Genomic DNA, 57,671 nt, shown 5'->3' with positions numbered 1-57,671 from the left:
CGGTGCCGTCCTGGATGCGCCACCCGTGGTCGGTGAGCAGCTTCTTGGCGGCGCTCACGGAGTACGGGTACGGGTTCTTCGCCATCTGCGGCGAGAGGTACTGGGTCTTCGGGGTGACGGGCACCGGGCCGAGGGTCTCGGTCGCCGAGCCCTGCCACACGACGTCGGTCATGGCCTTCTGGTCGACCAGGTGCTGCATGGCCTGGCGGACGTAGAGCTGGTCCATGAAGGGACCGCCCGCGCTGGAGTTGAAGTTGTAGACGATGTAGGTGGCCGCCCAGCCCTCCCACGGGTCGACGCGGTAGCCGCGGCCTTCGAAGGTGTCCTTCTGCGCCATGACGGACGGCGGGATGTAGCCGTAGTCGACGCCGCCCGAACGCAGCACGTTGTACTCGGAGTCGGCGGTGGTGAAGGGCTTGAAGACGACCTTGTCGAGGTGCGGTCGTTCGGAGGCGGGCCCGGTGTACTTCTCGTTGCGGGCGAGGGTGACCTGCCCTCCGTCGGTCCAGCCGGCCAGCTTCCACGGGCCGTCGACCGTCTTCCACAGCGGGTCGCTGCCGTAGCGGCCCAGGCTCTTGGCGTGCTGGGTCAGGCGCGCGAAGACGGCCTTGGCGCCGGCGGTGGTGCGGTCCCAGTCGCCGACCGGGCCGCCGTCCTTCTTGGCGTCCCACGCGTGCTGCGGAAGGGCGCGCATCAGGTAGAGCTGGTTGGCGGTGAACCAGTCCGGGTTGTAGGCGCGGTCGAGGTGGAGGCGCACGGTGTGGTCGTCGACGGTCTCGAAGCGCTTGACGTTGTCGGGCATGGTGCCCACCGAGTAGCTGCCCCAGTCGGCCTTGTTGGCCTTGACGAGGTGGAACCAGAACTCGATGTCGCGTGCGGTGACCGGCTTCCCGTCGGACCAGGTGACGCCCTCGCGCAGTGGGACGGTCACCGTCCGGTTCCCGTCGCTCCACTTCGGCGCGAGGCCGAGCGTGCTGGGCCCGTTCGTGGTCAGCTCGCCCTTCTCCTGGACGGCGTCGTACACCGGCATGAACAGCAGCGACTGGATCCCGTAGTTGTACGAGGCGCCGTAGCCGGGCGCGCCGATCGGGAAGATCCAGTTGGGGGTCGCGGCGGGCGGCAGCGCCATGGTCGCGGTGCCGCCCTCGACGGGGGTGCCACCGGTCGGGGCCATGTCGATGCGCCCGCCGTCCTGCGTGCAGCCGGTGACGGCCAAGAGGCCCAGCGCCGCGAGCGCCGCGGGTATGAGGGCGCGGCGCCGCTTGCCGGGCCGGTTGCGCCGAGAGCGCATGTGCGGGCCTCCAGGGGGGAAGTGGGTGCCGGCCCGGATGTGCAGCCGGGGTGAAGGCTGGGTGGGCGGCGCTTGAACGCTAGGTCGCCCGTTCAAAACAAGTCAATAGCTTTGTTCGTTACAAGCAGGAAAACCGCTGTGACCTTTATTGGCTTGCGACCGTTTTACGGTGCTTTACGGGATATGCGCAGAGGCGAACTTCAGCCAGACCCTGTTCACTTCGGACATGACCCCCTAGTCTTCGTTGCGAATCGAAGGAAGTGACCGAACCAACCGGCCTAAGTGCGTGCGGCCGGGGATCAGGGCGGAGCGCAGTAGATGACAGCCTCAGCGGGCGGTACGGAACCGGCGGGCCGTGCGGGTCCCTCCGGTGGTGCGGGTGTGCGGGCGACGGCCGGGGAGGAGCCCGGTTCGCGGCGGCACATCCTGCGGCTGGTCTCCTCGGGCCTGGCCACCTCGCGCGCCGATCTGGTGCGCGAGCTGGGGCTCGCGGCGTCCACGGTCTCGGCCCGTGTGCAGGAACTCGTGGCGGCGGGGCTGCTCACCGAGTCCGGGGAGGGCGCCTCGCGGGGCGGCCGACGGCCCCGGCTGCTGCGGGCCCGCGCGCTCGACGACGTGGCGCTCGCGGTGGACCTCGGCAGCCATCACGCGCGGCTGGGCGCCGTCGGCCCGGACGGCGCGGTGGTGGAGGCCACGGAGCTGCCGCACGACCTGACGGCGGGCCCCGATCCGGCCGTCGACTGGCTGGCCGCGCAGGTCGCCGCACTCGCCGCGCGGCAGCGGGCCCGGGGCCGTACGGTGCGGGGCCTGGGGGTCGCCTTCCCCGGTCCGGTCGAGGTCGGCACGGGCCGCGTGCTGAGCCCGTCCCGGATGCCGGGCTGGCACCGGCACCCGCTGCGCGCGGTGCTGGAGGAACGGCTCGGGCTGCCGGTCACGGTCGACAACGACGCGACGATGATGGCGGTCGGCGAGCACGCGGTGGCCCGCCCGCACCTCGACCACCTGGTGGTGGTCAAGGCGGGGCGCGGCATCGGCTGCGGGGTCGTCTCGGCGGGCCGTCCGCACAGCGGGGCGACGGGTTCGGCGGGCGACATCAGCCATGTGCGGGTGGACGCGGCGCAGGACCGGCCGTGCAGCTGCGGGAACATCGGCTGCCTGGAGACGGTCGCCTCGGGCGCCGCGCTGGTGCGTGAACTGGCCCGGCAGGGCGTCGAGGTGGGCTCCACGACGGAGCTACTGCAACGCGTCGCGGACGGCGATCCGCAGGCCACGACGCTCGTGCGCACGGCGGGCCGGCACATCGGCTCGGTGCTGTCGGTCGTCGTCAACTTCTTCAACCCGCAGGCCGTGGTGCTCGGCGGCGCGCTGGCCACGGCGGAACCGCTGGTCGCGGCGGTGCGCGGGGTGCTCTACGAGCGGTGCCTGCCGCTGGCCACCGCCGACCTGGAGATCACCACGACGGTCACGGGCGCCGACGCGGGCCTGCTCGGCGCGGGCCTCACCGTCCTGGGCCGCGACCTGCCGCCCCCGGCCGCGCCCACCGCCGGCCCGCCCGAGGCCGAAGTGCCCCACCCGTCCGGCCCGTCCGAACCGTCCGAGGAGAACGCCCCCGTATGACCACCAGCACGACCGGTACGACGACGACCGAGCCCGCTCCCCCGACGCGCAGGCTGCGCATCGGGATCGGCGGCATCGGCATCGAGTCCTCGACCTTCTGCCCGCACCGCTCCACGACCGAGGACTTCCGCCAGACCCGCGGCCAGGCCCTCCTGGACCGCTACACGTGGACGCGGCCCGACTCCGACCTCGCCGATCTGGTCGAGTGGGTGCCGCTGCTGCACGCGACCTCCCTGCCGGGCGGCCCGGTCGAGGCCGAGTCGTATCTGATCCTGAAGGACGAACTCGTCACCCGTATCCGCGAGTCGGGCCCGCTGGACGGGCTCGTCTACGACATCCACGGCGCGATGAGCGTCGTGGGCCTGACCGACGCGGAGGCTGATCTGACCGAGTCGGTGCGCGCCGCGCTGGACTTCGTGGGGACACCGGAGGGCGGGCGCCCGATGATGTCGACGGCGATGGACCTGCACGGCAACGTGTCGCGCCGCTTCGCCGAGCCCATCGACCTGCTGACCGCGCACCGCCTCGCCCCGCACGAGGACGCGTGGCAGACCCGCGAGCGCGCCGCCCGCAACCTCGTGCGCTGTCTGCGCGAGGGCAGCCGTCCGCACCGGGCCTGGGTACAGGTCCCGGTCCTGCTGCCGGGCGAGAAGACCTCGACGCGCCTGGAGCCGGCGAGGTCCCTGTACGCCTCGCTCGCCGGGATCGAGAAGCTGCCCGGCATCCTGGACGCGGCGATGTGGGTCGGCTACGCCTGGGCCGACGAACCGCGCTGCGAGGCGGCCATCGTCGTGACCGGCGAGGACGCCGAACTGGCCACCGCCGAGGCCCACAAGCTGGCCCGCCGCTACTGGGAGGCGCGCCGCGACTTCGTGTTCGTCGGCCCGACCGGCACGGCCGAGGAGTGCATCGCGCGGGCGGTGGCCTCGACGAAGCGCCCCTTCCTGATCAGCGACTCGGGCGACAACCCGACGGCGGGCGGCGCGGGCGACCTCGCCTACATGCTGACCCGGCTGCTGGAAGACGAGGAGCTGCGCTCGGGCCGGGTCACGGCGGTGCACCCGGGCATCACGGACCCGGTGGCCGTCGCCGCGTGCTTCGCCGCCGGGGTGGGCGCCGAGGTGACCCTGAGCGTGGGCGGCAAGGTCGACCCGCACCACGGCGGCCCCTGCGAGCTGACGGGAACGGTCGTCGCCCTCCAGAGCGCCGAGGCCAGGCGCGCGGGCTCGGCGGGCGGCGCCTACGACCGCGGCTGCGACATGGCGGCGGTGCGCTGCGGCGGGGTCACGGTGATCCTCGTGGAGCGCCGCACCCCCTTCCACACCCTGGCGGACTTCACGGGCCCCGCCGAGGGCGGCCTGGGCATCGACCCGCGCACCTTCGACCTGGTCGTCGTCAAGATCGGCTACCTGGAACCGGAGCTGTACGACATGGCCGCCGACTGGCTCCTGGCCCTGACCCCCGGCGGCGTCGACCAGGACCTCCTGCGCCTGGGCCACCACCGCGTGACCCGCCCGCTGTACCCCTTCGACGAGGACGCGTACGAGAACGGCGCGGGCCCGGAGCTGAAGCCGGTGGTGCTGGGGCGCGGATAGCCGCGAGGGGCCGGCCGGTCAGTACGAGGGGCGGTGACGGGTGAGGGAGAGCCTGTCACCGCCTTCCCCTTCCCCTTCAGGCTTGGGAGTGCCGCTCCCCGGATCAGGGAAGGCACCGCTCATGAGCGCGAGGGAAGTCAGCGCGAAGGAAGCGGCCGAGGTACTGAAGCTCTCCTACGAGTCGTTCGCGCGGGTCGTGCGCTCGCTGGACGAGGACGCCTCGTGGGCGCCGAGCGGCTGCACCGGCTGGGCGGTGCGCGACCTCGTCTTCCACTGCCTGGCGGACGCACAGCGCGGGCTGGTCGCCCTGCACACCCCGGCCGCGGGCCCGGCGGACCGTGACGCGGTGTCGTACTGGGCGGACTGGCGGCCCGGCACCGTCGGGGCGGCGAACGGCCGCCGCCACGTGCGGGTGTGCGCGGGCATGTTCCGCGAGTTCGCCCCCTTGCGTGAGCTGTATCTGGAGACCGCGGCGGCCACGGTCACCGCCGCGGGCGGAGCCGGCCCGGACGGCCTCGTGGGCACGCAGGGACACGTACTGCGCGCCGGCGACCTGCTGGAGACCCTCACCGTCGAGGCCACGGTGCACCACCTCGACCTCGTGACCCACCTGCCGGGCGCGCCCGGCCCGTCGGCCGCGGGCCTGGCCCGCGTACGGGAGACCCTGGACGGACTGCTGGGCCACCCGGTGCCGGTGGAGTGGAGCGACGAGCGCTACGCCCGCGCGGCAACCGGCCGGACCCCGCTCGCCCCGGCCGAACGCGAACTGCTCGGGAGCGACGCGGAGCGGTTCCCGTTGTTCGGATAGGAGCGGAGAAGTCGGCGGAACCGGGACGCCCCTGATCGGGCGACACCTCGCGTTCACCCAGCGCAGCGCCCCTGCGACACCAACTGGGCCAGGACTCCCCCAACCGCAGTGCATCGGCTCATCGTTGCCTCAAGCACGCGCCGCGCGGGAGACGCAGGCCCCACCGGCCCGAACGCAGCAGGCCCGCGACCTCGCCACGGCCGGAGTCGAGGCCCCAGGAGATCGCCGAGCCCGAACACCCGCCCTTGTCCAGATCATTGACGCGCCCCGGCGCACTGGCTAGCTTCGTAGGGCTCTCCGCCCCAGCTCCGTCACCGTTCCCAGGCACCCCCGCCCCTGCCTGGCCCCCACCGCCCGGGAGTCCCCTTGAAGGCTGCGCGCAGCCCTCCGCGCCGCGAGGGCGACAACGTTGTCAACGAGATCGGCCGCGTCGCCGGCCATCGGGCAGCGCACACCGCCCCGTCCCTGGCCCACACCATCCGGACAACGATGTCGAGAAAGGTGTCCCCCTTGAGTTCAGGCACCACAAGATCAGGCAGACGGCGATCGGAGAGCAGGCGATCAGGCCGCTCCCGCCACTCCCCCACCCGCGTCCTGCTGACGGCCCTGGCCGCGGGCGCGCTGGTCGTGCCGGCGGGTGTGCTCTCGCTGCCGGCCTCGGCCGCCGCCGCCCCCGGCACCCAAGCGGACGCGAAGTCAGACGCCAAGGCGCCCGACTTCACCACCTCCTTCGAGTCCGGGCAGCCGCAGCCGGACTGGAACAGCACGGTGGAGACCGGCTCCGACGGCAAGGCCCGTACGTCGGGGATCTCCGGCGGGATGACCACCGCCGTCGGTTCCGGGCCGGCTTCCGGGTTCAACATCAAGCCGGACGTCGGCTTCACCGGGGCGAAGGCGCTGCGCTATTCCGGCACCCACACCAAGGACGGTGGGGTCTGGGCGTGGAACAAGCTCTACGACGTGGACATCCCGGTCGCCAAGGACACCGAGCTGTCCTACGCGATCTTCCCCGAGCTGAGCCGCAAGGACCTCACGTACCCGAGTACGTACGCGGCCGTCGACCTGCACTTCACCGACGGCACGTACCTCAGTGAGCTGCGCGAGCCCGCGCGGGACCAGAACGGCGTGGACCTGAGCCCGAAGGCGCAGGGGACCGGCAAGATCCTCTACGCCGACCAGTGGAACCACGTCACCTCCGACCTCGGTGCGGTCGCGGCCGGGAAGACGATCGACCGGGTCCTGCTCGGGTACGACGACACGCAGGGCAAGGCCGGTACCACCGAGTTCCAGGGCTGGGTGGACGACCTCACGCTCGGCGCGGCCACGCCGGACGCCGCCGGCGGTTATGCCGAGCACGTCGACACGCGGCGCGGGACCAACTCCTCGGGCTCCTTCTCGCGCGGCAACAACCTGCCGCTGACGGCGGTCCCCAACGGCTTCAACTTCTACACGCCGGTGACCGACGCGGCCTCGTCGAGCTGGGAGTACGTGTACGCGGCGGACAACAACGGCGACAACCTGCCGACCATGCAGGCGCTGGGCGTCAGCCACGAGCCGAGCCCGTGGATGGGTGACCGCGACCTGTTCCAGGTCATGCCCTCCGCCGCGATCGGCACCCCCGAGCTGAACCGCGAGAAGCGCGCCCTCGCCTTCTCGCACGCCGACGAGGTGGCCCAGCCGCACTACTACGGCGTGACGTTCAAGGACGGCATCAAGGCGGAGGTCGCCCCCGCCGACCACTCCGCCGAGTACCGGTTCACCTTCACCGGCGACAACGGCAACCTGCTGTTCGACAACATCAACAACGAGGGCGGCCTCACCCTCAACTCCGACGGCACGCTCGACGGCTGGTCCGATTCCGCGATCAACAACGGGGCCGGGGCCACGCGGATGTACGTGCACGCGGAGTTCGACCGCAAGCCCGGCACCGCCGAGAAGGTCACCGGCGAGGGCCGCGACAACGTCACCGGGTACGCGAAGTTCGACACCTCCTCGGACCGGACGGTGACGATGCGCCTGGCCACCTCCCTCATCAGCCTGGACCAGGCGAAGAAGAACCTGTCGCAGGAGATACCCGCCGGGACCTCCTTCGACGCGGTGCGCAGCGGCGCCGAGCAGCAGTGGAACGCCAAGCTCGGGAAGGTGGAGGTCGAGGGCGCGAGCCAGGAGCAGCTCACCACGCTGTACTCGAACCTGTACCGGATGAACCTGTATCCCAACTCGGGCTTCGAGAACACCGGTTCCGCCGCGAAGCCGGTCTACCGGTACGCGAGCCCGTTCTCCGCGCCCACCGGCGACTCCACGCCGACACGGACCGGGGCGAAGATCGTCAACGGCAAGACCTATGTCAACAACGGTTTCTGGGACACCTATCGCACCGAGTGGCCCGCGTACTCCCTCATCGAGTCGAAGACCGCGGGCGAGCTGGCCGACGGCTTCGTGCAGCAGTACAAGGACGGGGGCTGGACCTCGCGGTGGTCCTCGCCCGGTTACGCCGACGCGATGACGGGGACGAGTTCCGACATCGCCTTCGCCGACGCCTACGCCAAGGGCGTCTCGAACTTCGACGCGCGCGCGGCCTACGACGCGGCCGTGAAGAACGCGACCGTCGCCCCGCCGTCCGCCGGGGTGGGCCGCAAGGGCCTGGACACCTCGGTGTTCACCGGTTACACCAACTCCGAGCAGGACGGCAGCATTTCCTGGTCTCTGGACGGCTACGTCAACGACTACGGCATCGGCACCATGGCCGCCAGGCTCGCGGCCGATCCGGCCACTCCGGCCGCCGACCGCAAGAAGTACCAGGACGACTCGGCGTACTTCCTGGGCCGGGCCCGCAACTACACCACCGTCTTCAACAAGGACGTCGGTTTCTTCGAGGGCCGCAAGCCCGGCGGTGACTGGCGGGTGCCGGACGCGGACTTCGACCCCACGCAGTGGGGCAACGAGTACACCGAGACCAACGCCTGGAACTACGCGTTCACCGTGCCCCAGGACCCCAACGGCCTGGCCGCGCTGTACGGCGGCAGGAAGGGCCTGGAGGACAAGCTCGACTCGTTCTTCGCCACGCAGGAGACCGCCGTGGGCAACTCGGGCGGCTACGGCGGCACGATCCACGAGATGATGGAGGCGCGCGACGTCCGCATGGGCGAGCTGGGCATGAGCAACCAGCCCTCGTTCGGCATCCCCTACGCCTACGACTACGCGGGCGCCCCCGCCAAGACGCAGGCCGCCGTCCGGGAGATCCAGCAGCGCCTGTTCACCGGCAGCTCGATCGGGCAGGGCTACCCGGGCGACGAGGACAACGGAGCCACCTCGACCTGGCAGATCTTCAGCGCGCTCGGCTTCTACCCGCTCCAGGTCGGCAGCGACAACTACGTGATCGGCTCCCCGCTGTTCACGAAGGCCACCGTCCACCAGGACAACGGCAAGGACATCGTCGTCAACGCACCGGACAACAGCCGTGACAACGTGTACGTCCAGTCGCTGAAGATCAACGGAAAGGGCTCGGACAAGCTGTACGTGACGGGAGCGCAGCTGCGGGCCGGGGCCACCCTGGACTTCTCCATGGGCGCGAAGCCCTCCGCCTGGGGCACCGGCAAGAACACCCTGCCGGACTCCCTGACCCCGGCCGGTCAGCAGCCGCAGCCGCTGGGCGACACCACGGGCACGGGACGCGGAAGCGCCACGGCCTCCGGGGGCACGGACGTGGCCGCGCTGTTCGACGACACCTCGGACAGCCGGGTGACCTTCCCGACGGCGACGCCCACCGTCACCTGGTCCTACGGCGAGGGCGCGAAGCAGAAGGCCGGCTTCTACACGCTGACCTCGGCGACCAAGGCCGCCCAGGACCCGGGGAGCTGGACGCTCCAGGGCACCACGAACGGCAAGCACTGGAAGACGCTCGACACCCGGTCCGGCGAGACCTTCGCGCACCGGCTCCAGACCCGCCCGTTCAAGATCGCCCATCCGGGCGCCTACTCCTCGTACCGGCTGGTGGTCTCCGCCGGGAACGGGGACGGGAAGACCTCCCTGGCCGAGGTCGAACTGCTCGCCACGGGCGCGCAGGCGCCGAACGGGGGCAGCGGCGCGGCCTCCGCCCACCCGGGCCGCAAGTGAGTCCGTCCGCGGCCTGAATCAGCCGCCGGACGGGGCCGCGAGATCCGCGGTCCCGTCCGGCGGCCACCGGGGTCCACTCCGCCCACCGGCGGGGTGGACCCTCACGCGTTACAGCCAGCCCTTCTCGCGGGCGATCCGTACCGCCTCGGCACGGTTGCGGGCGGCGAGTTTCTGGATCGCGGTCGAGAGGTAGTTGCGGACGGTGCCGTGGGACAGGTGCAGGAGACCGGCGAGTTCCGCGTTGCCCGCCCCGTCGGCCGCCGCGCGCAGCACCTCGGCCTCGCGCGGGGTCAGCGGGTTCGCGCCCTCGGCGAGGGCGGCGGCGGCCAGGGCGGGGTCGATGACCCGCTCCCCCGCGAGCACCTTGCGTACGGCCTCGGCGAGTTGGGCGGCGGGCGCGTCCTTGACCAGGAAGGCGTCGGCGCCGGCCTCCATCGCGCGGCGCAGGTAGCCGGGCCGGCCGAAGGTGGTGAGGACGAGGACGCGTACGCCGGGCAGCGCGCCGTGCAGTTGCGCGGCCGCCTCGATGCCGGTCATGCCGGGCATCTCGATGTCGAGCAGGGCGACGTCCACGGCGTGCTCACGCGCGGCGGCCAGCACCTCGTCGCCGCGCGCGGCCTGCGCGACGACCTCCATGTCCGGTTCGAGACCGAGCAGCGCGGCCAGTGCCTCGCGCACCATCGCCTGGTCCTCGGCGAGCAGCAGGCGGATGGGGGGCGTGGTGGGTGCGGCCGTCATGGGGTCGAGCCTAGAGGCACCCGCGCGGTGAGCAGGAACCCCTCCGCCGGGCGGCTGCCGAGGCGCGGCCCGCCGGGGTGGGCGGGCCCCGATTCGAGGGTGCCGCCGGCCTGTTCGAGGCGTTCGGCCAGGCCGGTCAGGCCGTTGCCGTGGGGCGCGGAGCCCGGCCCCCGGCCGTCGTCCTCGACGCGCAGTTCGAGGTACGGCCCGTCCAGGCTGTGCCGTGCCGCGAGCGTCACCAGGCAGCGGCCGGCGCCGCTGTGCCGTACGACGTTGGTGACCGCCTCGCGCAGCACCCACGCGAGGGCCGCCTCCCGGTCCCCGTCGAGCGGCTCGTCCCCGTCCGGAAGCGGCACGTCGAGCGGGGCCTCGGGGGTGATCCCGGCGGCGCGCAGGGCCACGGCGGCCCCGGCGAGTTCGTCGCGCAGGGTGGGCCTGCGGTATCCGCTCACCGCCTCCCGCACGTCCGCGAGGGACTGCCGGCTGACCTGCTCGATCTCACGGATCTGCTGGGCCGCCGCCTCCGGGCGGACCTCGATCATGCGGCCCGCGAGTTCGCTCTTGAGGGTGATGAGGGACAGGGAGTGGCCGAGCAGGTCGTGCAGGTCGCGGGCGAGCCGCAGCCGTTCCTCGTTGGCGGCGAGCTGGGCGACGGTCGCCCGCGCCTGCCGCAGTTCCACCGTCGTGCGCACGAGTACGCGTACCCCGGTCATCGCGAAGCCGCCCAGCAGGGTCGGGATGACCAGTCCGGCGTCCGGGCCGGCGCCCGTCACCAGGGGCAGGACGACGCTGAGCGCGGCGGTCACGAGCACCGCGATCCGCGCCTGGCGCAGGGGCAGCGCCGCCCCGCAGGACACCGCGAAGTACACGAGCAGCACGAGCCAGGACCCGCCGAGCGTCAGCGGGAGCAGTACCGCGAGGCCGAACACGCCCGCGAGCAGGGCCAGGGTGCGGCCCGTCGCCGGGGGCTTCATCGTGTTGCGGGCGACGAGGACCAGGTACAGGCCGACGAAGGCGAGCAGTCCGGCCCAGCCGCCCAGCAGCGCCCAGCCGGTGTGGTCCCCGGTGAGCAGGTCGGAGAACGGGTCGGCGAGGAAGACCAGCCAGATGGCGATCCACAGCCACCGGCCGCGAACTTCGCTGCGCTCGCGCGGCAGGCGGCCCAGCAGCGACGAGGGGCCGGGCGACGGGAGCAGGTCCGCCGGCCGGCGCAGCGCGGCGCCGGCCCGGGCCGCGAGCCGGCGCCCGGGGCGGGCCCGCGTGGAGGGGCCCGCGCCGGGCGCCGGTGAGCTGGAGGCGTTCACGCCTTCAGGGTGTCCTTCCGGTAGAGGCGGGCGGCGCCCGCGACGAAGACCAGCAGGTAGGCGAGGAGGACCAGGACGTCCTTCAGGTGCGGGGCGCCGCCCGCCTCCACGGCCTGTCCGAGCGCCGCGTACGCCCGGGTCGGCATCCAGTCCGCGATGGCCTGGAGCCAGTGCGGGAAGTTGGTTGTCGGCAGCCACAGACCACCCAGCATCGACAGCCCGAAGTAGATCAGCATGGTGAGCGGGCGCACCGCGTCCCCGGTGGCGAGGTAGCCGACGGCGACGCCGAGCGCGGCGAACACGAGGCTGCCGGCCCAGATCAGCCCGAGCAGCGCGAGCCACTGCCAGGCGTCGAGCCGTACGCCCTTGACGGCGGCGCCGACGACGAGGACCACGAGGATCGAGGGCAGGCTGACGACGGCGGCCGAGGCCATCTTGCCGAGGACGTAGCCGTGTCCGGGCAGCGCGGTGAGCCGCAACTGCCGCACCCAGCCCTTCTCGCGCTCCTTGGCGATCTGTTCGCTGTTGCCGACCAGTACGGCGGTGAGCGCCCCGAACGAGGCCATCGAGACCATGAAGTAGGCGGGCAGCCCGAGCCCCGAGTCGCCGACCGTGACGTCCTCGCCCTGACCGGCGGTGATCACCAGGAACAGCCCGGCCGGGTAGATGAGCGAGAAGAACAGGAACTTCTTGTTGCGCAAAGCGCGGGTGACCTCCAGGCGCACGAGGGCCGCGGTGCGGGAGAGGGCGCCGGTGGCGCGCGGGCGCGCACCGGCGGTGCGCTCGGCGGGTCCGGCCGCCGCACGGCGCTCGTTCGCGGCAGTGGTCACCGGTTCCCCGGTGACCTGGTCCGTGCCGGCGTGGTCCGTGCCGACGTGGTCGGTGCTCATACGGTCGTGGCCTCCTCGGCCGAGGTGATCGCGACGAAGGCCTGCTCCAGTCCGAGCCCGGCCACTTCGAGGTTGCGCGGGTAGACCGTCCCGAGGGCGTACAGCGCGCGCACGGTCGCGTCGGCGTCCCGCGACTGGATGCGCACCGAGCGGCCGGAGACGTCGAGGGACACGAGTTCCGGCAGTCCGCGCAGGCTCGCCACGACCTCCTCGCTCGCGGTCCGCTCCAGGTCGAAGCCGATCCGGCGGGCCCCGGCCCTGGCCTTGATCTCGGCGGCGGTGCCGTCGGCGAGCAGCCGGCCGCGGTGCAGGACCAGGACCCGGTCGGCGATCGCGTCGGCCTCCTCCAGGTAGTGCGTGGCGAACAGCACGGTGCGGCCCTCGTCGGCCTGCTGGCGCATCGTCGCCCAGAACGCCTGCCGGGCGCTCACGTCCATGCCGGTCGTCGGCTCGTCGAGGACGAGGAGGTCGCAGGCCCCGGCCGTGGCGAGCGCGAACCGCACGCGCTGCTCCTGGCCGCCGGACAGCTTGTTGACCTTCTGACCGGCGATGCGGGTGATCCCGGCGGCGGCCATGACGTCGGCGACGGGGTACGGGCGCGGGTGCAGGGCGGCGGCGAGCTGCACGAGTTCGCGCACCGTCACCTCGTCCATCAGCCCGCCGCTCTGGAGCATCGCGCCGACCCCGCCGCGCGCGATGGCCTGCTCGGGGTCGGTGCCCAGCACCCGGACGGTGCCGCTGTCCGGCCGGCGCAGGCCGAGCAGCAGGTCGAGGGTCGAGGACTTGCCCGCCCCGTTCGGCCCGAGCAGGGCCACGGTCTGGCCCGGGTACAGGTCGAGGCTGAGCCCGGACACGGCCCGGACCTCGCCGTAGCTCTTGGTCACCTGGTCGAAACGTACGACGGGGGCGGGCTGCCCGGCCCGTGCGGTCGTACCGGTCGTTTCCTTCATGTCCACCAGGGTGCCCTCCCCGGGGCCCGGCCCGGCAGTGCCGCACGTCGTGTACCTGCGGTGACAGATGTCATGGGTGGGGCGGTTCTCACGGGCGAGGGCCCCGGCGGTCGCCGGGGCCCTCGACACGGGTGGACGGGCTGTGGCTAGTCGGCGTCGGTGTCGATGACGCCGACGCGCTGGGCCGGGGTCTTGCCGAGCAGCGCCTTGCGCAGCGCGCCCGCCACGTCCTGCGGGGTGACCGGCGTCTTCTGCCCGGTGCCGCGCGTGACGAGGACGCCGTCGAAGGTCGTCCCGTACAGCTCCTTGAGCGCCTTCGTGTCGTAGGTGTCCACGAGCTTGCCGCCGACCGCCTTGACGCCGAGGATCTTCGGCAGCGAACGGTCCGGGCCGAACTGGATGGACACGCCGCCCGCGCGGACCGTGACGAGCCCGGACATCGCCGGTTCGGCGAAGTCCTTCATCATCCGGTCCACCTCGGACTTGGGCACCTGCGGCTGGTGCTCGGTCAGCGGCAGCTTCACCGTGGCCGGTTTGCCCGTCTGCACCTGGTCCCGGTAGGCCGTGGACAGCACGTCCATCGACTTGTCGACGTCCAGGGTCCGGCCCGCCTGGCCGTAGACCGGGGTGGCCTTGCCGGGCGCGAACTTGATGGTGCCCTCGCGGGAGGTGCCCGAGGTGCCCGCGAGCCGCGTCAGGGAGTCCGCGAGCTTCTCCTCGTCGACCGGCATGACCGGCTGCACGACGCGTTCGCGGCCGATGAGCGAACCGAACACCGACACCGGGTTGTAGTCGCTGGTCGCGGCGGAGCGGACGGTGGCCTGGCTGTCGAGCGTCAGCCCGGACTTGTCGGGCTTGAGGCTCGCCTCCTTGCCGTCGACGTCGAGGGTGACGGGGGCCAGGGTGCGCCTGCCGAGCGTCGACTCCAGCTTGTTGACGGCCGCGTCGCGGGTGCCGCCGCCGATGTCCACGCCGAGCACGGTGGTGCCCTTGGGCACGTCGGAACGGTTCATCAGCAGGCCCGCGCCGTAGCCTCCGGCGGCCACGACGACCACGAGCCCGACGAGCAGCCCGAGCTTGCTGCGGCCCTTCTTCTTGGCCTTGGGCGCCGGGGCGGGCGCGGGGACGGGGACGACGGGCTCGGCGAGCGGCTCGGGGAAGCGGGCCGCCCCGCCCGGTCCGTCGAAACCGGCGGGCGCCTGCGGGCCGGGCACGACCGGGTCCTGGCGCATCGTCACCCGGTCGGCGGCCGGTCCCCGGTTCACGGGCCCCGGGGGGACGACGGGGATGCCGCTCGTGAGGGTGTCGCCCGACACCTGCCCGTCCGGGTGCCCGATCGGGCCGCCGGTACGGCCGCTCTGGCCGCCGGGGGCCGCGTCCGGGTTCTGCGGGGTGAGGACGGCCGTGTCGTCGCCCATCCAGGGGGCGGTGGGCGGGGTCTGCGCGCCCTCGGGCCGGCGCGGGGCGCGGGGTCCCGGCTGCTGCGGACCCCCCGGCTGCCGCGCCTCGCCCGGACCGGGCTGCTGCGGACCGCGCTGACCCGGCTGACCTGACTGACCGGGCTGACCCGGCTGTCCCGGCCGACGCTGGGCGCCCGCGCCGTCGCGCGGGGCGCCACCGTTCTGCGGGCGGGTCGGCAGCGGGGTCTGCGCGGTGGTCTCCGGGGAGGGGGCAACCGGGCCGTGGCCCGGCGCGCGGCCGCCCTGGGGACCGCCGGGGCGCGAACCGCCCGCGTTGCCGGGGCCGGGTACGGGGCCCTGCCCGCGCGCACCGCCGGGGCCGCCGGCTCCGGGTGTGCCGGTGGCGCCGAGCGGGCCCTCCGCGAGCGCCCGCGACACGTCGAAGGAACCGGATCCGCCCGGCGCGGGGGTGCCCTGGGCCGGGGTCCCCGAACCGCCCTGCGCAGCCGGGCCGTTACCGCCCGCGGGCGCGGCCGGGCTCGGGGTGTTGCCGCCCCGCGTGCCGCCCTTGCGCGGAGCGAACCAGTCGCTCGGGGGCGGCTTCTCCTCGGTGGGAGCGGGGGCCGGGGCGGGTGCGGGCGGGGCGGGCCGCCGCTCCGCGCGCTCGGCCGGGGGCTCGGCCGCGGGCGGGCGGCCGTCCTCCTTCTTGTCCTGTTCCGCCATGGGCGTGCGCAGCACGACGGGCGGGATCGGACGGGACCCGGGGATGTTGATCCTGATCCGGGTCGTCATCGTCGTCTCGGTCCTGCGCTCCTCCGGCTGCTGAGCGCCGTCGGGACCGTCCGCACGCGAACGGCCCGCGTCCGGGGCCCCGGACGCCTCCCGCTCGTCCTGTTCGCCCTGGGCCGGGGAACCGTACGGGGGCGTCCCCGAGGGGTACGCGGCCGCGCCACGTCCCTGGGGGCCGGAGGACGAACTCTCAGTTTCACGACTCAAGGCAGGTTCTCCCTGGTTGGCTCCACCGCCCGCGCGCCCCTCGCGAGGGGAATCCCCGGATCAAGGTGGGGGGTGGCCCGGCGGCGCGCACCACCATACTGGCCGTACGGGCCTCCCCGACCGGCACTGCCGGTGAAGCGGGGGCGGCCGATGCGCTCAACTGGTACGTCATTTGCCAAGTCGGGCGGCGGGCCCGCCCGGGGAGGACGATCTTCCCAGGGTGGCACACATCACAGCCACGACCATCCCGCCCAGCAGGAACACGTACGAGCCGAGGCCCGCGCCGAACGCGTAGTCACCCTCCGGGCGGGTCGTGGTCAGCAGGATGACGACGATCAGCCAGCCGCCGCCCGGGACGAGCCCGCCCGCCCGCGAGTCGAGGGCGCGCGAGCCCGCGTAGCAGACCCCGGCCAGGCCGGCGAGGGCGAGCATGAGTCCGCCCGGGGGCAGGGCGGCCTGGACGAGGGCGCCCGCGATCCCGACGAGCGCGCCGAGCACGAGCAGCAGGACGTAACCGGCGATCAGTGCGGGCCGGGGCGGCTGGGCGAGGAAACCGCCGGTGGGGGCGGTGCGCTGGGCGGGCACCTTGGGCTTGGGGGCCGGCTGGGGCCTCGGCGGGGGCGGCGGCGTCATCGGGGAGTCTCCTCTGCGTCCGCCGGGCCGGCGGGGCCCGGTCCGGGGCCTGCCGGCCCGGCGGACAGTCCGGCTCCGGCCTGGGGCAGTCCGGCGAACAGGTCGTTCTCGCGGACGCCGGGCGCCGCGCCGGGGGTGCCGCGCACGACCTCGTAGTACTCGATGCCGAACAGGGGCTGGGCGAGCTGGTTGGACAGGGCGAACAGCGGTTCGGCGACGCTGATCTGGGTGGCGTGCGCGCGCATCGCGGCGATCTTCGCGCCCAGGTGCGCGCGGCCGTCGATCTCCGTGGTGACCGAGGACTCCGGGACGACGCCCGGCAGGTCGTCCACGGCGGCGAAAGCCTCGAAGGGGCCGTCCGCGAGGGCCTGTCCGGACCGCGCGAAGGCCGCCTCCACGACCGGCCTGGGCATCCGGTTCCAGTAGATCTTGGCGATGCGGTGCGGCGGGTGGCCGCCGGGGCGCAGGTCGGGCGCGGCGGCGAGTTCGGCGGCCCGCATCGCGACCCGGTGGGCCTGGATGTGGTCGGGGTGGCCGTAGCCCCCGTGCGGGTCGTAGGTGATCAGGACCTGCGGGCGGACCTCGCGGATGACGTCCACGAGCAGTCCGGCGGCCTCGTCGACCGGGGCGGACCAGAAGGAGCCGGGACGGTCGTTCTGCGCGGTGCCCATCATCCCGGAGTCGCGGTAGCGGCCCGGGCCGCCGAGGAAGCGGTGGTCGGCGACGCCGAGTTCGCGCATGGCGGCGGCGAGTTCACCGGTCCGGTAGGTGCCGAGCCGGTCCTCGCGGTCGGCGGCGAGCGCCCCGAGGGAGGGCGGGATGACCTCGCCCTCCTCGCCGAGGGTGCAGGTCACGAGCGTGACCTCGACTCCGGCCGCGGCGTACGCGGCCATCGTGGCGCCGTTGTTGATCGACTCGTCGTCCGGGTGCGCGTGGACGAGCAGGAGGCGGCGGCGGGGCGGTTCCGTCATGGGGCAAGCCTACGAGCCCGGACGGCCCGGACCCGACGCCCCCGTCGCCGCGCCGCCCGCCCGCGCCGCGCGCCGCTGGTTGAGGGCGCGCGGCGCGGGTGGCCGCCGTACGGGTCAGAACTTGATGTCGCCGAGCATTCCGGCGACGTTGTTGGTGAGTTCCCTGATGGTGGGGGCGATCGAGGAGCCGGCCAGGAAGAAGCCCAGCAGGACGCAGACCACCGCGTGCCCACCTTTCAGGCCCGACTTCCTGACGAGCAGGATGACGATGATCAGCAGCAGCACGACCGCCGAAATCGAGAGCGCCACGGCGGCTCACCTCCCATGCTCGCGAAGACACGCAGGACACAGCCGGCCCCGCCACGCCCCGGCCCGACGTCGGCGGGTACATACCCACCTTGCGCTACGGATCATAACTATGAGTGGCGCCGCATGACTCGTCGCACCGGAGCATGAGGGGCGCATGAACCTCCGGCATGGGCCAAGTGAGCGTCCCTCGGCCCGGCCGGGAGCGCGCGGGACGGCCTATTCTCTGCCGAATGACGACCGAGCCCCTGAGTTTCCCCCGCCAGTCCGCCCGCACGCTGAGATTCACCCTCGGCGCTCCCCGGACGGTGACCGTCTCCCCGGACGGGGAGCGGGTCGTGTTCCTGCGCTCCCGTTCGGGGACCGATCGCTCGCATGTGCTGTGGGTACGTGACCTCGTCGGCGGCTCGAAGGCCGAGGAGCGGGCTGTCGCCGATCCCGCCCGACTGCTCGGCGGGGGCGCGGAACGGCTCTCGGCGCGCGAGCGGGCGCGGCGTGAGCGCTCGCGCGAGGGCGGCGCGGGGATCGTGGGGTACGCGACGGACGCGGCCGTCGAGCACGCCGTCTTCGCCCTGTCCGGGCGGCTGTTCACGACGGACCTGCGCGCGGGCACGAGCCGTGCGCTGTCCGTGCCGGGCCCGGTGATCGACCCGCGTCTTTCGCCCGACGGCCGGTACGTCTCGTACGTGTCCGAGGGTGCCCTGCGGGTGGCCGGCGTCGACGGCGAGCGGGACGGGGCGCTCGCCGAGCCGGAGTCGGACACCGTGACGTACGGGCTCGCGGAGTTCATCGCGGCGGAGGAGATGTCCCGCGCCCGGGGCCACTGGTGGTCCCCGGCCTCCGACCGGCTGCTGGTGGCGCGGGTGGACGACGCCCCGGTCGCGCGCTGGTGGATCGCCGATCCCGCGCACCCGGACCGGGAGCCGGCCCGGGTCGCGTACCCGGCGGCGGGCACCGCCAACGCCGAGGTCGGGCTGTTCGTCCTGGGGCTCCAGGGGGAGCGGACCGAGGTCCTGTGGGACCGGGCCCGCTACCCCTACCTGGCGCGCGTGCACTGGTCGTCGGCGGGCGCCCCACTGCTGCTCGTGCAGTCCAGGGACCAGCGCGACGCCCTGTACCTGGCGGTGGACCCGGACACCGGGACGACCCGCATGGTGCACGCCGACGGGGACCCGGACTGGGTCGAGCTGCACCCCGGCGTCCCGGTCTGGACCCCGCAGGGGCAGCTCGTGCGGATCGCGGACGAGGGCGGGGCGCGGGTCCTCGCGGTCGGCGACCGGCTGCTGACCGGCCCGAAGCTGCACGTGCGGGCCGTCCTGGACACCGGCGAGCGGGACCTGCTGATCTCGGCCTCGGCCGGGACGGCGGCCGAGGAGCCGGAGACCGGGGAGATCCACGTCTACCAGGTCAACGAGCTGGGGGTGCGCCGCCTGTCCGAGGGGCCGGGGGTGCACACGGCGGTCCGCTCGGGCGAGGTGACGGTCCTGAGTTCGGCGCGTCCCGACAGCCCGGGGGCGGTGCACACGGTGCTGCGGGACGGGGCGGAGGTGGCCCGGCTCGGCTCGTACGCGGACACGCCGGTGCTCGCTCCGCGCGTGACGCTGACGGTGGCGGGTGAGCGGCGCATCCCGGCCGCCGTGCTGCTGCCGCGTTCGTACCGGGAGGGCGACGGTCCGCTGCCGGTGCTGATGGACCCGTACGGCGGTCCGCACGGGCAGCGCGTGGTGGCCTCGCACCACCCGTATCTGGCCTCGCAGTGGTTCGCCGACCAGGGGTTCGCGGTGGTCGTGGCGGACGGCCGGGGCACCCCGGGGCACTCGCCCGCCTGGGAGAAGTCGGTCAGGAACGCGCTGACGCTGAGCCTGGAGGACCAGGTGGCGGCCCTGCACGCGCTCGCGGAGCGGTTCCCGCTGGATCTCGGGCGGGTCGCGATCAGGGGCTGGTCCTTCGGCGGCTATCTCGCGGCGATGGCGGTGCTGCGCCGCCCCGACGTGTTCCACGCGGGCGTGGCGGGCGCCCCGGTGACGGACCTGCGGCTGTACGACACGCACTACCAGGAGCGCTACCTCGGCGATCCGAACACCCAGCCGGAGGTGTACGCGGCCAACTCGCTGATCACGGACGAGGGTCTGTCGCAGGCCGCCGAGCAGCACCGGCCGCTCATGGTGATCCACGGTCTGGCCGACGACAACGTCGTGGTCGCGCACAGTCTGCGGCTGTCCTCGGCGCTGCTCGCGGCGGGCCGCCCGCACGAGGTGCTCCCGTTGTCGGGGGTCACGCACATGACCCCGCAGGAACAGGTCGCGGAGAACCTGCTGCTGTTCCAGGTCGCCTTCCTGAAGCGGTCCCTGGGCCTGGCGGACTAGCGGACCAGGGGCTCGCGCCCGCCGAACGCTCAGGCGCCCGGCGGGGCGGGCACCGGTTCCGCCGGGGTCCGGGCGGGGCGGGCGCGGGGCAGCAGCAGCGCGAGGACGACGAGGCCCGCGAGGACGTAGAACAGGGTGCTGGCCAGCGAGAGCTGGACGCGCGGTGAGGCGTCGAGGGAGCCGTCGAACTGCTGGAAGCGCACGGCGACGGACAGCCGGACCAGTCCCCACGCGAGGACCATCGCGGCGGCCACGGCGGCGAGCGCGCGGCTGAACGTGGCGCGGGCCAGCGCGGCGAGGCCCGCGAGCAGCGCGAGCACGACGAGCGCCGCCATCCACCAGCCGCGCGGGGTACTGAGCAGGGAGAGCGTCGTGTTGCGGCTGCCGAGCAGCATCGAGCGGTAGGCGCTCCAGCCGTAGTCCTGGGCCCGGTCGGCCTCCCAGACGGCGAACAGCGCGGCGCACGCGATCAGGAGCACCCCGGCGGTGCGCGCGGCGGCACCGGCGGGGCGGTCGGGGATCTCGGCGCGGGCCCGGGGCGCGCGGCGGCCGAGCGCGGCGGTCAGCAGCAGGGCGGCGCCCAGCAGGAGGCTCGCGACGGTCGTGGCGTAGGCGCGGGCGTGCAGGGCGTTCCCGGCCCACACCCCGGTCCAGCCCTGGCCGAGCAGCCACAGCGAGGGCAGCCGCAGGACGAGCGCGGCGGTGCCGGCCGCGGCGAGCGCGGCGGCGGCCGAGGCGGAGCGCGGGACGCGCAGCGCGGCGAGCGCGCACACGACGCACAGCACCCCGTCGGTGAGCGAGGTGACCTGGACGGCGCCGCCCGAGTACCCGGCGGGGCTGCCCGCCCAGCGCCACCACACCTGCCCGGCGTCGGGGGCCACGGCCGCGTCGCGCACGATCCAGGCGAGGGACAGCAGGGCGAGCAGCGCGCAGCCGCAGGTGCCGAAGAGGCGTGCGCCGCGGCCGAGTGTCTGTGGCTGTCCCATGAGTCCGAATCCTCCCCCGGGGCCCCGGCGTCAACAAGGGCGGGGTGGTCTCGCGGGGTGGCGACGGCGGGTGGGCGGGTGGCCGGGGCCGCCCCTCGGCGGACCCCCGGACAGGCGACCGGCCGGAGCGACATGGCGCGCTCCGGCCGGTCTACGGCACCCGCACGGCCGTACGTGGAACACCTTGTCGCGTCCGTATATCGATGTGGCGTCGCCGGAGTTGCCTGCGTGTTAAGCCGGTCCGGCAGACGGGGGACGTGCGCTGTCGGCGGGTCGCGACCCGTGTCCGGGCGGGCCGCCAGGAGGTCCGCCCGGCGGGGTTCAGTCGCTCGGGACGATCTGCTTCTCCTCGGCGAAGTGGCAGGCCGAGGGGTGTTCCGCGGGGATCTGCCGGCCCTGGAACCACGGCGGGATCGCGAGGAGCGGGTCCTCGACGGCGCACTTGTCCTGGGCCTTGAAGCAGCGGGTGCGGAAGTGGCAGCCGGAGGGCGGGTTGGCCGGGGAGGGCACGTCCCCGGTCAGGATGATGCGTTCGCGGCTCTCCCGGGCCTCCGGGTCGGGCACCGGTACAGCGGACAGCAGGGCCTGCGTGTACGGGTGGGTGGGGTGCTCGTAGATCTGTTCCTCGGTTCCGATCTCCACGATGCGGCCCAGGTACATCACGGCGACGCGGGTGGAGATGTGCCGGACGATCGAGAGGTCGTGCGCGATGAAGACGTACGAGAGGTTGAACTCCTTCTGGAGCTTCTCCATGAGGTTGATGACCTGGGCCTGCACGGACACGTCGAGCGCCGAGACGGGTTCGTCGGCGACGATGATCTCGGGGCGCAGGGCGAGTCCGCGGGCGATGCCGATGCGCTGGCGCTGGCCGCCGGAGAACTGGTGCGGATAGCGGTTGATGTACTCGGGGTTGAGCCCGACCACGTCCAGGAGTTCCTGGACCCGCTTACGGCGCGAGCCCTTCGGCGCGACCTCGGGGTGGATCTCGTACGGTTCGCCGATGATGTCGCCGACCGTCATCCGCGGATTGAGCGAGGTGTACGGGTCCTGGAACACCATCTGGATGTTGCGCCGCACCGCCTTGAGCGCCCGGCCCGAGAGCCGGCTGATGTCCTCGCCCTTGTAGCGGATGGCCCCGGCGGTGGGCTCCTCCAGGTGGACGAGCATCTTGGCGACGGTCGACTTCCCGCAGCCGGACTCGCCGACCACGCCGAGGGTCTCGCCCTGGCCGAGGTCGAAGTCGACGCCGTCCACGGCCTTGACCGCGCCGACCTGCTTCTTGAAGACGATGCCCCGGGTCAGCGGGTAGTGCTTGGCCAGGCCCCGTACCTCCAGGACGGGCGCTCCGGCGGCGTAGGAGTTCTCGGCCTGCGCCCTGGCCATCAGCCGGGCCGCCTCGCGGCCCTCGCGGCGCGCGTCCTTGCGTGAACCGTGCTCATCGCGATGCATCGAGGGTCTCCTCCCAGAAGTGGCACGCGCTGCGGCGGGTCGGGGAGACCTCGTAGAGCGGCGGCTCATCGTGGCGGCACACCTCGCGGGCGCGCGGGCAGCGCGGGTGGAAGGAGCAGCCGGGCGGGATGTGCATGAGGTTGGGCGGCAGCCCCTGGATCGCGTAGAGGTCCTGGCCCTTCTGGTCGAGCCGGGGGATCGACTTGAGCAGGCCCTCGGTGTACGGGTGGGCGGGCGCCTTGTAGATCTCGTGGACGGGGGCGTGCTCGACGATCCGGCCCGCGTACATGACGGCGATCTTGTCGGCGACGTCGGCGACGACCCCGAGGTCGTGCGTGATGAGGATGAGCCCCATGTGCAGTTCGCGCTGGAGTTCCGCGAGCAGGTCCATGACCTGGGCCTGCACGGTCACGTCGAGGGCGGTGGTCGGCTCGTCCGCGATGATCAGCTTGGGTTCCAGGGCGAGCGCCATGGCGATCATGATGCGCTGGCGCATCCCGCCGGAGAACTGGTGCGGGTACTGGCTCACGCGCTCCTTGGCGGCCGGGATGCGCACCCGTTCCATGAGTTCGACGGCCTTGGCGCGCGCGTCCTTGCGGGACATGCCGCGGTGCACGGTGAACATCTCGCCGAGCTGCTGGCCGACGGTGAGGACCGGGTTGAGGGAGGACAGCGCGTCCTGGAAGATCATGGCCATCTGGGCGCCGCGGACCTTGCGCCGCTGGTCCTCCTTGAGCTTCAGGAGGTCGCGGCCCTCGAACAGGATCTCGCCGCCGGTGATCTTCCCGGGCGGCACGTCGAGGATGCCCATGACGGCCTGGGCGGTCACCGACTTGCCCGAGCCGGACTCGCCGAGGACGGCGAGCGTCTCCCCCGCGTCGACGGCGTAGCTGACCCCGTTGACGGCCTTGGCGACACCGTCTCTCGTATGGAACTCGACGTGCAGGTCACGTACTTCGAGCAGCATGGGCCGGCTCCTCAGCGCAGCTTGGGGTCGAGGGCGTCGCGCACCGCGTCGCCGAGCATGATGAACGCGAGCACCGTGATCGCCAGGGCCCCGGCGGGCCACAGCAGCATGTGGGGGGCGTTGCGCACGTTGGCGGAGGCCTCGGAGATCATGATTCCCCAGGAGACGGTGGGCGGCTTGAGGCCGACACCGAGGAACGAGAGCGTGGCCTCCAGCGCGATGTAGGTGCCCAGCGCGATGGTCGAGACGACGATGACCGGTGAGACGGCGTTCGGCGCGATGTGCCGCAGCAGCATCCGGGAGTTGGAGGAGCCGAGGGCGCGCGCGGCCTGCACGTAGTCGTTCTGCTTCGCGGTGATGACCGAACCGCGGGCGATACGCGAGACCTGGGGCCAGCCGAGCAGCACGATGAAGCCGATCACCGGCCACACCGTCGCGGAGGTCACGACGGACAGCAGGACGAGCCCGCCGAGGACCACGGGGATCGCGAAGAAGATGTCGGTGATCCGGGAGAGGATCGCGTCCCAGAACCCGCCGAAGAAGCCGGCCAGTCCGCCGAGCACCGAGCCGAGCAGGGCCACCCCGACCGTCGCGCACACGCCGACCTCGACCGAGGCGCGGGCCCCGTGCACGGTGCGGGTGTAGACGTCGCACCCCTGGTTGTCGAAGCCGAAGGGGTGTCCGGGGCTGGAGCCCTTCTGCGCGTCGGACAGGTCGCAGGACAGCGGGTTGCCCGAGGCGATCGAGGAGGGCCAGATCGCGATGAAGATCAGGAAGAGGATGACGAGGCCCGAGATGAGGAAGACCGGGTTGCGGCGCAGGTCGCGCCAGGCGTCGGACCACAGGCTGCGGGGCCTTCCCGCGGGGCCGCGTCCCTCGGGTCCGCCCTCGGCGGCCTTCTCCAGGCTGGTCGCCTCGCTGCCCGCGAGGTCCGCCGCCCCGCCGAGGCCCGCCCCGCTGATGGCGTTGCGCCCGCTGGGGACGTTGTCTTGTGGCTCAGGCATACCGGATCCTCGGGTCGAGAACGGCGTACAGGAGGTCGACGACGAGATTCGCCACCAGGAAGACCAGGACGAGGATCGTCACGAAGCCGACGACCGTCTGCGTGTTCTGCCGCAGGATGCCCTGGTAGAGCTGGAAACCGACGCCATGGATGTTGAAGATGCGCTCGGTGACGATCGCCCCGCCCATGAGGGCGCCGATGTCGGTACCGATGAAGGTCACCACGGGGATCAGCGAGTTGCGCAGCAGGTGGCGGATGATCACCCGGTGGCGGGGCAGTCCCTTGGCGGTGGCGGTGCGTACGTAGTCGGCGCGGCGGTTCTCCGCGATGGAGGTCCTGGTGAGCCGGGTGACGTAGGCGAGGGAGACCGAGGCGAGCACGAGCCCGGGCAGGATCAGCTCGTCGAAGGGGGCCTCGGAGGACACGGCGGGTTTGATCCAGCCCCATTTCACGCCGAGCAGCAGCTGGAGCAGCAGGCCGGTGACGAAGGTGGGCACGGAGATGACCACGAGGGTCAGCAGGAGGATGCCGGTGTCCACGGGCCGGCCCCGGCGCAGTCCGGTGAGGACGCCGAGCGTCACCCCGATGACGATCTCGAAGACGATCGCGATGACCGTGAGCCGGATGGTGACCGGGAAGGCGGTGCCGATCAGCTCGGTGACCTTCTGCCCGTTGAAGGCGGTGCCGAAGTCCCCGGTGAAGACGTTGCCCATGTAGGTCAGGTACTGCTGCCACACGGGCTTGTCGAGGCCGAGGTCCCGGCGCAGCTGGGCGGCGGTCGACGGGTCGCACTGGCGGTCCCCGCACAGTCCCGCGACGGGGTCGCCCATCACGTTCACCATCAGGAAGATGAGCAGCGTGGCGCCGATGAACACCGGGATCATCTGGAGCAGACGCCGGATCACATAACGTCCCATGGACAGCTCCGGGGTTGGGTGCGTGGCCCGGCGGACGGTGCCGGTCCGAAGGTCCCGGCCGGGCGCACCGGGGGTGCGCCCGGCCGGGGGGACGGCCGCCGCGCGGGGCGGAAGGGGCGGCTCGCGGGGCCGGGGGGGCCGGGTACGGGGCCGGGGGCCGGGTACGGGGCCGGGGGCCGGGCGCGGTCGCGGCCTTCCGGTCAGTTGACCTTGATCTCGTTGTAGACCGGGACGCTGAACGGGTTCAGCGCCACGTTGGAGACCCGGTCCGAGTAGCCGGCGCTGCCGTTCTGGTACCAGAGCGGGATGGCGCCCATGTCGTCACGCAGCACGCCCTCGGCGTCCTGGAAGGTCTTGACGGCCTTCGCGGTGTCGGTCTCGCCGTTGGCCTGGTTGACGAGCTTGTCGAACTTCTCGCTGGAGTACAGGCCGTCGTTCGAGGAGGCGTTGGTGTAGTACAGCGGCTCCAGGAAGTTCTGGATCAGCGGGTAGTCCATCTGCCAGCCGGCCCGGAAGGGCCCCGGCATCTTGTGCTGGCCGATCTTGTTGCGGAAGTCCGCGAAGGTCCCCGTGGGGTTGCCGACGCAGGCCTTGTCGTTCTTGAGGGCGTTGTTGATGCTGTTGCACACCGCGTCGATCCACTCGCGGTGGCTGCCGGTGTCGGCGTTGTAGCCGAGCTTGACCTGCCCGCCGGGGATGCCGCCGGCCTCCTGGACGAGCTTCCTCGCCTCGTCGGGCTTGTACTCGCAGGCCTCCCCGCACAGACCGGGCTTGTAGCCGCCGTCCTCGCCGAGCACCGGCGAGGTCCAGTCGGTGGCCGGGGTGCGGGTGTTCTGGAAGATCGTCTCGGTGATCTGCTTCCGGTTGATCGCCATCGACAGGCCCTTGCGCAGCTGCGCGCTCTTCGGACCGTCCCACTCCTTGTCGTAGAACGGGAAGGCGAGGGTCTGGATGATCCCGGCGGGGGTGTTCAGGTACCGGTCGCCGAGGTCGCTCTTGACGTTCTTGAGCTGCGAGGCCGGGATGTCGTCGACGACGTCGAGGTTGCCCGCGGTCAGGTCCGTGTAGGCGGTGTTGTTGTCGGTGTAGACCTTGAGGTCGATGCCACCGTTCTGCGCCTTGTCGTCCCCCGGGTAGTCGTCCCACTTGCGCAGCTTCATCTGCGAGCCCTTGGCGTAGGAATCGATCGTGTAGGGACCGTTCCCGACGGGCTTGGAGAGCCACTGGTCGTGGTTCTTGAAGAAGGACTCGGGCAGCGGCGCGAAGGCGGCGTAACCGAGCGTCTCGGGCCAGGTGGAGAACTTCTGGCTGAGCTTGACGCTGAAGGTGCGCGCGCCGGTGACCTTGAGCCCCGACAGCGTCTGCGCGCTGGGCGTCCCGGAGTCCGGGTGCACCTTGTCGTAGCCGTCGATGTACCCGAAGAAGTACGCGTTCTTCTGGTTGTTCTTCAGGTTCGCGCCGTAGTTCCAGGCGTCCACGAAGGACTTCGCGGTGATCTTCTCGCCGTTGGAGAAGGTCCAGCCGCTCTTGACGGTGACGTCGAAGTTCTGCGAGTCCTTCGTCACGATCTTCTCGGCGAGCATGTCCTCGGCCTTGCCGGTCTTCGGGTTGTACCGCTTGAGCCCGCGGAAGACCATGTCGAGGACCTTGCCGCCCTGCACCTCGTTGGTGTTGGACGGCTCAAGGGGGTTCTGCGGGTCCCCCCAGGAGGAACTCACCACTCCGGAGCCGTCGCCACCGCCGCCACCACCGCCACTGTCGTCCCCACCGCCACAGCCCGTCGCGGCCAGGGCGACGGCGACCGCACAGGCGGCCCATTTGGCGTGCGTGGCTCCTCGCATGGAGTGCCTCCTCGTGAGCGGTATGTCGCACTTAGTGCCTCATAGCACCCCAGCGCACGGGGCGGCGCACGCCCGGACGGGCCGTACGGGTGGAGGGACGGGTTCCAGATGCCGGGACATCCACGGGAAATCACTGGACAGGCAGGCTTCAAAGGCCCATCGTCGGGGCAGACGCGGATAACGAGTGGGACACGTTCCGCCCGGCCCGGCGAGCACCGACCCGCCCCAGCCGTCCGCCCACCGCCCACGCATGGGGCAACTCGTCCGGTTATCGGACAACATGATCCGATCATTGGCGTTTACACCCTATGTCGAAACGGTGCGATAACGACCCATCAAAGGCCGGTTCGTCGGTAGGTCATGGGATGGCAAAGAAGCTTAAGAGCAGACCAAGCCTGAACGAAATTTATTGACCTTGCTCCTTTTGCATTGAAAAAGTCCGGCTAGCCCGTGGGCCCGTCCTGCGGAGTTTTCGACCCTCCGGGCCAGGAGCACCATGACCACCCCAACCTCAGCCGCCGCAGCCGTCGACGCGGCACCCGACACCGTGCTGACCGCCACGGCCCCGATCCAGGCGCCCAAGAAGGGCGGCGAGGGGCGCTCCCCCAGTCAGCTCGCCTGGCGGCGTTTCAAGAGGGACAAGACCGGCGTCATCTCGGCCTGCGTCGTCATCTTCTTCTTCCTCATAGCCCTGTGCGCGCCGCTCATAGCGAAGCTGTACGGCAAGAACCCGTACACGACGTACGGCCAGGACGACCCCACCCTGCTCAACCCCTTCGGCTACCCCGCGGGCTCGAACGGCGGGATGAGCAGCCAGTTCTGGTTCGGCATCGAACCCCAGCTGGGCCGTGACGTCTTCACCTTCCTGATCTACGGCATCCGCACCTCCCTGCTGCTCGCCCTGAGCATCACCGTCCTGATCGTCGTCGTCGGCGTCGTGGTGGGCGTGGCCGCCGGGTACCTGGGCGGCAAGACGGACTACTTGGTCGGCCGGTTCATCGACATCCTCCTGTCGTTCCCGTCGACGCTCTTCTTCATCGCCTTCATGCCGGTCGTCTACGCGCTCTTCGTGGCCCCGGACGACGACATCCCCACCTCACTGCGTGCCCTCAGCCTGATCCTCGTACTGGCCGGGTTCGGGTGGGCCTCCATGGCCCGTCTGCTGCGGGGCGAGGTTCTGGCTCTGCGCGAGCGGGAGTTCGTCGAAGCGGCGAAGATCACCGGCGCCTCCCCGGCGCGGATCATCTTCAAGGAGCTGATCCCGAACCTCTGGACGCCGATCATCATCCAGGCCACGCTGACCCTTCCGCTGATGGTGACCAGCGAAGCGGGTCTCGCCTTCCTCGGCGTCGGGATGATCGACCCGACCCCCGACTGGGGTGTCATGATCGGCCGCGGCGCGAACTTCTACACGGACGACCTGACCTACATGCTCTTCCCGGGCATCTCCATGGTCGTCTTCGTTCTTGCGTTCAACCTCCTCGGTGACTCGGTGCGCGACGCACTCGACCCGCGTTCCAAGCGCTGAACGCTCCCCCTCTCAGGCAGCCGGCCGTCGCCGTCCGGTCTGTTGCTCATTCCTCCCATCGATCCAAGGACCGATTCCCATGGCTTTCTCCCGCAGAAACTTCCTCGTCGCCACAGGTGTGGCGGCGGCAGGCACGACCCTGCTGACCGCGTGCGGCAGCGACGACTCCGGCAGCGGTGGGTCCGGCGGCGGCAAGCCCTCCCAGGGCGGCGTGACCGGCGGCAAGGCCGAGAAGATCGAGCTGGGCACCAAGGCCGACTCGCAGGGGCCGGCCCCCGAGGTCGAGGGAGCCAAGAAGGGCGGCACCCTCTACACGATGGACCAGATCGACGCCGACCACCTGGACCCGGCCCAGATCTGGTCCGCCTACGAGGGCTGGATGACCCCGCTGTTCATGCGCGGTCTCGTCGGCTACAAGGTGGACGTCAAGACGGGCAAGTGCGTCCTCGTCGGCGACGCGGCCACCGACACCGGCACCGCCAAGGACGGGGGCAAGACCTGGGTCTTCACCCTCAAGGACGGGCTGAAGTGGGAGGACGGCAAGGACCTCACGGTCGATGACGTCAAGCACACCTTCGAGCGCCTCTTCGCCAAGTTCGTGACCTTCGGCCCGCGTTACCCGCAGCAGTGGCTCATCGGCGGCGACAAGTACAAGGGCCCCTACGAGGGCAAGCACCTCGACTCCATCGAGGTCGACAAGGACGCCAAGACGATCACCTTCAACCTGAAGGAGGCGCACGGCGACTTCAACTTCTGCCTCACCATGCGCGCCTTCTCGCTGGTGCCCAAGCACAAGGACACCAAGGAGGACTACGACAAGAAGCCGTTCTCCTGCGGTCCTTACAAGATCTCCAGCCGCAAGGTCGGCAAGAGCATGCTCTGCGTCCGCAACGAGCACTGGGACGCGAAGACGGACCCGATCCGCAACGCCTACCCGGACAAGTTCCAGTTCCAGTTCGGCTACCAGCCGTTGGCGTCCACCGACCGCTACATCGCCGACCAGGGCAAGGACCAGTACACCTTCTCCCTGCTCAACGAGGTCGCCCCGGAGCGTGTCCAGCAGGTGCTGGGCGGTGGCAAGTACAAGGACCGCATCCTCACCCACCTGGACGTGGCCACCTACTACTGGGCCATCAACACCACCCGCATCAAGGACGTCCAGGTCCGCAAGGCCCTCCAGTACGCCTTCCCGCTCTCCAAGCTCCAGGTGATCCGCGGTGGCGCCGCGACCTCGGAGATGGCCACCACGATCATGAACCCGCTCACCCCGGGACACGCCGACTTCGACCTCTACGACAAGAAGAAGAAGCCGGCCGGTGACCCGGCCAAGGCCAAGGAGCTGCTGAAGAAGGCGGGCAAGCTGGGCCAGAAGGTCGTCATCGCCTACCAGCAGTCCGAGAACGCCCTGAAGCAGGCCGTCGCGATCAAGAACTCGCTGGAGGCGGCCGGCTTCAAGGTCGTCAACAAGCAGGTCGACAAGGCCTCGTTCTACAGCCAGATCGCGCAGCTCGACAACGACTACGACCTGTTCGCGGCCGGCTGGTCCCCCGACTGGCCCGGTGGCTACACCGCGCTCCAGCCGACCTTCGACGGTCGGGTGATCGCCAACGGCGCCTCCAACTGGCCGCAGCTCAACAACAAGAGCGTCAACAAGGCCATCGACGCCGCCTCGCAGATCACCGACGTCGACGAGTCGAACAAGGCGTACGGCGCGATCGACAAGCAGATCATGGACCTCGCCGCGGCGATCCCCGACTACTGGCCGATCCGTAACTGGTTCCACGGCTCCAAGGTGGGCGGCTTCGTCTACAGCGCCGGCGACACCGGCATCGACATCAGCAAGCTGTACGCGAAGGCCTGAGTCCGCGCTCCGGGCGGGTGGCCGAACGGCCACCCGCCCGGGCACGCTCGCGAGCCCCCACCCCTCCCCCCGGCGACGGCGCCCCCTCCGGAAAGCCCCGACTCACATGCTCCGTTTCCTTTTCCGCCGTGTGCTTGGCGCTCTCGTCATCCTCGTGATCATCTGCGCCATCACGTTCTTCCTCTTCTACGCGATCCCTCGGGACCCGGCCCGGCTGGCCTGCGGCAAGTCCTGCTCCAAGGCGCTGCTCGAACAGGCCCGGCACAACCTGGGGATCGACGACTCGCTCCCCGTGCAGTTCTGGCACTACATATCCGGCATCGTGATGGGCCGTGACTACGGCAACTACGGGCACTGCCCGTCTCCGTGCCTCGGTTACTCCTTCATCAACCGCGAGCCGGTCTTCGGCACGATCATGGACCGTTTCCCGACGACCCTCTCGCTGGCCCTCGGTGGCGCCGTCGTCTTCCTCGTCGTGGGTATCGGCGCGGGCATGATCGCCGCGGTCAAGCAGGGCAAGCCGCTCGACAAGGCCGCCAGTTCGCTCTCCCTGGTCTTCTCCTCGCTCCAGATCTACTTCGTCGGCTACCTCGCGATGTTCGTCCTGGTGACGAAGCTCGACCTGTTCAGCCAGCCCTCGTACACGCCGTTCACGGAGAACCCGGGCAAGTGGTTCGGCGGACTCCTGATCCCCTGGCTCGTGCTGTCGATCATCTTCACCGCGAACTACACGAGGATGACCCGCTCGCAGCTCGTGGAGACGATGAGCGAGGACTACGTGCGCACCGCCAAGGCCAAGGGCCTCTCGCGGTCCTCGGTGTTCTTCCGCTTCGCCTGGCGTGGCGCCATGGGGCCGATCGTGACGATCTTCGGCATCGACCTCGGCACCCTCCTGGGCGGCGCGATCATCACCGAGCAGGTGTTCAGCCTCCAGGGCGTGGGCCAGCTCGCCATCCAGTCGGTGGACCGCAGCGACCTGCCGATGCTCCTCGGCGTGACGCTCTTCTCGGCGGGGGCGATCGTGATCGCCAACATCGTCGTGGACGCCGTCTACTCCCTCATCGACCCCCGGGTCCGGCTCGCCTGACCAGCGCAGGCCGGCTCTCTCCCCCCGCATCACCCCATGGAGCGTCCCTCGTGACGAGCACCGAAAAGCCCTTTCTCTCGGTCAACGACCTGAGAGTCCACTTCTCCACCGAGGACGGCATCGTCAAGGCCGTCGACGGACTCTCCTTCGACCTGCACCGGGGCAAGACCCTCGGCATCGTCGGCGAGTCAGGCTCCGGCAAGTCCGTGACCAACCTGGCCATCCTCGGACTGCACAACCCGGAGTCCACCGAGATCGACGGGGAGATCGTCCTCGACGGCGAGGACCTGCTTCAGGTCCCGCGCAAGCGCATGGAGACCCTGCGCGGCAACACCGTCTCGATGATCTTCCAGGACGCACTCGCCTCCCTCTCGCCATACCACACCGTGGGCCGGCAGATCGCGGAGACGTACCGGAAGCACACGGGGGCCTCCAAGAAGGAGGCGCGGGCCCGCGCCGTCGAGATGCTCACCAAGGTGGGCATCCCGCAGCCGGACCTGCGGGTCGACGACTACCCGCACCAGTTCTCCGGCGGTATGCGCCAGCGCGCGATGATCGCCATGGCGCTGTCCTGCGACCCCGAGCTGCTCATCGCCGACGAGCCCACCACGGCTCTCGACGTGACGGTCCAGGCGCAGATCATGGACCTGCTCAAGGATCTCCAGCAGGAGATGGGCACCGCCATCATCTTCATCACCCACGACCTCGGTGTCATCGCCGACATCGCCGACGAGGTCCTGGTGATGTACGGCGGCCGGTGCGTGGAGCGCGGCACCAAGAGGGAGGTGCTGAGGAATCCGCAGCACCCCTACACCTGGGGCCTGCTGGGTTCGATGCCGGAGCTGGACGGGCCGGTGGACGTTCCGCTGACGCCCATCCCGGGAAGCCCGCCCAGCCTGCTCAACCTGCCGACCGGCTGCCGCTTCCACCCGCGCTGCACGTTCACCGAGCAGGTGAGCGGCAACCGGTGCGAGGACGAGACACCGGAACTGAGGCTGGTCGACGGGCGGGGGGCTGCCTGTCACCTGACCCCGGAGCAGCGCAAGGAGTTCTTCGAGGACTTCACCGCCGCCCGTACCGCCTGACCGAAGAGACCAGGGACACACACCATGAGCAGCACCTCCCCCCTTCTGGAAGTCTCCGGGCTCACCAAGCACTTCCCGATCAAGGCCGGCTTCCCGTTCAAGCGGACGGTGGGGGCCGTCCAAGCCGTGGACGGCGTGGACTTCACCGTCGGCACCGGTGAGAGCCTGGGCCTGGTCGGCGAGTCGGGTTGCGGCAAGTCCACCACCGGGCGCCTGATCACCCGGCTGATGGAGCCCACCGCGGGGACGATCACCTACGCCGGGCAGGACATCAGCCACGCGAGCCGTACGAAGCTCGCGCCGGTCCGCTCCGAGATCCAGATGATCTTCCAGGACCCCTACGCCTCCCTCAACCCCCGCCAGACGGTCGGAAAGATCATCGCGGGGCCGATGGAGGTCAACAACATCAATCCGCCGCAGGGCCGTGTGAAGCGGGTCCGCGAGCTGCTGGAGACCGTCGGCCTCAACCCGGAGCACTACAACCGGTTCCCGCACGAGTTCTCCGGCGGCCAGCGCCAGCGCATCGGGGTGGCCCGGGCTCTCGCGCTGAACCCCAAGATCATCGTCGCCGACGAGCCGGTCTCCGCGCTCGACGTGTCCATCCAGGCACAGGTGGTCAACCTGCTCCAGGGGCTCCAGAAGGAGCTGGACATCGCCTTCGTGTTCATCGCGCACGACCTGGCGATCGTCCGGCACTTCTCGCAGCGCGTCGCCGTCATGTACCTCGGCCGCATCGTCGAGATCGCCGACCGGGACGACCTCTACGGCAGCCCGCGCCACCCCTACACGAAGGCGCTGCTGTCGGCCGTGCCCGAGGCCACGTCCGAGGACAAGCCGAAACGGGAGCGCATCCTGCTCAAGGGCGATGTACCGTCTCCGGTGAACCCGCCCTCCGGCTGCCGTTTCCGTACGCGCTGCTGGAAGGCGACGGAGAAGTGCGCGACGGACACCCCGCCGCTCGTCCAGATCTCCGGCAACCGCGAGGGACACCTCACGGCCTGCCACTACCCGGAGGACGCGCAGGTCGTCGGCGCGGCCAAGAAGGCCACCGCCTGAGCGGCGACGCTCCTCCCGCCTCGGCCCGCCCCTCGGGGCCGGCCGAGGCGGCCATGACCCCCGGCGGTCGCGGGCACACCCCCTGAGGCCCGGACCGCTGAGGAACCGATGCCGTCGGCCCATTGACCCGAGCTCGGCGCTCCTCGGTTCCGCCTGGGGAAGAGGGCCCGGCCCGCCGTGCGAACGGCGGGCCGGGCCCTCACCTTTGCTCTCCTCCACTCATGACGGGGCGCCCGCCACCCTGTCCGGTGGCGGGCGCCCCGTCGTGCGGGTGGGGGCGGGTCAGGCCGCTCCCACCACGTCCTTCTCCTCCGCGAAGTGGCAGGCCGATTCGTGGGCGGCGGGGGTGTCCACGCCGGCGAAGCGGGCCGGGACGGCCAGGAGCGGCGTCTCGGTCGCGCACTTGTCCTCGGCCTTCCAGCAGCGGGTGCGGAAGCGGCAGCCGGAGGGCGGGTTGGCCGGAGAGGGCACGTCCCCGGAGAGCAGGATGCGTTCGCGGCTCTCCCGGGCCTCCGGGTCGGGCACCGGCACGGCGGACAGCAGGGCCTGCGTGTACGGGTGCGTGGGGTGCTCGTAGATCTGCTCGTCGCTGCCGATCTCGGCCATCCGTCCCAGGTACATGACGCCGACCCGGTCGGAGATGTGCCGGACGATCGAGAGGTCGTGCGCGATGAAGACGTACGAGAGGTTGAACTCGTCCTGGAGCCGCTCCATCAGGTTGATGACCTGGGCCTGCACCGACACGTCGAGCGCGGAGACCGGCTCGTCGCAGATGATGACCTCGGGGTTGAGCGCGAGTCCGCGGGCGATGCCGATGCGCTGGCGCTGGCCGCCGGAGAACTGGTGCGGATACCGGTTGATGTACTCGGGGTTGAGCCCGACCACGTCCAGGAGTTCCTGGACCCGCTTACGGCGCGAGCCCTTCGGCGCGACCTCGGGGTGGATCTCGAAGGGCTCGCCGATGATGTCGCCGACCGTCATCCGCGGGTTGAGCGAGGTGTACGGGTCCTGGAACACCATCTGGATGTTGCGCCGCACCGCCTTGAGCGCCCGCCCGGACAGCTTGGTGATGTCCTGGCCCTTGAAGAAGACCTCTCCGGCGGTGGCGCGCTCCAGGGTCATCAGGAGTTTGGCGACAGTCGACTTGCCGCAGCCGGACTCGCCGACGATGCCGAGGGTCTCGCCCTGGTACAGGTCGAAGGAGACCCCGTCCACGGCTTTGACCGCGCCGATCTGCCGTTTGAAGAGGATGCCCTGGGTCAGCGGGAAGTGCTTGACCAGTCCCCGCACCTGGAGGATCGGCTCGCCCCGGTCGACGGGCGCCTCGACGGCCGCGACCGCCTGGTCCTCGGTGACCGCCTCGACCGTCTCCACCTCGGTGACGTTCGGCGTGGTGTCCCGCGGCTCCGCGTTCTTGCCGAGGTCAGCCATGGATCGTCTCCTTCCAGAAGTGGCAGGCGCTGCCGCGGCCCGGCAGCTCGGCGCCGTCCCGTTCGGTGACGGGGTGCAGCGGCGGGACCTCGGTGCGGCAGATGTCCTGCGCCCTGGGGCAGCGCGGGTTGAAGGCGCAGCCCGGGGGGATGCGGGTCAGGTTGGGCGGCAGTCCCTTGATCGCGTAGAGCTCCTGCCCCTTCTGGTCGAGCCGGGGGATGGAGTCGAGCAGCCCCCGGGTGTACGGGTGCGCGGGCCGCTTGTACAGCTCGTGCACGGGGGCGGTCTCCACGATCCGGCCCGCGTACATCACGGCGATCTTGTCGGCGACGTCGGCGACGACCCCGAGGTCGTGCGTGATGAGGACGAGCCCCATGTGGTACTCGCGCTGGAGTTCCGCGAGCAGGTCCATGACCTGGGCCTGCACGGTCACGTCGAGGGCGGTGGTCGGCTCGTCCGCGATGATCAGGTCGGGCTCCAGGGCGAGCGCCATGGCGATCATGATGCGCTGGCGCATCCCCCCGGAGAACTGGTGCGGGTAGTCCCCGACCCGGGAGGCGGCGGCCGGGATGTTGACCCGGTCCATCAGTTCGACGGCCTTGGCCTTGGCGTCCTTGCGGGACATGCCCTGGTGGACGCGGAACATCTCACCGAGCTGCCAGCCGACGCTGAGCACCGGGTTGAGGGAGGACAGCGCGTCCTGGAAGATCATGGCGATCTTCTGGCCGCGTATCCTCCGGCGTTCCTCGGCGGACATGGTGAGCATGTCCTGGCCGCGGAAGAGGATCTCGCCCTGGGGTATCCGGCCGGGCGGCATGTCGAGGATGCCCATGACGGCCTGGGCGGTCACGGACTTGCCCGAGCCGGACTCGCCGAGCACGGCGAGCGTCTCTCCGGCTTCCACGGAGTAGTTGACCCCGTTGACGGCCTTCGCGACGCCGTCCCGGGTGTGGAACTCGACGTGCAGGTCGCGGACTTCGAGCAGCGGGCTGTCCGGCTGGCCGGACGCCCGGGGTGAGGGCACCCCGGCGGGTTTGTCGATGGTGGTCATGTACGCCTCCCTCAGCGTGTCTTGGGGTCGAGGGCGTTGCGCACGGCATCGCCGAACATGAGGAACGCCAGCACGGTCACGCTCAGCATCGCGGCCGGGAAGAACAGGATGTACTGGGCGTTGCGGAGGTAGTCCTTGCCGGCGGCGATGTCCTGTCCCCAGGAGATCGAGTCGGTCAGCCCGATCCCGAGGAAGGAGAGGGTGGCCTCCGCCGTGATGTAGCCGCCGAGGCCGATGGTGGCGACGACGATCACCGGGGCGACCGCGTTCGGCAGGATGTGCTTGAGCAGGATGCGCCAGGTACCGCTGCCGAGCGCCTTTGCGGCCGTCACGTAGTCGGCCTGCTTGACGGTGATCACCGAACCGCGCATGACACGGGCGACCTGGGTCCATCCGATGACCGCGAGGGCGAGCGCCACGACGGGGACGGTGCGTTCGGAGAAGGTGTTGAGGATGACCATCGCGCCGAGCATGAAGGGGATGCCGAAGAACACGTCGGTGATCCGGGAGACCAGCGAGTCGAGCCAGCCGCCGAAGTAGCCCGAGACCAGGCCGAGCAGTCCGCCGAACAGGGTGACCAGCACGGTGACGCTGACGCCCACCACGATCGACGCGCGGCTGCCGTGCAGGAGACGCGCGTAGACACTGCGGCCCTGGTGGTCGTAGCCGAGCCATTCCGCGGAGAAGACGTGCCCGAGCTGGGGCTTCTGAAGGAAGTGCCGGGTGAGGTCGCCGTCCCGGGGGGAGACGGAACCCGAGATGAACAGGTCGGGCTCCGCGCAGATCACGACCAGCAGCAGGATGAGCAGACTGGAGATCACGAACATCGGGCTGCGCCGCAGGTCGTGCCAGGCGTCCGACCACAGGCTGCGCGGTTTGCCGGGGGCCGGCTCCGCGGACTCCCCGGTGGCGACGAGGGCGTCCGGGGCGATCGCGGCGGAGGCGGCCACTGCGGTGTCGGTCTTCGAGGTCAGCTCAGGCATACCGGATCCTCGGGTCCAGGACCGCGTACAGCAGGTCGACGATCAGGTTGACGAAGAGGTAGATGAGGACCATCACGGTCACGATGCCGACCACGGTGGCTCCCTCACGCCGGCTGAGCGAGTCGTAGACGAGCTTCCCGACGCCCTGCACGTTGAAGATGCCCTCGGTGACGATGGCCCCCGTCATGAGGTTGCCGATGTCGATGCCGAGGAAGGTGATGACCGGGATCATCGAGTTGCGCAGCAGGTGTACGCCGACGACGCGACGCCGCGGCAGGCCCTTGGCGATCGCGGTCCGCATGTAGTCCGCCCGGATGTTCTCGGCGATCGAGGTACGGGTCAGCCGTGCCACGTAGGCCAGCGAGAGCGAGGCCAGGACGGTCGCGGGCAGGACGAGTTGGGTGGGGTCCAGGGAGTCCTGGACGGTGGGGGTGGTCCAGCCGAGCTGGGTGGCGAAGATCTGCTGGAAGACGAAGCCGAGCACGAAGGACGGCACCGAGATCAGGAGCAGGGTCACCACGAGGATGCCGCTGTCGGCCTTCTTGCCGGCCCGCATCCCGGCCACCAGGCCCAGGGTGATGCCGACGACGACGGTGAAGACGAAGGCGATGACGGTCAGCCGGATGGTGACGGGGAAGGCTTCGCCGATCACCTCGGCGACCGGCCGGCGGCTTGCTATCTGGGTGCCGAAGTCGCCTTGGGGCAGCCCCCAGAGGTAGTGCAGGTACTGCTGCCACAGTGGTTTGTCGAGCCCGTAGTCCGCCTTGATCTGGGCGATCTGGCTCGGGTCCACCGACTGCTCTCCGTACAGGGCTCGCACGGGATCGCCGGGCAGCGCGTACATCATGAGAAAGATCAGCAGGGTCGTCCCGATGAAGACCGGGATCATCTGGAGCAGTCGCCTCGCGACGTAGCGCCCCATGGGTTCCTCCATGTCGGTCACGGCGGAAGGGCCGACGGGCACGGGCGTCCACCAGGACGTCCCGCTGCCCGCCGGCCCCCCGCCGGCACGGTCCGGGAGCGGGCCGTGCGCGGCCGCTCCCGTATGCGCTCTGCTCGTTACTTCTTGACCTGGACCTCGGTCAGGACCGGGTCGCCGTTGTTGTCGAACCGGACGTCCTGGACCTTCTTGGAGTAGCCGTAGTTCGCCTTGTAGTACCAGAGCGGGATCGAGGGCATCTCCTCGAACATGGCCTTCTCGGCGTCCTGGTAGGCCGCGATGGCGCCGTCCAGGTCCTTCGCCGCGTCACCCTTCTTGAAGAGGTCGTCGATCTTCTTGCTGGCGAAGCCGGAGGTGTTGCCCGCCGCCTTGGACCCGTAGAGGTCGCGCATGAAGTTGACGTTCAGCGGGTAGTCCTGGACCCAGCCGCCGCGGTAGAAGGACTTGACCTTGTGCGCGTCACGGGCGTCGAGGTCGGTCTGGAAGTCGGGCTTGGAGTCGCCGGCGCATTCCACGCCGGTGGCCTTGCGGATGCTGTTGCACACCGCCTCGACCCACTCCTTGTGGCCGCCGTCCGCGTTGAACTGGATGAAGATCTTGTTGTCCGGGACGCCACCGCCCTCCTTGATGAGCTGCTTGGCCTTGTCCGGGTTGTACGTGAGGATGTCGCCCGCCACATCGGGCGAGTAACCGGCGACGCCCTTGGCGACGAAGCTCGTCGCGGGCTCACGCGTGTTGTTGAGGACGGTCTTGGTGATGGTCGGACGGTCGATGGCCATCGACAGTCCCTGGAGGACCTTGGGGTCGATGTCCTTCCACTGCTTCGAGTAGAAGGCCGGCGTCATGGACTGCACGGCGTTGTAGTCCTTGTCGACCGCGCGCTCACCCAGGTCCGACTTGCGGCTGGGAAGGTCCTTCGGGCCGATCTGCCGGATGATGTCGAGGTTGTTGGAGAGCAGGTCCTGGTAACCGGCCTCGACGGTGGTGTAGTTCTTGAAGATCACCCCGCCGTTCTTCGGCTTGTCCTCGCCCTGGTAGCCGGCGAAGGCGGTGACCTCGATCTGCTTCTTGTGGGTCCAGCTCTTGAACTCGTAGGGGCCGTTGCCGACCGGCTTCTCGCCGTATCCCTCGGGGTCCTTGAAGAAGCCGGAGGGCAGCGGGGAGAAGACGTCGTAGCCGAGCTTGTACTCGAAGTACGGGATGGACGAAGAGAGTTCGATCGTGAAGGTGTTGTCGTCGACCACCTTGAGACCGGACATCTCGGTCTTCTTCGGGTCGCCCTTCTCGGGGTGGACGTCCTCGAAGCCGGCTATGTCGGAGAACCAGAAGCTGTTGGTCTGGTTGTTCTTGATGTTGGCGGCCCAGTTCCACGCGTCCACGTAGGACTTCGAGGTCACGGCCTCACCGTTGTGGAACTTCCAGCCCGGCTTGAGCTTGACGGTCCAGGTCTTGGAGTCCGTCGTCTCGACCGACGCGGCGTTCGACTTGACGATCTGGCCCTTGTCGTCGAAGTCGACGAGCCGGGAGAACAGCGCCCGGATGACCTTGGAGCCGTTGGACTCCTTGGCGTTGGCGGGCTGCAGCGGGTTCTGCGGCTCGCCGACGTCGACGGAGAAGATCCCCTTGGGGTCGACCGCGGCCGTACCACCCTTGTCGTCCTTGTCGCCGCTGTCGCTGTCTCCGCCGCAGGCAGTCGCAGCCAGGGCGACGATGATCGCACCGGCGACCCACTTGGCGCTCTTGGCACCACGCATGGGTTCCTCCTCATGAGTCCACTTGTTCACTACAAGAGGGGGTACGAGTCACGTTGCCGACACCCCTGACGGCGACGCTTCGAAGTACCCCAGTGTGCTCGTGAGTCGGCGCTTCCCCCAGCGCGTGACCCATTGACCCGAGCTCTACGCGCCAACTATTAGGCATGCGATGAGGGGCCACCACACCCTTTTGGTCTCGGTTCGATCACGCCCGGTCTAAGCTTCTTCCAAAATCCGGACAAAAGGAGACCAGATAGATGGCCGCGAAACGGACTCGTTACACATCTATCGGTCACATCGTTCCGCTGAGCGGACAGATCGCGGGGGAAAACGGCTTGCGTCGCGCGCCTGGACCGGCTTGGATCACGCGGATTCACCGCGCCGGCCGGCCTCGACCGGGCCCGGCCGGGCATTTGCGCCATGCTACGCGCGTCCAGTCGGGCAGTCTTCACTTTCCCGCCACAACTCTTCGGGCGGAAATGTTCGTGCCGGGTCCCTGCGCGCCGCCGGAGGGCGCAGGGATCCGGCACGGGCTCAGGAGTGCGCCGGGGCGGCTGCGAACTGGCTGCGGCTTCGCGCCGGCATCCGACCTCATGTGGTGCCGCTACTGACAGCGCCGGCCCGCCGTGCGCGTGAGCGGTGCGCCCGCGACAACGCCGAGTGGCCCGGCACCCCCCGTGGGGTGCCGGGCCACTCGGCGTCAACTAGCCGCGTATCAGCCGTGCTTGGCGCGCGAGGCGGCGCGGCCGCGGAGCTTCTGGTCGAGGACGACCTTGCGGATGCGGACGGTCTCCGGGGTGACCTCGACGCACTCGTCGTCGCGGCAGAACTCCAGGGACTGCTCCAGGGAGAGCTTGCGCGCGGGCACCACGTTCTCGGTGGTGTCGGCGGAAGCGGCACGCATGTTGGTGAGCTTCTTCTCCTTGGTGATGTTCACGTCCATGTCGTCGGCGCGCGAGTTCTCGCCGACGATCATGCCCTCGTAGACCTCCGTGGTGGGCTCGGTGAAGATGACACCGCGCTCCTGGAGGTTGACCATCGCGAAGGGGGTGACGACGCCCGCGCGGTCGGCGACCAGCGAGCCGTTGTGGCGGGTGCGCAGCTCGCCGAACCACGGCTCGTGGCCCTCGAAGAGGGAGTGCGCGATGCCGGTGCCGCGGGTCTGGGTGAGGAACTCGGTGCGGAAGCCGATGAGTCCGCGCGAGGGCACGATCCACTCCATGCGGACCCAGCCGGAGCCGTGGTTCGTCATGGTCTCCATACGGCCCTTGCGGGTCGCCATGAGCTGGGTGATCGCGCCGAGGTGCTCCTCGGGGGAGTCGATCGTCATGCGCTCGATCGGCTCGTGGGTCTTGCCGTTGATCTGCTTGGTGACGACCTCGGGCTTGCCGACGGTCAGCTCGAAGCCCTCGCGGCGCATCTGCTCGACGAGGATGGCGAGCGCCAGCTCACCGCGGCCCTGCACCTCCCAGGCGTCGGGGCGCTCGGTGTCCAGGACGCGCAGCGAGACGTTACCGATCAGCTCGCGGTCGAGGCGGTCCTTGACCTGGCGGGCGGTGACCTTGTGGCCCTTGCCGCCCTTGCCGACCAGCGGCGAGGTGTTGGTGCCGATGGTCATCGAGATGGCCGGCTCGTCGACCGTGATGAGCGGCAGCGGGATCGGGTTCTCGGGGTCGGCGAGCGTCTCACCGATCATGATGTCGGGGATGCCCGCGATGGCGCAGATGTCGCCGGGGCCGGCCTTGTCCGCGGGCTTGCGGGTGAGCGCCTCGGTCATGAGCAGCTCGGTGATGCGGACGTTGGACATCGTGCCGTCACGCTTGATCCACGTGACGGTCTGGCCCTTGCGCAGCTCGCCCTGCTCGACGCGGCACAGCGCGATACGGCCGAGGAAGTTGTCGGCGTCCAGGTTGGTGACGTGGGCCTGGAGCGGCGCCGCCTCGTCGTACTCGGGGGCGGGGACGGTCTCCAGGAGCGTCGTGAAGAACGGCTCCAGGCTGTCGCTGTCGGCGGGGACGGTACCGTCGTCCGGCTTGGTCAGCGAGGCGACGCCGTCACGGGCGCAGGCGTAGACGATCGGGAACTCGATCTGGTCCTCGTCCGCGTCGAGGTCGAGGAAGAGGTCGTAGGTCTCGTCGATGACCTCGGAGATCCGCGAGTCGGGGCGGTCCGTCTTGTTGATGCAGAGGATCACCGGCAGCCGTGCGTCGAGCGCCTTGCGCAGGACGAAACGGGTCTGGGGCAGCGGACCCTCGGAGGCGTCGACGAGCAGGACCACCGCGTCCACCATCGAGAGGCCGCGCTCGACCTCGCCACCGAAGTCGGCGTGGCCGGGGGTGTCGATGATGTTGATGGTGATGACGTCTCCGCCATCCTTCGGGTGGTACTTGACGGCCGTGTTCTTGGCCAGGATCGTGATGCCCTTCTCACGCTCCAGGTCGTTCGAGTCCATCATGCGTTCGTCGAGGCTCTCCGCCGCGTGCGCGGCGAAGGAGCCGGCCTGCTTGAGCATGGCGTCGACGAGGGTCGTCTTGCCGTGGTCGACGTGGGCGACGATGGCTACGTTACGGATGTCGTGGCGCGTGGGCACTTGCGGCGCTTCTCCCGGATTCGTGGATGGCTGCGCGTCCGGTCCGGTACGCGCGCCCTGCCGGGCGGAACATGCCACGGCCTTACCCCATGGTACGGCGCCCGCGCCGTGGTGCTGGGCGCGGGCGCCGTCAAGGGGCCCAGAGGCCCGGGTCCGCCCGGGTTCCGGCCGGTCGGCGGCCTGCGGGCGGAGGCCGGGCCCGCTGTCTCAGGGGGTCTCGTAGTCCTTGTTCGCGTCGTAGCGCTGGGACTCGTCGTACTGGCTCAGGTGCTCGTACGTCTCGGCGTCGGCGGACTTCGAGGGGGCCTTCGAGGGAGCCTTGGCGGGGGCCTTGTCCTCGCGGTGCGCGCTCTCGCCGGTCCCGCCCTTCTTCGCGGCGGTCTCGTTCTTCGCGGCGGTCTCGTGCCGCTCGGTGGCGCTCTCCTGGGGCCGCTTCGCCGGGGAAGCGGCGGACGACGGGGACGATCCCGAGGACGAGGACGAGGACGAGGAGGCGGAAGCGGCCGGGGCGGAGGGCGCGGCGGGGGCGCCGCCGGCCGAGGCCTTCTTCACGCTGAAGCCGAGGTCCTGCCATACGGGCGTCGTGAAGCCGAAGGCGCCGGCGTTGACCACCTCGGGGCGGGCGGCGACCAGCTCGGGGCGCTGGTAGAGGGGGACGGAGCCGGCCGCGGCCCAGATGCGGGCGTCGGCCTTGCGCATGAGCGCGTGCGCTTCCTTCTCGTCGAGGGTGCCGGCCGCCTGGTCGAGGAGCTGGTCGATGCGGTCGGTGCCGACCCGGGTGTAGTTCTGGTCGACGTTGAGGGAGCCGTCCGCCGCGGGGACCGGCTTTCCGTAGACGGGCCGGGCGTCGGTCGCGGGGAAGGCGGAGCCGGGCCAGGAGTAGAGGGCCATGTCGTACTCGCCGGAGGCGACGTGGTCCTTGAAGAAGCCGGCCTCGGGGACCCGGGAGATGTCGGTGCGGATACCGATCTTCTCCAGCATCCCGGCGATCTTCTCCCCCACCGAGCGCAGTGTCTCGGTGCCGGCGCCGGTCGGCAGGACGAAGCGGAGCGTGAGCTGCTTCCCGTCCTTGTCCAGCAGGCCGGGGGCGCGCTGGGCACCGGCCGGGGGCGCCTGGGGGGCGGCGGTGCCCTTGGGCGCGTAGGCGCCGGGGGCCCCGGCGGCCTTGTTGAGGCCGCCCCCCTCGCCGAGGGCCGAGGCGAGCTTCTCGGCCGCCTTGCCACCCGCCTTCTCGCCGTCCTCGCGCTCCGTCTTCTTCTCGGCCTGCTTCTCGGCCTCGGCCTTCCTGGCCGGGGCCTCGCGGCCGGGCTTGCCGTCGTCCTCGGAGCCGTCGCCGCCCGTACCGCTCGCACCGGCCTCGGGGCTGCCGGACGCCGAGGGGCTGCCGGTGGGCTTCGGGCTGCCGGTGGCCTCGGCGCCGCCCGCCTTGCCGCCGGCCGCCTTCCGGCCGCCCTCCGACTTGGTCCAGCCGGCGTCGGCGAGCAGGGCCTGCGCCTCGACGGTGTCCTGGTCGCCGAGGGCGCCGCTGTTGTCCTGGTAGCCCTGCTGTCCGGAGAGCGCGAGGTGGCTGCCGACGGTCCGGGCGGGCAGGCCGAGCGGCTTGAGGACGAAGGTGGCGAGGGACTGCCGGTCGATGGCGCGGGCGACGGCGCGGCGTACCCGTTCGTCGGCGAGGGGGCCGCTCTCCCCGTTGAGGGCGAGCTGGGTGTAGGCGGGCTGCAGGGTCTTGCGGAGCCGGTACTTGCCCAGCGACTTCTGCTCGGCGGCGTACTTCGCGCGGGCCGTGTCGAGGACGTCCCGGCTCCTCTGCTCGGCCTCGGCGGCCTCCGTCTGCGAGCCGTGCGCGACGGCCCAGGAGCGCAGGGCCTCGGCGGGGGTGCGGCCCGCGCCGGGTCCGTGGGCGAGGGGCCCGCTCTCGCCACGGTCGCGGGCGGCCAGTGCGATACGGCGGGCGTCCTCGGGCTGGATCTCGGCGAGGTCGACGGTGCCCGAGAGCAGGGCCCTGGTGCGGTCGGCCGGGCGGATGCGGCGCAGTTCGACCTTGTCGAGCTTGGCCCTGGCGCCCCACCAGCGGGGGTTGCGGGTGAGCGTGACCTCGCCCTCGTCGCGGTCGACCCCGGCGACCTGGAAGGGCCCGGCGGAGACGGCGAGCTTGCTGCGGGCGCCGTCGTTGAAGGTGTCCGGGGAGCCCATGACCTCGCGCGGGTACAGCGGGGAGAACAGCGCGCGCCAGTCGGCGTAGGGCTTCGCGAAGGTGACCAGGACGGTGAGGTCGTTCTTGCCGCGCTCGATCTTCGCGATCCGTTCGTAGCCGGCGTTCCGCGCGGTCCAGTACGCGCTGCTCCTCCCGCGCAGGGCCTGCCACTGGGCGACGAAGTCGGGGGCGCCGATCTCGCGGCCGTTGTTCCAGGCGGCCTTCGCGCTGAGGTGGTACTCGACGACCTGCCGGGGTTCGGTGCGGACGACCTCGGCGGAGTCCAGGAAGTCGGCGGAGCGCACGGGCCGGCCCTGCTTGTCGAGGGTGAACATCGACGGCAGGACGGCGGAGGCGACGCGGGAGGTGGTGGCGTCCGCGTCGGCCTGGAAGGTGTTGAGGGTCGCGGGCACGGAGTCGACCGCCCAGCGCAGCGTGGAGCCCTCCCGGACCTGGTCGCGGGCGGCCGGGCGGATGTCGGGCCCGGGGCCCGGCGCGGCGGGGGCCGCCCGGTCGGAGTCGCCGCCGCACGCGGCGAGTCCCGGCAGGACGAGTACGCCGGTCGCGAGAAACGCGACGGAGCGGAGTCGGGGGCCGCTGCACTTCATTGTCCTGGTACCTCCGGGCTTGCCGCCTGTCCGATTACTGGCTGATCACATGTATTGCCGGTTCAGTGCGTTTCGCCGGTGGGATCACCTGTATGGAGGCAGATGTCGCGGCGGACGTGGGACGGCGGGGGCAGTGAGGACGAGAGGGGGCGAGAGGGGGAGGGGCGGGAGGGAGCCGGCGACCGGGGGCGCGAGGCTCGTGACGGGTCGGGCAGGCCGTCTCCGCTCCGAGGCCCGGACCAGGACGCGGAGACGCCCCGCACTCCCTCGGGCGCGAGGGCGTACGGGGCGCCGGGTACCGGGCCGGTGCGGCTCAGCCGAGGAGCTTGAGGACCGCCTCGGTGGTGTCGGTCTCGCCGAGCCTCGGGAAGACGCGCTCGACGCTGTTGGTGTGGGCCTCGGCGCTCATGTCGGTCACCGCGTCGGTCACGACGGTCACGTTGTAGCCGTACTCCTGGGCGAAGCGGGCGGTGGACTCGACGCCGATGCTGGTGGCGATGCCGGTGAGCACGACCTGGGTGATGCCGCGGCGGCGCAGCTGGGAGTCGAGGTCGGTGCCGTAGAAGGCGCCCCAGGTGTTCTTGGTGACGCGGATGTCCTCGTCCCGCGCGTCCAGCTCGGGGACGAGGTCGGCCCAGTCGGCGGGCGGCTGCTGGCCACCGCCCTGGCCCTCGGTGCGGCCGGGGGCGCCGCCGGTGACGTTGACGAGGACGACGGGCAGCCCCTTGGCGCGGAAGGCCGCGGCGAGCGTCGCCGAGCGCTCGACGATCTCGGCGGCCGGGTGCGCGGTGGGCAGTCCGACGATGCCCTTCTGGAGGTCGACGACGATCAGCGCGGTGCGCGGGTCCAGCGTGGTGGCGGTCATGGTGATGGTGCTCCTTGCGGAATCGTTCGGGGAACGGACGGGACGGACGGGACGAGTGGGGTGGGTGCGGGCGGGCTCAGGCGCGGGTGCGCAGGGCCCGGTCGGTCAGGGTGAGGACGACGAGGCCGGCGCCGAGGACGACGGACACCCCGGCCATGAGATGCATACCGGAGTCGCTGGCGTGCCGCCCGTAGGCGAGGGCGATGAGGCTGGAGGCGGTGATCGCGCCGATGTACTGCGCGGTGCGCTGGAGCCCCGCCGCCGAGCCGATCGACTCGGCGGGGGCGTGCTGCTGGACGGCGGCCTGGTTGCTCGTGCCGATGAAGCCCTGCGGGATGCCGAAGCACGCACCGACGAGCAGCAGGACGGCGAGCGGGGTGTCCCCCGAGACGAAGGCGAGCACACCCGCGCCGGCGGTGAGCAGGACGGCGCCGACGCCGAGCGGGGTGCGGATGCTCCGGGTGCGGGCCCCGGCCAGCGAGCAGACCAGCGCGGACAGCGACATCGGCAGCATGACCAGCCCGGACACCCCGGAGGAGAAGCCGCGCGCCTCCTCCAGCCACTGCGTGTAGCCGTACATCACGCAGTAGATCTGCAGGTAGCTCAGTCCGTGCCGCAGGTAGGTGCGGGCGAGGGGGCCGTTGCGGGCGATCATCCGGAGGTCGATGAAGGGCTCGGGGGTGCGCAGCTGCCAGGTGACGAGGGCGGCCGTGGCCGCCGCGAACGGGGCGAGCAGCCACCACACCGGGTCGGAGAGGTCGAGGAGGAAGAAGCACAGGAAGGTGAGCGCGGTGGCGAACAGCCCGATGCCGAGCGGGTCGATCGCGAGCTTCGGGCGCTCACCGGCCGCTCCGGCGGCGCGCGGCGGGTCGGCGGGGACCCAGACGAGCGCGAAGACGAGTGCGAGCAGGGCCATCGGGATGTTGACGGCGAAGATCGCCCGCCAGCCGAAGGCCCCGACGAGCACCCCGCCGAGGGTGGGCCCGACCGCCGTCGAGCCGATCCCGGCGAAGGAGAGCCGCGCGAGGACGGTACGCGGGGTGGGGCGCCCGAGCCGCCGGGACTCGTCGCGCAGTACGGACATGGCGGCGGGGTAGGCCGCCGACGTGCCGATGCCGAGCAGCAGCCGGGACACGACCAGCCAGCCGAAGTCCGGGGCGAGGGCGCCGACGAGGCCGGAGGCGAGGACGACGAGCAGACCGGCGAGGAAGACCCGGCGCGGACCGATCACGTCGGCGAGCTTGCCGAGCACGGGCTGCGCCACGGCGCTCGCGAGGTAGAGCACGGAGATGAGCCAGGCCGTGTCGGCCGCGCCGATCCCGAAGTCCCGTCCGATCGCCACCAGGGCGGTGGAGATCATCGTGGTGTTGAGCGGGTTGAGCAGCGAGCCGAGCAGCAGCGGGGTGGTCAGACGGGCCCCGAAGCCGGCCGGTCCGGTGCCGCCGGAGGCCGCGGTACCGGTCCGGGCCGCCGCGGCCGTACGGGGTCCGGGTATGTCCCCCTCCGGGCCGGTGCCCCCGGCGCTCCGGGCGCCTTCGGTGCTCCGGGCGCCTTCGGTGCTCCCGGCCGTCCCGGTGCTCCCGGTCTCGCGGCGGCTCAACTCTCCTCCACCAGCCGCTCCATGAGGGCGACGGACTCGGCGAGGGTGCGCAGTTCGGCGGCGGTGAGGTGGTCGGAGAGCGCCTGGGTCAGCCAGGTGCGCTTGGAGGCCCGCACCTCGGCGAGCACGGCGAGGCCCTGCCCGGTCACGGAGACGACGAGCTGCCTGCCGTCGCCCGGATCGGGGGCGCGCTCGACGAGCCCCTGTTCCTCCAGGTATCCGACGGTCCCGCGCATCGACTGGGGCCGCACGTACTCGGCGCGGGCCAGGGCGGCGGTGGTCATGGGCCCGCCCCGGTCCAGCCGGGACAGGGCGGAGCGCTGCGTGGGGCTGAGCAGTCGGTCGGAGGAGGAGGTCCGCAGGCGCCGCATCAGACGCCCCACGACCGCCGTCAGGTCGGCGGCGAGTTCCTTTTCGGAGACCGCGGCGAAGACCGCGGCGGGGGCCGTCTCGTGGACCGGGGCCGGGGCCTCGGCGGCGGCGTCGGATGTATCGGACATGTATCCGACCGTACGGGTCGACAGGTTGCCTTGCAAACTCACGGCGGGTGGCGGATCCGATCCGTGAGGTGGCGGAGCGGCGCTCCCGGCCGCGCTCCCGAGGGCACAGGGAAGGCCCCCGCTCGTCCACCGTGGGGGTGGGGACGTCGCGGGGGCCCGTGGCGCCCTCGGCGAGCCTCGGTGGGCTCGGTGGCTTCGGTGGGCTCAGTGAGCGAAGCCCCAGTCCAGCATCTTGGTGGCGTCGTCGAAGCGGCCCGTGTCGTCCCCGAGGATCGCACCGACCAGGGTGCGGTTGTCCCGCTTCGCGGCGAAGACGACGCAGTACCCGTCCTCCGGACCGCTGCCGGTCTTGATGCCCAGGGCACCGTCGTAGCTGCTCAGCAGCGTGTTGGTGTTGGTCCAGGTGTAGTACCGGGTGTGGCCGTTGGCCGCCGGGGCCTCGGCCTTGTACTCCGTGTCCTTCACGACGTCGGCGAACACCGGCTTCAGCATGGCGCGCTGGCCGAGCTTGGCCAGGTCGCGGGCGGTGCTGTGGTTGTTGCCGTGCGAGATGCCGTCGAAGGTGTCGAAGTGCGTCCCGCTCAGGTTGAGTTGCTGCGCCTCGACGTTCATCTGGCGGACGAAGTCGGCGATCCGCGCGTCCAGGGTGTCCCCGGAGCCGAAGCTGTCGGCCAGGGCCATCGCGGCGTCCGCGCCGGACGGGAGCAGCATGGCGTGCAGCAGTTGTTCGGCGGTCAGCGTGTCGCCGGTCTGGAGGTCGGCGGTGCTGGCGCCCTCCTTCTGCACGTAGTCCCGGTACTCCTGCTTCACCGTGATCCGCCGGTTCAGCCACTCCGGGTGGTTGAGCACCACCATGGCCGTCATGATCTTGGTGGTGCTGGCCATCGGCACGCTCTCGTCGGCCTTGGCCCCGCCCCACAGGTCGCGTTCCTGGCTGCCGTCGCGGGCGTCGAGCAGGAAGGCGTGGTCGGCGTCGACCTGCGGAGCGGCCTGGTCCTTCGGGTCCACGGACTGCCGCTGCACGTCCTGGGCCGGGGTGGCCCGCACGGTGGCCCCGCCCTGGGCGTCGTTGTCGTCGGCGGAGTGGGTGGTGGCCCCGGGGGTGGCCGCCTCGGCGAGCCCGACGGCGCTGAACGGCAGAGCGGCCCCGACCAGTGCGACCGTGGCGAAGCGGACCCCGGTGCGGTGGATCCGGCTGGGTCGGGCATGGGCACCCATAGGCGTCCCTCCATCCGGCGGAGGACGCCGGTGCGTAGTCGAAAATCGGTTTACACCGAACCTACTCGCGTGACGAGATCCACTGTCAAGGCGGCTCTGTCGCAGCCGCGTAACAGGGCTGACCTGTGTGGAGATGTCTTGCAGGTGACTGGTGGACCCTGTGCCCCCCTCGCGTGCGGCGTCCGGGCGACTGCCCTGCGTCACCGGCGCGCTCACGCGCGTCCGCCCGGAACCGGCCGCCGAATCCCTTGCCTGCGGCGCCGGGGCGACGGGACGTCAGGCTCCGGTGGTCCCGTCCGCCAGTTCCCGCAGCAGGTCGAGGTGGCCGTTGTGCCGGGCCGTCTCCTCGATGAGGTGCATGACGATCCACCGCAAGGTCACGTGCTGCCCGCCGCGCATCGGCCGCACGGCCTGCTCGTCGAGGTCCCGTCCGGCCACGAACTCCCGGTAGCGCGCGCTCTGTTCCTCGTACTGGCGGAGCAGGTCGGCGAGCGGGACGTCGAGGGCGATCCGCATCTCGCGGTCGGGGTCCTCCTCGGTCCACGGGCCCTCGTCCTCCTTGCCGAGGAACACCACCTCGAACCAGGAGTACTCGACCCAGTAGAGGTGACTGATCAGCCCGCACATCGTCATGAGCGGCGAACCGGGCAGCGGCGCGCTGCGCGCGTCCTCGGCGGACACCCCGGCACACTTCGCGCGGGCGGTGTCGCGTACGTAGTCCAGGAAGGTGGCGAGCGAGTCGCGTTCGCTCCAGCTCGCGGGCAGGTCGGTACGGGGGCGGGCGGCGGGCTGCGTGGGGAGTTCTGTCCCGGTGTCTGTCATGAGGCGCCACTCTGCGGGGCCCGGCCCGCCTTGTCGAACCAATTAGCCGACGGCAGTTCGGCCGGACGGGGCGGCCGGCCGCCCCGGGCCCTTGCACAGCTGACTCCCTTGTGCGAAGGTACCGGCCTCGGACAGCTACCCGGTGCTGCCACCTCATCGCCGGGGGCGCGACCCGCGCCTCGTCCGGGACACCTCCTCACTCTCAGGGAATGAAGTCCATGAACCCGGCGTCCTCCAGCGGCCGCCGTCGGCACTGACCGCTCTCTGCCCGTACGGCAGTTGACGCGTCTCTGCGTGCCTTCCTCACGGCGGCCCCACAGCGGCCCGGAAACAGCTCCGGCGTTTCCCGGCGACGGCCGGCCCGTCCTTCCCGGACGGCGGCCGAACCCCTTCGGCGCGTCCGCGACGCGCCCGCCACCTTCCGCAGCACCGTGAGGTCTTCACCGTGGACATCTCCGTCCAGAACTATGCCGTAGCCCATCTCCGTCGCCGTCCGGTGATCGTCGAGACGGGTGGTTTCGTCGCCGGTTTCGACCCGGCCACCACCAGCCCCTCCGTCAACTACGCGACGCCGCTGCCCGGTTCCCGTCCGGGCGCGGCGGACGTGGCCGCCCTGATCGCCGCCTTCCGGGAGCGCGGGCTGCGGCCCCGGCTCGAATTCGCGCCCGGTACCGCGCCCGCAGTCGAACCCGCCCTGCGCGCGGCCGGGTTCACGACCGAGGAGGAGCACGTCTACCTGGTGTGCACTCCCCGGACCCTGACCGCCCCTTCGGACCCGGCCGGTCCGGTGGTGGAAGTCCCGTGCCGCGACGCGGAGTTCGCGGCGATCGACGCCGCCCTCTCCGCGGCCTTCGGGGACGTCTTCCCCGCGTCCGCCGAGGGCGCGGCCCGCCTGCGCCGGACCGAGGAGGACGGCGGGGCCGTGCGTTTCGTCCGCGCCCCGGACGGGGGTGTCGCCGGGGGCGCCGGGGTGTCGGCGCCCGCCGTCGGCACCTGCGAACTGTGGGGCGTGGGCACGCGGCCCGCCTTCCGGGGCCGGGGCATCGCGTCCGCCGTGACCGCCGCCCTGACCGGGGCCATGTTCGAGCGGGGCGCGGAATCGGTGTGGCTGGAGTACTCCGGTGAGGGCTCCCGGCGGGTGTACGAACGGCTCGGCTACCAGCCGCGGGGCAACCGTCTCTACCTGGCGCTGGACGAGGAGCCTCAGGGCTGATCCGGCAACGACGGGCGGGCGTCGGCGACTTCGGCCGGCGCCCGCCCGTGGGTACTCCCGCGCGCGCCGGGGCTCAGGCCCGGCGGCCCCAGCCCTCGCGGTAGGCGCGCCAGTCCCCCGGCCGCGCGGCGAAGTCCACGTAGAGCGCGAGCCCGAAGCGGCCGCGGTCGCGGTCGGTCCTGCCCAGGCCCAGCCGGGCGCCGCGCACCGCGGCCCGCGCCGTCTCGGCGGCCTCCCGGTGCCCCCACTTGTTCTCGTGGTAGAAGGGCAGGCCCATCAGCAGATCCGTGCCGGGCGGGGTCGCTTCGAGGGCGAGTTCGGTCTGTTCGGCGACGTAACCGCCGTACAGGCTCTCCAGCGGCATCGCCGTGTCGTACGACATGACGGCGATCTGGTCGACGCGCCGGGCGACCTGGCCGAAGAACTCCTGCGTCCAGTACTTGGGGTGGCCGCTGACCGCGCCCATCACGGAGTGCAGCGCGGGCAGCGGGTCGATCTGGTGCGCGGCGACCGACAGCGGTACGTGCCGCTCGCCGGTGAGCTTCCGCAGGCCGTCGAGCAGCGCGAGGTAGTCCTTGTCGCCGGAGTGCACGGGTTCGAGGTCGTAGTGGAGGCCGCCGAAGCCCGCGTCGAGGACCTGGCGGGCGCTGCGCAGGACGGCCGTGCGGGTGGCCGCCTTCGACAGCCGCATGCCGTCGGGCGTCTCGGTGGCGAGGACGTCGCCGAGCCAGGCCTGCACCCGTACCCGGGGCAGCCGTTCACGCATCCCGTCGATGAGCCGACGGGCCTCGGGGTAGAGGGAGGCGGGCAGCGTCCCGTCGTGTTCGAGGGGCCCGGTGTGCACGTACACGTCGCGCAGGCCGGTGTCCTCGATCTGTGCGACGAAGGCGTCCAGGTCGGCGTCGGTCTTGCGGCCGTCCACCCACGCGTGCCCGATCCAGATCGCGTCGCGGCCCCGGGTGCGGGTGGACTCGCCGGGGTCGCCCGCGTAGGAGAAGCGCAGGTAGACGGCCGCGCTCAGGGCCGGTACGAGGAGGAGGACGGCGAGGCCGAGCGCGATCCACTTGGGTATGCGCAGCCTCCGGTGGCGCCACACGCGCAGGAACCGGTTGTCGCGGCCCGCCCCTTCACGGCGTCCCCCGCCCGCCGGGCCCTCGTCGACCTCCCGGCCGTCCCGTGGTCGTGCCGTCTCCAGGCCCATTCCGCGCCCCCCTCACCCCTGCCCCGGCCGGGGCAGGGGCACGCCGTGGCCGGGCGGCACGGACGGCCCCCGGCAAGGCGCTCAGATTAGACCAGCGGGCCAGGACGGCCCTGTCGCGGATCACTGCCCGGGGGCCGGGGGTCAGAACAGGCTCAGCAGCGCCTCGGTGGGATCGGCGATCTTCTCGTCCCCGTCGGGCAGGGCGAGTTCGAACCACACGGTCTTCCCGTGCGGGGTGCGGCGCGAGCCCCAGGACGCGGAGAGCAGGCCGACGAGCTGGAGGCCGCGGCCGCCCTCGTCGGTGTCGCGGGCGCGGCGCCTGCGCGGCTGGACGAGACCCGCGTCCCACACCTCGCACACCAGGGTGCGGTCCAGCAGGAGCCGCAGCCTTATCTCGCCCTCCCCGTAGCGCAGGGCGTTGGTCACCAGTTCGCTGACCAGCAACTCGGTGGTGTCGGCGAGGGCTTCGAGGTCCCAGTCGGCGAGCTGCGCGCGGGCGTACTCGCGGGCCCGGCCGACCGAACGCGGCTCCCTCGGCAGCGACCAGTCGCCCACGGCGTTGGCGGGCAGTCCCTTGACGCGGGCCATGAGCAGGGCGATGTCGTCCTCCCCGTGGTGCGTGTCGAGGCTGGTCAGGACGTGGTCGCAGGCGTCCTCCAGCGGCAGCGCCGGATCGGTGAGCGCGTTGCGGAAGGCCTCCAGGCCCTCGTCGAGCGGCTGGTGCCGGGACTCGACGAGCCCGTCGGTGTAGAGGGCGAGCAGCGCGCCCTCCGGCAGTTCGACGGTGACCTCCTCGAAGGGCTCCCCGCCGACGCCGAGCGGCATGCCCGGGGGCATGTCGAGGAGCAGCGCGGGCCGGTCGGCGCCGCCGGGTTCGAGGACGACCGGCGGCAGGTGACCGGCGTTGGCGAAGGTGCAGCGCCTGGTCACCGAGTCGTAGACGGCGTAGACGCAGGTCGCGAGGTAGACCTCGGCGAGGTCGGTGTCCTGGTCCTGGAGGGCGGCGCGCGTGGTCTGCTGCGGGGAGCCGAGTCCCTGCGCGATCTCGTCGAGGTGCGAGAGGACGTCGGCCGGTTCGAGGTCGAGCAGGGCCAGGGTCCGCACGGCGGTGCGCAGTTCGCCCATGGCGACGGCGGCCCGCAGTCCGCGCCCCATGACGTCGCCGACCACGAGGGCGGTGCGGTGGCCGGGCAGTTCGATGACGTCGAACCAGTCGCCGCCGACCTCGGTGGCGGTGGTGCCCGGCAGGTAGCGGCAGGCGATGTCGAGTCCGGCCGCCTCGGGGTCGCCCGGGGGCAGCAGGCTGCGCTGGAGGATGAGGGCGCGTTCGTGCTCGCGGCGGTACAGGCGCGCGTTGTCGATGAACACGGCGGCGCGCGTGGCGAGTTCCACGGCCAGTGCCCGGTCGCGTTCGCCGAAGGGTTCGCTGCCCTTGGTCCGGGCGAACTGCGCTAGCCCGACGACCTTGTCGTGCGCGACCATCGGCACGGCCAGGGTGGACTGGACGAGGTCGCCGTCCTTGCCGGGCAGCAGCCGGGGCCGGGCCGTGCGCAGGACCTCGGCGCGCGGCGAGCCGGAAGGGTAGCGGTGCACGGCCCCGACGCTCACGGAGGCGGCCCCGCCGTGGCCGGAACCCTGCCGTCCGGTCCCGCCCGGTTCGTGTGGATCACGCCCCTGCCGTCCGGCCCTGGCCCTGGCGTACGGGTCGGCGGGCCGCTGCGCTCCCTCGGTGCGCCGCCCGACGGTGAACGGGCCCGCCGGGGACGCGCTCCAGTCCTGGAGGCGCTCCTGGTCGCTGCGGGCGTCGGGCACGGACTCCACGGACTCCACGGACTCGCGGGCGGGGCCGGGCCCCGCGCCGTGCGGGAGGCCGGGGGCGCCGGTCACCTCGCCGGCGGACGGCGCCCCGGCAGCGTCCGTACGGTCGCGCTCGCCGCCCCTCTCCCCGGAGCCGCTGCGGCTCACGTCCCCGTTTCCGGCGTTTCCGATGTTTCCAACGTGTCCGGCGTTTCCGGCGTCCGCGCCGGTACGGGCCCCGGGGACCTGCGGGCGGTCGGGGACGGGGGGCGGGGCCTCGGGCTCGGGGGCCGTGCGCTCGCGCAGGAACGGCAGCAGGTCGGACACGGCGCTCGCGAAGGCGACCCGGCGCAGTTCCCCGCTGCCGTCGGTGAGGCCGGGGGCGCGGTCGTCGCCGGTCAGGAGCCCCTGGTAGAGGTCCACGGAGGCGAGGTCGCAGAAACCGGGGACGGCCACGTCGAGCAGTTCGCGCGCGGTGGTCTCCAGGTCGAGGGAGTTGCCGATGCGGGAGCCGGCCTCGTTGAGCAGGGCCAGGTTGCGGCGGGCACTCGCGGCCTCCCGGGCGGCGGCCTGCCTGCGGGTCACGTCGGTGGCGAGCGCGGCCACCCCGAGAGGCCGTCCCGAGCCGCCGTGCACGCGGTAGAGGTCGATCGACCAGTCGTGCCGGTCGCCGCCGCCCGGGACGCGTCCGGCGAGCGTCAGGTCGTTGAGCGCGCCGCCGCGTTCCAGGACGTGCCGCAGCGCGGCTTCGAGCCGGTCCGCCTCACCGCCGGAGAGGTAGTCGCGGGCGGTGCGGCCGCGATGCCCCTCGGGCCGCTCGCCGAACACGGAGGTGAACCGGTCGTTCACGCGCAGTACCCGCAGGTCGGTTCCGAAGAGCACGAAACCGAAGGGAGATTGGCCGAAAATCGCCTGCGAGGCGGCGAGGTCCGTCTCGATGCCGCGCAGCACCCGGACGTCCACGGCGATGCAGACGGCGGCGGGGTCGTCACGTTCCGTACGGGTCGGCATGACGTAGATCTCGGCGAGCCCGTCGACGGATCCGGCCGGGTCCGCGCGGTGCCCGTGGGCGGCGGGGGCCTGGGGGTCCGCGCTCATCCGGAAGGGGACGACGCCGGTCCACTCCTTGCCGTCCAGGATCTCGGCCATCTTGCGGTGGCCCCGCACCCGAAGCTCCGGGGGGACGAAGGCCTCGACGGGGTCACGGCCCACGACTTCCCCTGCGTCCACGCCGAACAGGCGCGCGGCGCGCTCGCTCCACTGGTCGACCGTCCCGTCGGGACCGATCGAGAAGGAGGCGACCTTGATGTAGTCGTAGATCGAGCCCGGTGGGCTGCTCTGCCACACGATGTCACCCGGCGCCCGCCCGGAGGCCGTCGCCTTCGCTGGTATATCGCTCACGCGAACCGTCCCCTCCAGCTCGCCGCGTCCGGAACCAGTACCGGCGGCGGCTTCCCGCAGTATCCAGCACCACGGGCCCGCACAAAACGGCGTTCACGATCACAGCACGATCTCGACGGTTTCCGGCCCGCCCCGGAATCCCTCCTGGAGATCGACGCTCCCTGTCTTCTAACCAGCGGCAACGCGTCTTAACCCGAAGGACGGCGGGACACCGGCGCGGCCCGTGTCACGACCGCCCCAAGGAGCCCGGACGGGACGCGGAAACCTGCCGCGGCACGCACAGGGAGCGCGCGGGGGGCGCGGCACGGCGCACAAGGAGGCACAAGGGGCACAGAGGTCACGACGGCACGGGCGGGTTCCGCGCCGCCCGGCCGGACACCAGGCGGCAGCCGCGGCGGTCACGCGCGGGCCCGCCCGGACACGGAGCGGCAGCCGCGGACGGAGACGCGCAGGCCCGGCCGGGGGGCGGGCGCTCAGGCCGGGACGGGCAGTTCGCACCACACGGTCTTGCCCCGGCCCTCGGGGGCGGCGTTGGTGCCCCAGCTGCGGGACTGCCTGCTCAGCAGGCGGATGCCCCGGCCGTGCTCGTCGTCGGGGTGGGCCGTGCGCTCGCGGGGCGCGTCCGGCACCGGGTCGGAGACCTCCACGAACAGGCACGATCTCCGCCTGCTGAGCCGGACCCCGATGGGGCCGTGGGCGTGGCGCAGGGAGTTGGTGACCAGCTCGCTGACGATCAGCACGGTGACGTCGGCCATCAGGGAGAGGTCCCAGTCGGCGAGCTGGGTCCGTACGACGCCCCTGGCCGCTCTCACCACCCCGGGATCAGCCGGAAAGGTCCATGCGGCACAGACGCCCTCGGTGTCGATCAAGCCGATCACTTCCCCAGAAGACCCTCAGCGGAGAACCTTTCAGGGCCATCAATAGCCCCATACCCGTCATTTCAGACTAATTACCCCCCGCTTGGCGGGCGGATGGCTCGAATGGCGCAGTGTGCGGGCTTCCGGCGGGCGGAGGGGGCGGCCGGGGGTCAGGCTGGGGACGTCTGTGCGTCCGCGCGCCGGAGCCCGGAGCAGCCCGGAGTCTCGTTTCACCACCCGGGCGAGTGGCCGCGCTCAGCCCCTCGTCAGCCCCTGCCAACCCTCGTCAGTCCTTGTCGGCCCTTACCGGCCTTACCGGCCCTACCGGCCTTGTCAGCCCTTGAAGGACCATTCCTCACCGGCCGGGACGTGCTCTTCCGGGGCGGGCAGCCGGCGGGCCGCCTCGATGACGGCCGGGCGGTCCTGGTCGAGCCAGTCCACGGACCAGATCTCCCCGGCACCGAGCCAGCGCAGTTCGTCGTGGTCCTCCAGCGGTTCGGGGGCGGGCTGTCCGGGCAGCGGGCGGGCGGCCCAGACGTGCAGCACGTACCCCGGCTTGAGCGGCCATCGCCCCGGGAGCGGTTCGAGCGCCTCGGTCTCGACGCCGAGTTCCTCGCGCAGCTCGCGGACGAGCGCCTGCTCGGGCAGTTCCCCGGGTTCGACCTTGCCGCCGGGCAGCTCCCAGCGCCCGGCCAGCTCCGGCGGGGCGCTGCGGCGGGCGGCGAGCAGCCGCCCGGCGTCGTACAGAGCGGCCCCGACCACCACGATCTCCTGAGTCATGAAACGGACCCTAAGGGCTGTCCCGCAATTCCTGGTGGATCAGCGCACGGCGTCAGATGCGGTGCATCGCAAGGCGGAGAAGCGCCCGCATACTGGATGTATTCG

General features: G+C 71.5%; 42 protein-coding genes (1 of these 42 running past the window's edge). 11 read left to right on the top strand and 31 right to left on the bottom strand.

Translation table 11 applies throughout. The features are described 5' to 3' along the window. Positions 1-1,291 carry the 5' portion of a peptide ABC transporter substrate-binding protein gene (locus AB0J21_RS26325; protein ID WP_363148588.1) on the bottom strand. It extends 614 nt beyond the left edge of the window, so only the first 1,291 of its 1,905 coding nucleotides appear in the window; its start codon is at positions 1,289-1,291; the stop codon falls past the left edge of the window. Positions 1,292-1,609: 318 nt separating this feature from the next. Between AB0J21_RS26325 and AB0J21_RS26320 the strand changes: the two genes are divergently transcribed. The 4 genes from AB0J21_RS26320 (at position 1,610) to AB0J21_RS26305 (ending at position 9,427) form a co-directional block, all read left to right on the top strand. Beyond that, positions 1,610-2,908, top strand: coding sequence for an ROK family transcriptional regulator (locus AB0J21_RS26320; RefSeq protein WP_363148587.1), 1,299 nt, complete (start codon positions 1,610-1,612; stop codon positions 2,906-2,908). Next, positions 2,905-4,503, top strand: a complete 1,599-nt coding sequence (locus AB0J21_RS26315) for a M81 family metallopeptidase (protein ID WP_363148586.1) — start codon at positions 2,905-2,907, stop codon at positions 4,501-4,503. The genes AB0J21_RS26320 and AB0J21_RS26315 overlap by 4 nt, the downstream gene beginning before the upstream one ends. Before the next feature lie 121 nt (positions 4,504-4,624). Continuing rightward, positions 4,625-5,311, top strand: a complete 687-nt coding sequence (locus AB0J21_RS26310) for a maleylpyruvate isomerase N-terminal domain-containing protein (RefSeq protein WP_363148585.1) — start codon at positions 4,625-4,627, stop codon at positions 5,309-5,311. A 510-nt stretch (positions 5,312-5,821) separates the two neighbouring features. Beyond that, positions 5,822-9,427: a GH92 family glycosyl hydrolase gene (locus AB0J21_RS26305; RefSeq protein ID WP_363148584.1), complete on the top strand. Its 3,606-nt coding sequence runs from the start codon at positions 5,822-5,824 to the stop codon at positions 9,425-9,427. Between the two features lie 108 nt (positions 9,428-9,535). Here the strand turns inward: AB0J21_RS26305 and AB0J21_RS26300 are convergent, their stop codons facing one another. The 8 genes from AB0J21_RS26300 to AB0J21_RS26265 form a co-directional block, all read right to left on the bottom strand. Continuing rightward, positions 9,536-10,165, bottom strand: a complete 630-nt coding sequence (locus tag AB0J21_RS26300; protein ID WP_363148583.1) for a response regulator transcription factor — start codon at positions 10,163-10,165, stop codon at positions 9,536-9,538. Further along, entirely contained in the window at positions 10,162-11,334 is a 1,173-nt protein-coding gene (locus AB0J21_RS26295; protein WP_363148703.1) for a sensor histidine kinase, read from the bottom strand. Before AB0J21_RS26295 ends, AB0J21_RS26300 begins: the two co-directional genes overlap by 4 nt. Before the next feature lie 131 nt (positions 11,335-11,465). Further along, complete coding sequence (locus tag AB0J21_RS26290) at positions 11,466-12,359, bottom strand: ABC transporter permease (protein ID WP_363148582.1); 894 nt, start codon at positions 12,357-12,359, stop codon at positions 11,466-11,468. Beyond that, positions 12,356-13,309, bottom strand: a complete 954-nt coding sequence (locus tag AB0J21_RS26285; protein WP_363148581.1) for an ABC transporter ATP-binding protein — start codon at positions 13,307-13,309, stop codon at positions 12,356-12,358. The genes AB0J21_RS26290 and AB0J21_RS26285 overlap by 4 nt, the downstream gene beginning before the upstream one ends. Positions 13,310-13,455: 146 nt before the next feature. Then, positions 13,456-15,705, bottom strand: a complete 2,250-nt coding sequence (locus tag AB0J21_RS26280) for a hypothetical protein (protein WP_363148580.1) — start codon at positions 15,703-15,705, stop codon at positions 13,456-13,458. A gap of 168 nt (positions 15,706-15,873) precedes the next feature. Beyond that, positions 15,874-16,338 (bottom strand): DUF6113 family protein, encoded by a 465-nt coding sequence (locus AB0J21_RS26275; protein WP_363148579.1) that lies wholly within the window; start codon positions 16,336-16,338, stop codon positions 15,874-15,876. Beyond that, a complete protein-coding gene (gene mshB, locus AB0J21_RS26270) occupies positions 16,335-17,309 on the bottom strand; it encodes an N-acetyl-1-D-myo-inositol-2-amino-2-deoxy-alpha-D-glucopyranoside deacetylase (protein ID WP_363148578.1) in 975 nt (324 codons plus the stop codon). The genes AB0J21_RS26275 and mshB overlap by 4 nt, the downstream gene beginning before the upstream one ends. A 114-nt stretch (positions 17,310-17,423) precedes the next feature. After that, positions 17,424-17,618, bottom strand: a complete 195-nt coding sequence (locus AB0J21_RS26265) for a hypothetical protein (protein WP_363148577.1) — start codon at positions 17,616-17,618, stop codon at positions 17,424-17,426. A gap of 230 nt (positions 17,619-17,848) precedes the next feature. Here AB0J21_RS26265 and AB0J21_RS26260 point away from each other — a divergent pair, with 230 nt between their 5' ends. After that, positions 17,849-19,981 (top strand): prolyl oligopeptidase family serine peptidase, encoded by a 2,133-nt coding sequence (locus AB0J21_RS26260; RefSeq protein ID WP_363148576.1) that lies wholly within the window; start codon positions 17,849-17,851, stop codon positions 19,979-19,981. A 29-nt stretch (positions 19,982-20,010) separates the two neighbouring features. On the opposite strand, the gene AB0J21_RS26255 is transcribed toward AB0J21_RS26260, so the two are convergent. From AB0J21_RS26255 to AB0J21_RS26230, 6 genes are all read right to left on the bottom strand, one after another. Next, positions 20,011-20,967 carry a hypothetical protein gene (locus tag AB0J21_RS26255; RefSeq protein ID WP_363148575.1) on the bottom strand — a complete coding sequence of 319 codons (957 nt, stop codon included), beginning with the start codon at positions 20,965-20,967 and terminating at the stop codon, positions 20,011-20,013. A 321-nt stretch (positions 20,968-21,288) separates the two neighbouring features. Next, positions 21,289-22,416 (bottom strand): dipeptide ABC transporter ATP-binding protein, encoded by a 1,128-nt coding sequence (locus tag AB0J21_RS26250; protein WP_363148574.1) that lies wholly within the window; start codon positions 22,414-22,416, stop codon positions 21,289-21,291. After that, positions 22,403-23,383 (bottom strand): ABC transporter ATP-binding protein, encoded by a 981-nt coding sequence (locus tag AB0J21_RS26245; protein ID WP_363148573.1) that lies wholly within the window; start codon positions 23,381-23,383, stop codon positions 22,403-22,405. Before AB0J21_RS26245 ends, AB0J21_RS26250 begins: the two co-directional genes overlap by 14 nt. Positions 23,384-23,394: 11 nt before the next feature. Next, positions 23,395-24,387: an ABC transporter permease gene (locus AB0J21_RS26240; RefSeq protein WP_363148572.1), complete on the bottom strand. Its 993-nt coding sequence runs from the start codon at positions 24,385-24,387 to the stop codon at positions 23,395-23,397. After that, positions 24,380-25,303 (bottom strand): ABC transporter permease, encoded by a 924-nt coding sequence (locus tag AB0J21_RS26235; protein ID WP_363148571.1) that lies wholly within the window; start codon positions 25,301-25,303, stop codon positions 24,380-24,382. Before AB0J21_RS26235 ends, AB0J21_RS26240 begins: the two co-directional genes overlap by 8 nt. A gap of 200 nt (positions 25,304-25,503) precedes the next feature. Continuing rightward, on the bottom strand, positions 25,504-27,144 hold the full coding sequence (locus AB0J21_RS26230; RefSeq protein ID WP_363148570.1) for an ABC transporter substrate-binding protein: 1,641 nt from the start codon (positions 27,142-27,144) through the stop codon (positions 25,504-25,506). A gap of 496 nt (positions 27,145-27,640) precedes the next feature. On the opposite strand from AB0J21_RS26230, the gene AB0J21_RS26225 reads away from it, so the two are divergent. The 5 genes from AB0J21_RS26225 (at position 27,641) to AB0J21_RS26205 (ending at position 33,761) form a co-directional block, all read left to right on the top strand. Beyond that, the gene (locus AB0J21_RS26225) at positions 27,641-28,672 is read left to right on the top strand and encodes an ABC transporter permease (RefSeq protein WP_363148569.1); all 1,032 of its coding nucleotides are present in this window, start codon (positions 27,641-27,643) and stop codon (positions 28,670-28,672) included. Positions 28,673-28,751: 79 nt separating this feature from the next. Further along, positions 28,752-30,533, top strand: coding sequence for an ABC transporter substrate-binding protein (locus AB0J21_RS26220; protein ID WP_363148568.1), 1,782 nt, complete (start codon positions 28,752-28,754; stop codon positions 30,531-30,533). 106 nt (positions 30,534-30,639) lie between these two features. Continuing rightward, positions 30,640-31,620 carry an ABC transporter permease gene (locus AB0J21_RS26215; RefSeq protein ID WP_363148567.1) on the top strand — a complete coding sequence of 327 codons (981 nt, stop codon included), beginning with the start codon at positions 30,640-30,642 and terminating at the stop codon, positions 31,618-31,620. 50 nt (positions 31,621-31,670) lie between these two features. Continuing rightward, complete coding sequence (locus AB0J21_RS26210) at positions 31,671-32,705, top strand: ABC transporter ATP-binding protein (RefSeq protein ID WP_363148566.1); 1,035 nt, start codon at positions 31,671-31,673, stop codon at positions 32,703-32,705. Between the two features lie 24 nt (positions 32,706-32,729). Next, complete coding sequence (locus tag AB0J21_RS26205) at positions 32,730-33,761, top strand: dipeptide ABC transporter ATP-binding protein (protein ID WP_363148565.1); 1,032 nt, start codon at positions 32,730-32,732, stop codon at positions 33,759-33,761. 282 nt (positions 33,762-34,043) lie between these two features. Here AB0J21_RS26205 and AB0J21_RS26200 read toward each other — a convergent pair whose 3' ends face one another. From AB0J21_RS26200 to AB0J21_RS26145, 12 genes are all read right to left on the bottom strand, one after another. Beyond that, positions 34,044-35,192: a dipeptide ABC transporter ATP-binding protein gene (locus AB0J21_RS26200; RefSeq protein WP_363148564.1), complete on the bottom strand. Its 1,149-nt coding sequence runs from the start codon at positions 35,190-35,192 to the stop codon at positions 34,044-34,046. After that, on the bottom strand, positions 35,185-36,243 hold the full coding sequence (locus AB0J21_RS26195) for an ABC transporter ATP-binding protein (protein WP_363148563.1): 1,059 nt from the start codon (positions 36,241-36,243) through the stop codon (positions 35,185-35,187). The genes AB0J21_RS26200 and AB0J21_RS26195 overlap by 8 nt, the downstream gene beginning before the upstream one ends. Positions 36,244-36,254: 11 nt before the next feature. Beyond that, a complete protein-coding gene (locus AB0J21_RS26190; RefSeq protein WP_363148562.1) occupies positions 36,255-37,226 on the bottom strand; it encodes an ABC transporter permease in 972 nt (323 codons plus the stop codon). Continuing rightward, positions 37,219-38,148, bottom strand: a complete 930-nt coding sequence (locus AB0J21_RS26185) for an ABC transporter permease (RefSeq protein WP_363148702.1) — start codon at positions 38,146-38,148, stop codon at positions 37,219-37,221. Before AB0J21_RS26185 ends, AB0J21_RS26190 begins: the two co-directional genes overlap by 8 nt. A gap of 137 nt (positions 38,149-38,285) precedes the next feature. Next, positions 38,286-39,920 carry an ABC transporter substrate-binding protein gene (locus AB0J21_RS26180; RefSeq protein ID WP_363148561.1) on the bottom strand — a complete coding sequence of 545 codons (1,635 nt, stop codon included), beginning with the start codon at positions 39,918-39,920 and terminating at the stop codon, positions 38,286-38,288. A gap of 715 nt (positions 39,921-40,635) precedes the next feature. Then, positions 40,636-42,510, bottom strand: coding sequence for a translational GTPase TypA (gene typA / locus AB0J21_RS26175; protein ID WP_363148560.1), 1,875 nt, complete (start codon positions 42,508-42,510; stop codon positions 40,636-40,638). 207 nt (positions 42,511-42,717) lie between these two features. After that, positions 42,718-45,312 (bottom strand): ABC transporter family substrate-binding protein, encoded by a 2,595-nt coding sequence (locus AB0J21_RS26170; protein ID WP_363148559.1) that lies wholly within the window; start codon positions 45,310-45,312, stop codon positions 42,718-42,720. A 313-nt stretch (positions 45,313-45,625) separates the two neighbouring features. Further along, the gene (locus AB0J21_RS26165; protein ID WP_363148558.1) at positions 45,626-46,177 is read right to left on the bottom strand and encodes an isochorismatase family protein; all 552 of its coding nucleotides are present in this window, start codon (positions 46,175-46,177) and stop codon (positions 45,626-45,628) included. Between the two features lie 76 nt (positions 46,178-46,253). Then, positions 46,254-47,537: an MFS transporter gene (locus tag AB0J21_RS26160; RefSeq protein ID WP_363148701.1), complete on the bottom strand. Its 1,284-nt coding sequence runs from the start codon at positions 47,535-47,537 to the stop codon at positions 46,254-46,256. A 236-nt stretch (positions 47,538-47,773) separates the two neighbouring features. Further along, positions 47,774-48,148, bottom strand: a complete 375-nt coding sequence (locus tag AB0J21_RS26155; protein ID WP_363148700.1) for a MarR family transcriptional regulator — start codon at positions 48,146-48,148, stop codon at positions 47,774-47,776. A 333-nt stretch (positions 48,149-48,481) separates the two neighbouring features. After that, positions 48,482-49,495, bottom strand: coding sequence for a serine hydrolase (locus tag AB0J21_RS26150; RefSeq protein ID WP_363148557.1), 1,014 nt, complete (start codon positions 49,493-49,495; stop codon positions 48,482-48,484). Positions 49,496-49,771: 276 nt separating this feature from the next. Continuing rightward, positions 49,772-50,317, bottom strand: a complete 546-nt coding sequence (locus tag AB0J21_RS26145) for a DinB family protein (RefSeq protein ID WP_363148556.1) — start codon at positions 50,315-50,317, stop codon at positions 49,772-49,774. 445 nt (positions 50,318-50,762) lie between these two features. Here AB0J21_RS26145 and AB0J21_RS26140 point away from each other — a divergent pair, with 445 nt between their 5' ends. After that, positions 50,763-51,530 (top strand): GNAT family N-acetyltransferase, encoded by a 768-nt coding sequence (locus AB0J21_RS26140; protein WP_363148555.1) that lies wholly within the window; start codon positions 50,763-50,765, stop codon positions 51,528-51,530. A 73-nt stretch (positions 51,531-51,603) separates the two neighbouring features. Here AB0J21_RS26140 and AB0J21_RS26135 read toward each other — a convergent pair whose 3' ends face one another. The 4 genes from AB0J21_RS26135 to AB0J21_RS26120 all read right to left on the bottom strand — a co-directional run bounded on the left by AB0J21_RS26135 (position 51,604) and on the right by AB0J21_RS26120 (position 57,566). Continuing rightward, positions 51,604-52,731, bottom strand: coding sequence for a hypothetical protein (locus AB0J21_RS26135; RefSeq protein WP_363148554.1), 1,128 nt, complete (start codon positions 52,729-52,731; stop codon positions 51,604-51,606). Positions 52,732-52,872: 141 nt separating this feature from the next. Then, complete coding sequence (locus AB0J21_RS26130; RefSeq protein ID WP_363148553.1) at positions 52,873-55,929, bottom strand: SpoIIE family protein phosphatase; 3,057 nt, start codon at positions 55,927-55,929, stop codon at positions 52,873-52,875. A gap of 473 nt (positions 55,930-56,402) precedes the next feature. Next, positions 56,403-56,807, bottom strand: a complete 405-nt coding sequence (locus AB0J21_RS26125) for an ATP-binding protein (RefSeq protein ID WP_363148552.1) — start codon at positions 56,805-56,807, stop codon at positions 56,403-56,405. 312 nt (positions 56,808-57,119) lie between these two features. Next, positions 57,120-57,566 (bottom strand): (deoxy)nucleoside triphosphate pyrophosphohydrolase, encoded by a 447-nt coding sequence (locus AB0J21_RS26120; protein WP_363148551.1) that lies wholly within the window; start codon positions 57,564-57,566, stop codon positions 57,120-57,122. Between the last annotated feature and the right edge of the window lie 105 nt (positions 57,567-57,671).

This window comes from Streptomyces sp. NPDC049954 (assembly GCF_040656295.1).
Lineage (GTDB): Bacteria > Actinomycetota > Actinomycetes > Streptomycetales > Streptomycetaceae > Streptomyces.
Note: the sequence above shows the minus strand (reverse complement) of the source record. Positions and strands in the feature narration are given on the sequence as shown.

Coding starts and splice junctions, on each gene's coding strand:
- AB0J21_RS26320 (WP_363148587.1), top strand. CDS start 1,610: ATGACAGCCTCAGCGGGCGGTACGGAACCGGCGGGCCGTGCGGGTCCC.
- AB0J21_RS26315 (WP_363148586.1), top strand. CDS start 2,905: ATGACCACCAGCACGACCGGTACGACGACGACCGAGCCCGCTCCCCCG.
- AB0J21_RS26310 (WP_363148585.1), top strand. CDS start 4,625: ATGAGCGCGAGGGAAGTCAGCGCGAAGGAAGCGGCCGAGGTACTGAAG.
- AB0J21_RS26300 (WP_363148583.1), bottom strand. CDS start 10,165: ATGACGGCCGCACCCACCACGCCCCCCATCCGCCTGCTGCTCGCCGAG.
- AB0J21_RS26290 (WP_363148582.1), bottom strand. CDS start 12,359: ATGAGCACCGACCACGTCGGCACGGACCACGCCGGCACGGACCAGGTC.
- AB0J21_RS26285 (WP_363148581.1), bottom strand. CDS start 13,309: ATGAAGGAAACGACCGGTACGACCGCACGGGCCGGGCAGCCCGCCCCC.
- AB0J21_RS26275 (WP_363148579.1), bottom strand. CDS start 16,338: ATGACGCCGCCGCCCCCGCCGAGGCCCCAGCCGGCCCCCAAGCCCAAG.
- mshB (WP_363148578.1), bottom strand. CDS start 17,309: ATGACGGAACCGCCCCGCCGCCGCCTCCTGCTCGTCCACGCGCACCCG.
- AB0J21_RS26260 (WP_363148576.1), top strand. CDS start 17,849: ATGACGACCGAGCCCCTGAGTTTCCCCCGCCAGTCCGCCCGCACGCTG.
- AB0J21_RS26255 (WP_363148575.1), bottom strand. CDS start 20,967: ATGGGACAGCCACAGACACTCGGCCGCGGCGCACGCCTCTTCGGCACC.
- AB0J21_RS26250 (WP_363148574.1), bottom strand. CDS start 22,416: ATGCATCGCGATGAGCACGGTTCACGCAAGGACGCGCGCCGCGAGGGC.
- AB0J21_RS26245 (WP_363148573.1), bottom strand. CDS start 23,383: ATGCTGCTCGAAGTACGTGACCTGCACGTCGAGTTCCATACGAGAGAC.
- AB0J21_RS26240 (WP_363148572.1), bottom strand. CDS start 24,387: ATGCCTGAGCCACAAGACAACGTCCCCAGCGGGCGCAACGCCATCAGC.
- AB0J21_RS26235 (WP_363148571.1), bottom strand. CDS start 25,303: ATGGGACGTTATGTGATCCGGCGTCTGCTCCAGATGATCCCGGTGTTC.
- AB0J21_RS26230 (WP_363148570.1), bottom strand. CDS start 27,144: ATGCGAGGAGCCACGCACGCCAAATGGGCCGCCTGTGCGGTCGCCGTC.
- AB0J21_RS26225 (WP_363148569.1), top strand. CDS start 27,641: ATGACCACCCCAACCTCAGCCGCCGCAGCCGTCGACGCGGCACCCGAC.
- AB0J21_RS26220 (WP_363148568.1), top strand. CDS start 28,752: ATGGCTTTCTCCCGCAGAAACTTCCTCGTCGCCACAGGTGTGGCGGCG.
- AB0J21_RS26215 (WP_363148567.1), top strand. CDS start 30,640: ATGCTCCGTTTCCTTTTCCGCCGTGTGCTTGGCGCTCTCGTCATCCTC.
- AB0J21_RS26205 (WP_363148565.1), top strand. CDS start 32,730: ATGAGCAGCACCTCCCCCCTTCTGGAAGTCTCCGGGCTCACCAAGCAC.
- AB0J21_RS26200 (WP_363148564.1), bottom strand. CDS start 35,192: ATGGCTGACCTCGGCAAGAACGCGGAGCCGCGGGACACCACGCCGAAC.
- AB0J21_RS26195 (WP_363148563.1), bottom strand. CDS start 36,243: ATGACCACCATCGACAAACCCGCCGGGGTGCCCTCACCCCGGGCGTCC.
- AB0J21_RS26190 (WP_363148562.1), bottom strand. CDS start 37,226: ATGCCTGAGCTGACCTCGAAGACCGACACCGCAGTGGCCGCCTCCGCC.
- AB0J21_RS26185 (WP_363148702.1), bottom strand. CDS start 38,148: ATGGGGCGCTACGTCGCGAGGCGACTGCTCCAGATGATCCCGGTCTTC.
- AB0J21_RS26180 (WP_363148561.1), bottom strand. CDS start 39,920: ATGCGTGGTGCCAAGAGCGCCAAGTGGGTCGCCGGTGCGATCATCGTC.
- AB0J21_RS26170 (WP_363148559.1), bottom strand. CDS start 45,312: ATGAAGTGCAGCGGCCCCCGACTCCGCTCCGTCGCGTTTCTCGCGACC.
- AB0J21_RS26165 (WP_363148558.1), bottom strand. CDS start 46,177: ATGACCGCCACCACGCTGGACCCGCGCACCGCGCTGATCGTCGTCGAC.
- AB0J21_RS26160 (WP_363148701.1), bottom strand. CDS start 47,537: ATGATCTCCACCGCCCTGGTGGCGATCGGACGGGACTTCGGGATCGGC.
- AB0J21_RS26155 (WP_363148700.1), bottom strand. CDS start 48,148: ATGCGGCGCCTGCGGACCTCCTCCTCCGACCGACTGCTCAGCCCCACG.
- AB0J21_RS26150 (WP_363148557.1), bottom strand. CDS start 49,495: ATGGGTGCCCATGCCCGACCCAGCCGGATCCACCGCACCGGGGTCCGC.
- AB0J21_RS26145 (WP_363148556.1), bottom strand. CDS start 50,317: ATGACAGACACCGGGACAGAACTCCCCACGCAGCCCGCCGCCCGCCCC.
- AB0J21_RS26135 (WP_363148554.1), bottom strand. CDS start 52,731: ATGGGCCTGGAGACGGCACGACCACGGGACGGCCGGGAGGTCGACGAG.
- AB0J21_RS26120 (WP_363148551.1), bottom strand. CDS start 57,566: ATGACTCAGGAGATCGTGGTGGTCGGGGCCGCTCTGTACGACGCCGGG.